The organism is Pseudomonas sp. GV047 (assembly GCF_003058245.1).
Lineage (GTDB): Bacteria > Pseudomonadota > Gammaproteobacteria > Pseudomonadales > Pseudomonadaceae > Aquipseudomonas > Aquipseudomonas marginalis.
On the sequence record NZ_QCWA01000001.1, the window covers coordinates 277,675 to 333,607 of the forward strand.

Consider the following 55,933-nt stretch of genomic DNA (forward strand, 5'->3'; position numbering starts at 1 on the left):
ATGCGCAGCTGTCGGACGATTATTTCGATGCGCGACCGGCCGCCAGCCAGTTGGGCGCCTGGGCGTCGCCGCAAAGCCAGCCCCTTGGCCATCGCAGCGAGTTGGAAAGTCGCCTGCGTGATGTCACCGAGCGTTTCGCCGGGCAGCAACCGCCACGGCCCGAGCATTGGGGCGGTTACCGCCTGCAGCCGCAGCGCATCGAGTTCTGGCAGGGCCGGCCCGACCGCCTGCATGACCGTCTCGACTACCGCCTGCACGGGGGCATTTGGCAGCGCACGCGCCTGGCCCCCTGAACGAGATACCTCCTTGGAGGAATAGGCCCTGCGCCCGTTGCGGCGCAGGCTGACGGCAACTTTCTTGACGCCTGGAGCCTTGATCATGGCCCATTTGAAACAACGCAATTTCGTGTCCCTGAACATCGCCGTGCTGACCATCAGCGACACCCGTACCCTCGACACCGACACCTCCGGCCAGACCCTGGTGGACCGCCTCGAAAGTGCCGGGCATGTGCTTATCGACCGTGGCCTGGTGATCGACGACATCTACCAGATTCGTGCGCAGGTGTCCCTGTGGATCGCCGACCCCGAGGTGCAAGTGGTGCTGATGACTGGCGGTACCGGTTTCACCGCCCGCGACAACACGCCCCAGGCGGTGCTGCCGTTGCTGGACAAACATGTCGAAGGCTTCGGTGAGCTGTTCCGCCAGGTGTCCTTGGCCGAAATCGGCACTTCCACCTTGCAGTCCCGCGCCCTGGCCGGCATCAGCAACGGCGTGCTGGTGTGCTGCATGCCGGGCTCGCCGGGCGCATGCCGCACCGGCTGGGACAGGATCCTGGCGGAACAGTTGGACAGCCGCACCGGCCCGTGCAACTTCGTGCCGCACCTCAAGCCTCAGCCTGAGCAAATCCTGCAAGCCTGCGAGTCGCGTTCATGAGTGTCTCGGTGTGTGACAGCGGCCACCTGATGCCGGTGGACGAGGCCATCGCCGCGCTGCTGGCTCAGGCGCCGCCGCCGCCGAGCACCCAGGTGATTGGCCTGGAGCAGGCGCTGGGGCGGGTGGTCGCCGAAGAGCTGTTCTCGCCCCTGGATTTGCCCTGTTTCGACAACAGCGCCATGGACGGCTACGCCCTGCGCGCCGAGGACGTGCCGGCCGAAGGCGGCTACCTGATGCTCGCCGGGCGCATTGCGGCGGGGCAGCACAGCAAGGTGAGGGTGCAGGCCGGGCAGGCCGTGCGCATCTTTACCGGTGCGCCGCTACCGCCCGGCGCCGACACGGTGGTGCCCCAGGAGCGTTGTCGCCTGTACGGCCAGCGCATCTGGTGCCCGCCGGTACGTCTCGGCGAGCATGTGCGCAAGCAGGGTGAAGAGTTGCAGCGTGGGCAGACCCTGATCGCCGTCGGCAAGCGCCTGCGCGCCCAGGACATCGGTTTGCTGGCCTCGGCCGGCATCCCTCGGTTGAAAGTCTATCGCCCGTTGCGGGTGTGCCTGCTCAGCAGCGGCAACGAGCTGCGTGACCCGGGCGAGGCGCTGGTGCCGGGGCAGATCTACAACAGCAACCGCTATGCCCTGGCTGCCTTGTTGCGTGGCTGGGGCGTGGACGTGCACGACTACGGCGTGATGGCCGACGAGTTGGCCGCCAGCCGTGATGCGCTGGCCCTGGCCTCGTCCGAGTGCGACCTGTTGCTGACCTCGGCGGGGGTGTCGGTGGGTGAGGAGGACCATCTCAAGCAGGCCATCGAGGCGCTCGGCCGCGTGGACTTCTGGCGCCTGGCGATCCAGCCCGGCAAACCCCTGGCATTTGGCGACGTGGCGGGCAAGCCGTGGCTGGGCCTGCCCGGTAACCCGTCGGCGGCGTTGATCACCGCGCTGGTGGTGGTGCGTCCGTTCCTGCTGCGCGCCCAAGGAGTGGAGCGGGTGCTGCCGGTGCCGATCCAGGTGCCGGCCGCATTCGAATGGCTCACGCCCAACAAGCGCCGCCAGTACCTGCGTGCACGCCTGAGCCCTGGCGAGGACGGGCAATTGCGCGCCGTGCTGCACCCCCAGCAAAGCTCGGCGATGCTCACCGCCGCCTGTTGGGCCGATGGCCTGGTGATCGTCGAGCGTGAGCACCAGGTGCTCAAGGATGAACCGGTGCCGTTTGTGTCTTTCGCTGAATTTCTCTGAGGAGCCCCCATGCAACTGGTCTGCCCGGCAGGCAACCTGCCTGCGCTTAAAGCCGCGGTGCGCCAAGGCGCCGATGCGGTGTATGTCGGTTTTCGCGATGACACCAATGCCCGGCACTTTGCCGGGTTGAACATGGACGACAAACAGTTCGACGGTGCCGTCGCCTTTATTCGCCAGCACCAGCGCAAGCTGTACGTGGCGGTCAACACCTACCCGCAACCGAAGATCTGGGCACGCTGGCAACGCGCCGTCGACCGCGCGGCGGACCACGGCGTGGACGCCCTGATCGCCGCCGACCCCGGTGTGCTCGACTACGCCAGCCGCCAGCATCCGCACATGGCCTTGCACCTGTCGGTACAGGGCTCGGCCACCCACGCGGCGGCGCTGAAGTTCTATGCCGAACGCTATGGCATTCGCCGCGCGGTATTGCCCCGTGTGTTGTCCCTGGCCCAGGTCAAGCAGGTGGCTGCGAGCAGCCCGGTGCCCATCGAAGTGTTCGGTTTCGGCAGCCTGTGCATCATGGCCGAGGGGCGTTGCCACCTGTCTTCCTATATCACCGGCGAGTCGCCGAACCTGTGCGGCGTGTGCTCGCCGGCCAAGGCGGTGCGCTGGAGCGAAGATGCCGAGGGCTTGAGTGCGCGCCTGAGCGAAGTACTGATCGACCGCTATACCGCCGACGAACCCGCCGGTTACCCGACCCTTTGCAAGGGCCGCTTCCTGGTCGGCGGCAAACGCTTCCATGCCCTCGAAGAACCCACCAGCCTCGACACCCTCGACCTGCTGCCGGAGCTCAGCGCCATCGGCGTCGAAGCGGTCAAGATCGAAGGCCGCCAACGCAGCCCGGCGTATGTGGAACAAGTCACCCGGGTCTGGCGCGCCGCGCTCGACGCCCACCGCAGCGCACCGGCCAGCTTTGTGGTCAAGGACCAATGGCGCCAGGTGCTGGCCGGGTTATCCGAAGGCAGCCAGACCACACTCGGCGCCTACCATCGTGCATGGCAGTGAGGAGACACAGATGAAACTCAGCCTGGGACCGGTGCTGTTTTATTGGGATAAGGAACACCTGGGGCGCTTCTACTCGGACATGGCCGGCTTGCCCCTGGACGTGATTTACCTGGGCGAAACCGTGTGCGCCAAGCGCCGCGCGTTTTCCCTGGACCGTTGGTTGGGGCTGGGCCGGGAGCTGCAAACCTGCAGCTCGGCGCAGATCGTGTTGTCGAGCTTGACCTTGATCGAAGCCGCCTCCGAACTGTCGAGCCTGCGCCGCCTGTGCGACAACGGCGAGTGGCTGGTGGAGGCCAACGACATGGGCGCGGTGCAGATGCTGATCGAGCGAAAATTGCCCTTTGTCGGCGGCCCGGCGCTCAACCTCTACAACGGTCACGCCCTGGTGCAACTGCTTGACGCCGGCATGCAGCGCTGGGTGCCGCCGGTGGAATGCTCCCAGGGCCTGATCGCCGACGTGCTGGAACAGGTGCGCGAATTGGGCCGGCCGTTGCCCGAAGTGGAGATCTTCGCCTACGGCCATTTGCCCCTGGCGTACTCGGCGCGTTGCTTCACCGCCCGCGCGGAAAACCGCCCCAAGGACGATTGCCAGTTCTGCTGCATCAACTACCCCGACGGCATGCCCCTGACCAGCCAGGAAGGGCAGGCGCTGTTCACCTTGAACGGCATCCAGACCATGTCCGCCGACGTTACCAACCTGCTGGCCGATTACCCCGGCCTGGTGTCCAGCGGCGCCGACCTGTTGCGCCTGAGCCCACGGGCCGAGGGCATGGTCGAGGTGGTACGTGCCTACGACCAGGTACGCCAGGGCGCTACGCCGCCGCTGTATGTCGAAGGCTGCAACGGCTACTGGCACGGCCAGGCGGGCATGTTGCGGGTTGAGGAGGTGGGCCTGTGCTGAGTCGTAAACCATGGCTGCTCAAGGGGGCCGACCGGTTGTTGCCATTGATCCGCCGCGTGCCATTTGGCGTACAGCGCCTGGTCTTGCAGCAAGCCCTCAACCGCTGCCTGGCCGAACCCCTGCGCGACGGCGGGTTTGACCTGCTGCGCGGGCGTTGGCTGTGTTTGCGTATTCCTGACCTGGGGTTGTGCTGGTACCTGACCCTGGGGCGGGATGGGTTGCGGATTGCGCAAAAGGCTGAGGCGCAGGTCAGCATCAGTGGTAATTGGCGGGAGTTTCTGTTGCTGGCCAGCCGCCAGGAAGATCCGGATACGCTGTTCTTTCGCCGCCGGTTGGTGATCGAGGGGGATACGGAATTGGGGCTGGGGTTGAAGAATCTGATCGACAGTTTGGACCCGGATGTGTTGCCGCCCTGGTTGTGGCGGAATCTGGAGCGGGCGGGGCGGGCGTCAGCGGTCCACAGCGGGCACTGATCAGCCGGCCTGATAGCCCATCAACTGTTCTTCGCAGAGGATTCGAATGGTGCGCCGCTGCACCTCGATCAACCCGCCTTCCACCAGCCGGTGCAGGATCCTTGAAAAGGTCTCCGGCTGGATCCCCAGCTTCGACGCCACCAGGCGCTTGGGCACTTGCAGCACCACCTCGCCACTCAGTGCATCGCGCTCCTGGAACAGGAAGTTGATCACCCGACGGCTGGCGCTGGCCAGGGTCAGGGTGTCGATGTCCTTGAGGCGCTGATGCAGGTGGATGCTCATGCTGGCCAGGATCGCCAGGCAGATTTTCGGCTGGTCTTCCAGGGCCCGGCGGTAGTGCTGGCCTTCGATGCTGACCAGCACGCTGTCCTTGAGCGCGGTGGCGCTCACCGGATAGGCCTTGGCCTGGGTAAACAGCAGCGCTTCGGCAAAGGTCTGGCCGGGCTGGATGATTTCCACCAGGTGTTCCTGGCCTTCGCCCGTGACCCGGTGCAGCTTGATCTGGCCGCTGACCAGCAGGAAAAAACGCTCGGCCGCGTCGCCCTGGTGCATCAACGGCGCATGGCCGGGCAGGCGCTTGAGATTGGCCAGGGTGCAGACGTCCTGGAAGGTTTTTTCCGGGAGCTGGCTGAACAGGTGATGGCGACGCAGGGTCAGGACGATGTGGGGATGGGTGAGCATGGTTGGGCCTCCGCAATGGGCTAGCGTAGAAGGCTTGGGGCGGGGTTGATATGCCTCTGTGGGGGTACCTCTTGCGGGGTTTGTGTAAACAATGTGGGAGGGGGCTTGCCCCCGATGAGCATGAGTATCTACACAACTTTTCAGCCCCTGACAAATCTCCCTGTGGTGAGCGGGCTTTTTGTGGTGAGCGGGCTTGTCCCGCGCTGGGCTGCGTAGCAGCCCCAAAACCAGTGTCTACAGAGTGTCTGATACACCGCATTCTTCTGGACTGGGGCTGCTGCGCAGCCCAGCGCGGGACAAGCCCGCTCACCACAACAGCCCTATCTGCCGCGCGTTCAGCATCAAACAGCCTCACCCCGCCTGCCGCAAATGCTCCATCGCCCAGACCGCCGCCTCGACCCGCGACCGCAATCCCAGCTTGTGCAGCAGATTCTTCACATGCACCTTCACCGTGCCCTCGGTAATCCCCAATTTGTGCCCGATTACCTTGTTGCTGTGCCCACTGGCAATCGTCCTCAGCACCTGGCGCTCGCGCTCGGTCAATTCCACTGCCGCATGGGGCTGTGGCGAGCGCAGGGCCTGGGCCAGGACGCGGGTCAGGCCGGGGCTGATGACCAGCGCGCCATGCAACGCATCGCGGATGTACTGGATCAACAACTCCGGCTCCATGTCCTTGAGCAGATAGCCATTGGCATCCAGGCGCAGCGCATCGCGGATGTCGTCCTCGGCGTCGGACACGGTAAACAGCAGCACCTTGCCGGCATAGTTCATGGCCCGCAGGCGGCGCAGGGTTTCCAGGCCGTTCATGTGCGGCATGTTGTTGTCCAGCAGGACCAGGTCCGGTTGCAGCCCGTCGATCTGGTCCAGGGCTTCCTGGCCGTTACCGGCTTCGCCGACCACTTGCAGGTCGTCTTCCAGTTCAAGCATCTGGCGCATGCCGTGGCGCATCATCGGGTGATCGTCGACCAGCAGGATACGGTGGCGGGTGAGGGTGTTCATGAGGCGGTGCCTTGTAGGGAGTGGCCGAGAAATTCCGGTTGGAAACGCAATTGCACGCGGGTGCCTTGGGGCTCGCGGGGGCTGATGTCGAGGTGGCCATGCAGGCTGCGGGCGCGCTCGTCCATGATGGTCAGGCCGTGGTGTTCGCGGGTGTCGACCTCACCGCAGAAGCCCCGGCCGTCGTCCTCGATGCTCAGGCTCACGGTCTCGCCTTCCTGGCGCAGTTGCAGCCAGGCGTTTTGCGCATGGGCATGGCGCAGGCAATTGGACAGGGCCTCGCGGGTGACCTGCAACAAGTGGATCTGTTCGCTGGCCGACAGTTGGAAGGCCAGGGCGTCCACATGCAGGTGCACCTGGAACTCGCCACGCCGCGAGAACTCCTCGGCGGTGTCCTGCAGCTCCTGCACCAGCCCGGCATCGTGGATTTGCAGGCGGAAGGTGGTGAGCAATTCGCGCAGTTGGCGGTAGGCGTTGTTCAGGCCGTCGCGCAGTTCGGCGGTGACGGTGGCCAGGGTTTCCACCGGTTCGCCACGGCGGATCAGGGTTTGCATGCGGCTGACCTGCAGCTTCATGTAGGACAGCGCCTGGGCCAGGGAATCGTGCAGTTCCCGGGCGATGATGGTGCGTTCGTCGAGCAGCAGCAGGCGGTGGTCCTGTTCGCGCTGGCGCTTGAGCGACAGCGAGGTGCCGATCAGGTTGGCCAGGGCCTGGATCAACTGTTTCTCCCAGTCCTGGGGCGCATGGCCGTCGAGGAAGTGCGCCTTGAGTTCGCCCAGTTCCGAGCCCTGGTTGCTGATGCTGAATACCTGGGGGAGCGCCACTTTCTGTTTTTGGCACGTTGCGCAATCACCGATGGCGCAGACGTTGCGGCTATCCCCTCCATTCAGGGAGAGCATCTGCTGGGCCGGCGCCAGGAAGTGCCCTTGCAGGCACAGCGACAGGCGCAGCCCCGGCAGGCGTTTCTGGAAGCGCCGGATCAGTTCATCCAGGCCCTCGGCGTTCGCCAGGCGCGTGGCCAGGCTGCGGCTGCTCTGGTAAAGCAGCTCCAGGGCAGCGTTGGCTTGTTGCAGGTTGAGGGTTTTCTGCCGCACCTGGCTCTCGAGGGTGCGGTGGGAGTGTTCAATGGTTTCGGCCATGGTGTTGAAGCTCAGGGCGAGTTGCCCCAACTCGTCTTCGGAGCGGTGATTGACCCGGGTCTTGAAGTCGCCATCACGAAAGCGCCGGGTCGCGTGCACCAGCTCTTCCAGGGGGTTGACCACGCCGTACTGCAATTCATACAGGCCGATCAGCAGGATGATCAGCGTACTGAACAGAGCCAGGCCCTGGATGCTTTGCTGCCAGCCCTGTTTCTGTTCGCTGTGTTGTTGCAGGAGGCTGACGAATTGGTTCAATTGCTCGACGAACCCCGGTGCGCTGGCCTGGAACAGCATCGCGTCGCCACGGGCCAGCGCCGGGCGCAGATCGGTGTCCCAGCGCTGCTGGATCTGTTGGTAGCTCTGCAGCAGGGCACTGCGCGGGCCGTCTTCAAGCACCGCCTTGAGCGATTGGCTGTCGAGGCGCCCTTGCAGGCTGTGGGTGATGGCGTCGATCTCGTCGGCAGGCGCGCCGGCCGCCAGTTTCCAGCTCAGGTGGTAGGTCTCCATACGCACCGAACCGGCGGTGTTGATGGCGGCCGCGTCGCCCTGGCTGAACCAGGCGATCAGGCCGGCGCTCAAGGAACTGGCGAGGGCGAGGATGGCGATCAGGATCACCGCCAGCCCGGCGCGAGCGGGCAGGGAGCTGCGCAGCCAGTTAAACATGGCGGCGTAAGCGAAGGGGGTTGGAAGCCTGCATGGCGGCACCTGCAAAGGGAAAAGGGCTGAAAAACCGCAATCCCTGGCGCACTACCTCTAAAGAGTTGCCGGCAAACCCTCCCACGGGAAAACGCCGGCACAAGAGACCAATCCATTGATAAATAAAGACTTTCTCTTGTTGTTAAGACTACCTCCTTAGAGGTATGTGGGGCCAGCATAGCCCCATACCCCCCAGGCGGACGTTGACCTGGGTCAAGTTCCACGGGGGTGTCGCCCCTAACCTGCGCCCATGGAATCACTTTCTGGAGCGCATACCGTGACTCAACCCCGTATAAGACAAGGCCTGGTGCTGGGCATGAGCACACTCGCCTTCACCGTCTGCTTTATGGTGTGGATGATGTTCGCCGTGCTGGGCGTACCCATCAAAGAGCTGTTGCAACTCAACGAAACCCAGTTCGGCCTGCTGGCCGCTACCCCGGTATTGACCGGCTCCCTGGTACGCCTGCCCCTGGGCCTGCTGACTGACCGCTTCGGCGGGCGCATCGTGTTCTTCCTGTTGATGCTCGCCTGTGTGCTGCCGCTGTACCTGATCACCTACGCCACCGCCTATTGGCAGTTCCTGGTGCTGGGCCTGTTCGTCGGCCTGGCCGGCGGTTCGTTTTCGGTGGGCATCGCCTACGTGGCCAAGTGGTTCGACAAAGACAACCAGGGCTTTGCCATGGGCGTGTTCGGCGCCGGCAACGCGGGCGCCGCCGTCACCAAGTTCCTGGCCCCGGCGCTGATCGCCCTCGGCACCTGGCACCTGGTGCCCAAGGTGTTCGGCGCGATCCTGTTTATCACCGCGCTACTGTTCTGGTTCCTCACCAGCGAGAACAAGGCCCACCGCAGTGCCGGCGGCGCCACCCTGCGCCAGCAGCTGCTGTGCCTGAAAGACCCGGCCGTGTGGCGCTACTGCCAGTACTACTCGATTGTGTTCGGCGGCTATGTGGCCCTGGCGCTGTGGATGACCAAGTACTACGTGCAGGAATACGGCTTCAGCCTGCAAAGCGCCGCGTTGCTGGCCGCGTGTTTCTCCCTGCCCGGCGGCGTGCTGCGTGCGGTAGGCGGCTGGATGTCCGACCGCTGGGGCGCCCAGAGCGTGACCTGGTGGGTGCTGTGGGTGAGCTGGATCTGCCTGTTCCTGCTCAGCTACCCGCAGACCCAATTGCAGGTGCAGACCGTCAACGGTCCCCTGGATTTCCATATCGGCCTCAACGCCACCCTGTTCACCGTGCTGCTGTTCGTGATGGGCATCGCCTTCGCGTTCGGCAAGGCCTCGGTGTTCAAGTACATCGCCAATGACTACCCACAGAACATGGGCGCGGTGTCCGGCATCGTCGGCCTGGCCGGTGGCCTGGGCGGCTTTGTGCTGCCGATCCTGTTTGGCGCCCTGGTGGACCTCACCGGCGTGCGCTCGTCCTGCTTCATGTTGATGTACGGCGTGGTCTGGGTGTCCCTGACCTGGATGTACTTCAGCGAAATGCGCAAGCAACCGCTGTTGGGCAAAACCGCCCAACCTCTCCAAGGAGAATGAACATGTCCATCGCGCAAAAGCCCGGCTCGGGGCCGGTGATCCACGACTGGCGCCCTGAAGACCCGGCGTTCTGGGGCGCCAGCGGCAAGAAGACCGCGACCCGCAACCTGTGGATCTCGATCCCTGCGCTGTTGCTGGCCTTCGCCGTGTGGATGGTGTGGAGCACGGTGATCGTGCGCCTGAACGCCATCGGCTTTACCTTCAGCACCGACCAGTTGTTCTGGCTGGCGGCGTTGCCGGGCCTGTCCGGTGCCACCTTGCGGGTGTTCTACTCGTTCATGGTGCCGATCTTCGGCGGCCGCCGCTGGACCGCCCTGAGCACCGCGTCGCTGCTGCTGCCGTCGCTGTGGATGGGCTTTGCGGTGCAAGACCCCAACACCCCCTACAGCGTGTTTGTACTGATCGCGCTGCTGTGCGGTTTCGGCGGCGGCAACTTTGCCTCGAGCATGTCCAACATCAGCTTCTTCTACCCCAAGTCGCAGCAAGGCACGGCCCTGGGCCTGAACGCCGGCCTCGGCAACCTGGGGGTATCGGTGATGCAGTTCTGCGTGCCGCTGGTGATCACGTTCGGCGTGTTCGGCCTGGTGGGCGGCCAACCGCAGACCTTGGCGGATGGCAGTCAACTCTGGCTGCAGAACGCCGGTTTCATCTGGGTGCCGTTTATCCTCACCGTCACCGTGGCGGCCTGGTTCGGCATGAATGACCTGTCCAGCGCCCGCGCTTCGTTCAGCGAGCAGGCGGTGATCTTCAAGCGCAAGCACAACTGGCTGATGTGCTGGTTGTACCTGGCGACTTTCGGCTCATTCATCGGTTTTTCGGCGGCGTTCCCGCTGCTGATCAAGACCTCGTTCCCCGACGTGGTGGCGCTGAAATTCGCCTTCCTCGGCCCGCTGGTCGGCGCCCTGGTACGCCCACTCGGCGGCTGGCTGGCGGACAAGCTGGGCGGCGCACGGGTGACCTTGTGGAACTTCGTGCTGATGATCGTGATGGTGTTCGGCGTGCTGCACTTTTTGCCGCAGAACGGGCAGGGCGGCAGCTTCTACGGCTTCCTCGGTATGTTCATGCTGCTGTTCATCACCACCGGCGTCGGCAACGGCTCCACCTTCCGCATGATCCCGGTGATCTTCCGCACCCAGCACGAGAAGGCCAGTGCCGGTAAGTCCGCCGCCGAGCGCGAGCAGGCGATCAAGGATGCCGGTAAGGAATCCGCCGCGGTGCTGGGCTTCAGTTCGGCCATGGGCGCCTTCGGTGCGTTCTTCATTCCCAAGTCCTTCGGCACGTCCATGGCCGCCACTGGCAGCCCGGCGATGGCCTTCTACATGTTTGTCGGTTTCTACCTGAGCTGCATCGTCGTGACCTGGTGGTGGTACGCCCGCAAAGGCTGCGCCACACCCTGCTGATCGACCACGAATTCGCGGGGCAACGCACCCCACGGCACGCCTGATGAGGAAAGCATCATGAGTCACTTACTGGATCAACTGCGGTTCTTCAACCGCAAGCAAAACGAATTCTCCGACGGTCACGGCGAGACCCGCAAGGAGTCCCGCGACTGGGAAAACGTCTACCGTTCGCGCTGGCAGTACGACAAGATCGTGCGCTCCACCCACGGCGTGAACTGCACCGGCTCGTGCTCGTGGAAGATCTACGTGAAGAACGGCCTGATCACCTGGGAAACCCAGCAGACCGACTACCCGCGCACCCGCAACGACCTGCCCAACCATGAGCCGCGCGGCTGCCCACGGGGTGCCAGCTACAGCTGGTACATCTACAGCGCCAACCGCCTCAAGTACCCGAAGATCCGCAAGCCGCTGCTCAAGCTGTGGCGTGAGGCGCGCCAGACCCTGTCGCCGGTGGAGGCGTGGGCGAGCATCGTCGAGGACAAGGTCAAGGCCGACTCGTACAAGAGCAAGCGCGGCATGGGCGGTTTCATTCGCTCGAACTGGGAGGAGGTCAACGAGATCATCGCCGCCTCCAACGTCTACACCATCAAGCAATACGGCCCGGACCGCATCGTCGGCTTCTCGCCGATCCCGGCCATGTCGATGGTCAGCTACGCGGCGGGTTCGCGTTACCTGTCGCTGCTCGGCGGCGTGTGCCTGAGCTTCTACGACTGGTACTGCGACCTGCCTCCGGCCTCGCCGATGGTGTGGGGCGAGCAGACCGACGTGCCCGAATCGGCCGACTGGTACAACTCCAACTACATCATCGCCTGGGGTTCCAACGTCCCGCAGACCCGTACCCCGGACGCGCACTTCTTCACCGAGGTGCGCTACAAGGGCACCAAGACCGTGGCCATCACCCCGGACTATTCGGAAGTGGCCAAGCTCACCGATCTGTGGCTCAACCCCAAGCAGGGCACCGACGCCGCGTTGGCCCAGGCCTTCAACCATGTGATCTTCAAGGAATTTCACCTGGATAAACCGAGCGCCTACTTCACCGACTACGCCAAGCGCTTTACCGACTTGCCGGTGCTGGTGATGCTCAAGCCGATGACCGGGTTCGCGCCCGGCGCCGGCTTCCAGCCCGACCGCTTCCTGCGTGCCTCGGACCTCACCGGCAACCTCGGCCAGGACAACAACCCGGAATGGAAAACCATCGCCCTCGACGAAAGCGGTGAACTGGTGTCGCCACAAGGCTCCATCGGCTACCGCTGGGGCGAGAAGGGCAAGTGGAACATCCTCGCCAAGGAGGGCGGTGAAGGCCGTGCCATCGACCTGAAACTCAGCTTGATCGGCGACGACATCGCCGAAGTGGCCTTCCCGTATTTTGCCGGCGAAGCCCACGAGCACTTCCAGCACGTGGCCGGCGATGCCGTGCAGTTCCGCCGCGTGCCGGTGCACAGCGTGACCCTGGCTGACGGCAGCGTGGCCAAAGTGGCGACTGTGTTCGACCTGTCCGCCGCCAACCTGGCCATCGACCGTGGCCTGGGCGGCCAGAACGTGGCCAGGGACTACGACGACGCCAGCGTGCCGGGCACCCCGGCGTGGCAGGAAGCGATCACCGGTGTCAGCCGCGAGAAAGCCATCCAGATCGCCCGTGAGTTCGCCGACAACGCCGACAAGACCAAGGGCCGTTCGATGATCATCGTCGGCGCGGCGATGAACCACTGGTACCACATGGACATGAACTACCGCGGGCTGATCAATATGCTCATGCTCTGCGGTTGCGTCGGCCAGACCGGCGGCGGCTGGGCCCACTACGTCGGCCAGGAAAAACTGCGCCCGCAATGCGGCTGGCTGCCCCTGGCCTTCGGCCTCGACTGGAACCGCCCGCCACGCCAGATGAACGGCACCAGCTTCTTCTACGGCCACAGCTCGCAATGGCGCCACGAGAAAATGAGCATGCACGACGTGCTCTCGCCCCTGGCCGACAAGTCGCAATTCCCGGAACACGCCCTGGACTACAACATCCGCGCCGAACGCGCCGGCTGGTTGCCGAGTGCGCCACAGCTCAACACCAACCCGCTGCACATTTGCCGTGATGCGGCTGCAGCCGGCATGACGCCGAAGGACTACGTGGTCAAATCCTGGCAGGACGGCAGCCTGCGCTTCGCCTGCGAACAGCCGGACAGCCCGGTGAACTTCCCGCGCAACATGTTTATCTGGCGCTCCAACCTGCTCGGTTCCTCGGGCAAGGGCCATGAGTACATGCTCAAGTACCTGTTGGGCACCAAGAACGGCGTGATGAACGAAGACATCGGCCACAGCACCGAATGCAAGCCCACTGAGGCCGAATGGGTCGAAGACGGCGCCATCGGCAAGCTCGACCTGGTGACCACCCTCGACTTCCGCATGTCCTCCACCTGCGTGTATTCCGACATCGTCTTGCCGACTGCCACCTGGTACGAAAAAGACGACATGAACACCTCGGACATGCACCCGTTCATTCACCCGTTGTCGGCGGCCATCGACCCGGCGTGGGAGTCGCGTTCCGACTGGGAAATCTACAAGGGCATCGCCAAGGCGTTCTCGGCCATGTCGGTCGGCCACCTGGGCGTGGAGCAAGACCTGGTCACCGTCCCGTTGATGCACGACAGCGTCGGCGAACTGGCCCAGCCGTTTGGCGGCACCGACTGGAAAAGCGCCGGTGTGGCGCCGGTGCCGGGCAAGAACGCGCCGAACATGGCGGTGGTGGAGCGCGACTACCCGAACATCTACAAGCAGTTCTCGTCCCTGGGCCCCATGCTGGAAAAACTCGGCAACGGCGGCAAGGGCATCAACTGGAACACCGACGAAGAAGTCGAGTTCCTCGGCGAGCTGAACCATCACGAAAGCGCTGCGGGCATCAGCCACGGCCGGCCGAAAATCGACACGGCCATCGACGCCGCCGAAGTGATCCTGTCCCTGGCCCCGGAAACCAACGGCAAGGTCGCCTTGAAAGCCTGGGCCGCGCTGTCGGAATTCACCGGCATCGACCATAGCCACCTGGCGATCTCCAAGGCCCACGAAGCGATTCGCTTCCGCGACATCCAGGCGCAGCCGCGCAAGATCATCTCCAGCCCGACCTGGTCAGGCCTGGAAGACGAGCATGTGAGCTACAACGCCGGCTACACCAACGTCCATGAAAACATCCCATGGCGCACCATCACCGGCCGCCAGCAGTTCTACCAGGATCACCCGTGGATGCAGGCGTTCGGCGAGCAGCTGATGAGCTACCGGCCACCGGTCAACACCCGCACCATCGAAGGCGTGAAGGGCAAGCGCAGCAATGGCGAGACCGAGATCGTGCTGAACTGGATCACCCCACACCAGAAGTGGGGCATCCACAGCACCTACAGCGACAACCTGCTGATGCTCACCCTGAGCCGTGGCGGACCGATCGTGTGGCTCTCGGAAATCGACGCCAAGCGCGCGGGCATCGAAGACAACGACTGGATCGAATGCTTCAACGTCAACGGCGCATTGACCGCCCGTGCGGTGGTCAGCCAGCGCGTCAAGGAAGGCATGGTGATGATGTACCACGCCCAGGAACGCATCGTGAACGTGCCGGGTTCGGAAACCACCAAGACCCGGGGCGGCCACCACAACTCGGTGACCCGCGTGGTGCTCAAGCCGACCCACATGATCGGCGGCTATGCCCAGCAGGCCTACGGTTTCAACTACTACGGCACGGTCGGTTGCAACCGCGATGAGTTTGTCGTGGTGCGCAAGATGGCCAAGGTCGACTGGCTCGATGGCTCCAGCGGTGATGATTTGCCGCGCCCATTGCCGACTGACATCGAGGAGAACTGAGATGAAAATTCGCTCACAGATCGGCATGGTCCTCAACCTGGACAAATGCATCGGCTGCCACACCTGTTCCATCACCTGCAAAAACGTGTGGACCAGCCGTGAAGGCATGGAATACGCCTGGTTCAACAACGTCGAGTCCAAGCCCGGCATCGGCTACCCCAAAGAGTGGGAGAACCAGGACAAGTGGAAGGGCGGCTGGGTACGCAACGCCAACGGCTCGATCAACCCCCGCATCGGCGGCAAGTTCCGCGTGTTGGCGAACATCTTCGCCAACCCCGACCTGCCAAGCCTGGACGACTACTACGAGCCGTTCGACTTCGACTATCAGCACTTGCACACCGCGCCATTGGGCGAGCACCAGCCGACCGCGCGCCCGCGTTCGCTGGTGTCCGGCAAGCGCATGGAAAAGATCGAGTGGGGCCCGAACTGGGAGGAAATCCTCGGTACCGAATTCGCCAAGCGTCGCAAGGACAAGAACTTCGACCAGATCCAGGCCGACATTTATGGCGAGTACGAAAACACCTTCATGATGTACCTGCCGCGCCTGTGCGAGCACTGCCTCAACCCGGCGTGTGCGGCATCCTGCCCGAGCGGTGCGATCTACAAGCGTGAAGAAGACGGCATCGTGCTGATCGACCAGGAGAAGTGCCGGGGCTGGCGCATGTGCATCAGCGGTTGCCCGTACAAGAAAATCTACTTCAACTGGAAGAGCGGCAAATCCGAGAAGTGCATCTTCTGCTACCCGCGTATCGAAGCCGGTATGCCGACCGTGTGCGCCGAAACCTGCGTGGGTCGGATTCGCTACCTCGGTGTGTTGCTGTACGACGCCGACCGTATCAGCGAAGTGGCCAGCACCGCCAACGAGCAGGACCTGTACGAGAAGCAACTGGAGATCTTCCTCGACCCGAATGACCCGGCGGTGATTCGCCAGGCCCTGGCCGATGGCGTGCCGCAGTCGGTGATCGACTCGGCCCAGCGTTCGCCGGTGTACAAAATGGCCGTCGACTGGAAGCTGGCGCTGCCGCTGCACCCGGAATACCGCACCTTGCCGATGGTCTGGTACGTGCCGCCGCTGTCACCGATCCAGAACGCCGCCGCGGCCGGCACCGTGGGCATGAACGGGGTGATCCCGGATGTGGACAGCCTGCGTATTCCGCTGCGTTACCTGGCGAACATGCTCACCGCCGGCGATGAAAAACCGGTCAAGCGTGCACTCAAGCGCTTGTTGGCGATGCGCGCCTACAAACGCTCCCAGCAAGTCGATGGCGTACAGGACCTGCAAGTGCTCGAAGACGTCGGCCTGAGCGTTGAACAGGTGGAAGAGATGTACCGCTACCTGGCCATCGCCAACTACGAAGACCGCTTCGTGGTACCGAGCGCCCACCGTGAAGACGCCATGAGCGACGCGTTCGCCGAACGCTCCGGCTGTGGTTTCAGCTTCGGCAGCGGTTGCAGCGGCAGCTCCGACACCAACATGTTCGGCGCCAAGAAAGCCAACCGCCGTGACGTGCTGAAAACCGTCCAGATCTGGGAGGACTGAGCCATGCGCATTCTTAAAGTGATTTCGTTGCTGCTGGACTACCCCACTGAAACCTTGGTGAACGGCCGCGACGAACTGGAACAGGCGATTCTCGAATCCCGGGAAATCAGCCCCAAGCAGCGCGGTGCGTTGTTCGAGCTGCTGGAACTGATCTGCGCCAATGACCTGATGGACGGCCAGGAACACTACGGCGCGCTGTTTGGCCGGGGCCGTTCGCTGTCGCTGTTGTTGTTCGAACACGTGCACGGCGAGTCCCGCGACCGTGGCCAGGCCATGGTCGACATGATGGCCCAGTACGAAGAAGCCGGCTTTGCCATCGGCGTCAAGGAGCTGCCGGACTACATCCCGTTGTACCTGGAGTTCCTGTCCACCCGCGAAGACATCGAGGCCCGCGAGGGCCTGGCGGACGTGGCGCACCTGCTGGCCTTACTCGCTGCGCGTCTCGACGAGCGTGAGAGCGGCTATGCCAGTTGCTTCCGTGCGCTGTTGCAGATTGCCGGCGCCGAGCCGCACCAGGCCGTGGCCGAACTGCGTGCCCAGGTCGCCGCCGAACCGCGCGACGACTCCCTCGAAGCCCTGGACAAAATCTGGGAAGAGGAAGCGGTGGACTTTATGCAGGCTGAGCAACAGGACCGCTGCAGCTCGATGCCGAGCAGTCCGGGCAAGGCCCGCGAAGAAAGCGCGGTGCCGTTGCACTGGGTGGATTTTCAGCAAGAAGGCCGGGCCGCAGCGCCCGCCGGGGAGGTGGGTAATGTCTAAGTGGAATTTGCTGGTATTCGGGGTGTACCCCTATGTGGCCCTGGCGATCTGCCTGTTGGGCAGTTGGGCACGGTTCGACCTGTCGCAGTACACCTGGAAGGCCGGTTCCAGCCAGATGCTCAACAACCGGGGCATGCGCGTGGCGAGCAATTTTTTCCACATCGGCGTGCTGTTCGTGCTGGCCGGGCATTTTGTCGGCCTGCTGACCCCGGCGTCGGTTTACCACCATGTGATCAGCACTGAGCACAAGCAGTTGCTGGCGATGGTCTCGGGTGGCTTCTTCGGCCTGCTGTGCCTGGTGGGCCTGCTGATGCTGGTCAAGCGTCGCCTGGGGGACCCGCGCGTGCGGGCGACCTCGAGCCCGTCGGACATCTTGATCCTGCTGGTGTTGCTGGCGCAGTTGCTGCTGGGCCTGCTGACCATCGTCGCCTCCACCGGGCATATGGACGGCTCGGTGATGGTGATGCTCGCCGACTGGGCGCAGAACGTGGTGCTGTTGCGGCCGGTGGAAGCGGCCGAGTCGATTGCGCCGGTGTCGCTGATCTACAAGGCCCACGTGGCGCTGGGCTTGACCCTGTTTGTGCTGTTCCCGTTTACCCGCCTGGTGCACATGGTCAGCGCGCCGATCTGGTACCTGGGGCGTCGTTATCAAATCGTGCGGCAGAAGTATTGAGGAGAACGTCATGACTACAGGATGCGGATGTGGTGGCGGTAACGGCGGCAGCGGTGGTTGCGGCTCGTCGGCCAAGGAACCGGTGATGGCCGAGGCTGTGGCCCAGGCCTCTTTCGAGGAGATCAAGGCGCCGGAATTGATCGCCAGCAGTGAACAGGAATGGCCGATCATCAGCGTCAACGGCGTGGCGGTCACGCCCGAGGCCATGGCCCTGGAGTTGCAATACCACCCGGCCGCCAGCCGCGAGGAAGCGGTGTACCTGGCCGCCCGCGCGCTGGTGATCCGCGAGCTGTTGCAACAGCGGATCGCCGAGCTGGGCCTGGCGGTGGAAATCGCCGCCGGCGAGAACGAAGAAGAAGCCGCCACGCGCCTGCTGCTGGAGCGTGAGGTGACGGTGCCCGACTGCGACGAAGCCACCTGCGTGCGCTACTTCGAGAACAACCGTGGGCGCTTTCACAGCGCGCCGTTGCTGGCGGTGCGGCATATCCTGCTCGAGTGCGCGCCGGACGACGCCGAGGCGCGCCACCTGGCGCACACCCAGGCCGAAGTCCTGCTGCTGACGCTGGAAGAACATCCGGGCCAGTTTGCCGAACTGGCGCTCAAGTACTCGGCCTGCCCGTCCAAGGCACAGGGTGGTTCGCTGGGCCAGGTGAGCAAAGGCCAGACCGTGCCGGAGTTGGAGCGCCAGTTGTTCACCCTGGCCCCAGGTTTGGCCGCCAAACCGCTGGAGAGCCGCTACGGCTGGCATGTGATCAGTGTCGACCAGCGTATCGAAGGCCAGCCGTTGCCGTATGAAGCGGTAGCCGTCGCGATTCGCACCCAGTTGCAGCAAGGGGTGTGGCAGAAGGCATTGGTGCAGTACCTGCAAACCCTGATCGGCGCGGCGGACATCCGCGGCATCGCGCTGCAGGGCGCCGACTCACCGTTGGTGCAGTGACATGAGCCTGGTGGATGGGGTGGGCCGTTCGATCGATTACCTGCGTTTGTCGGTGACCGACCGTTGCGATTTTCGTTGTGTGTACTGCATGGCGAAAAACATGACATTCCTGCCGCGCCAGCAGGTGTTGACCCTGGAAGAACTGCAACGCCTGGCCGCGCTGTTCGTGGGGCAGGGCGTGCGCAAGATCCGCCTCACCGGGGGCGAACCGCTGATTCGCCCGGGCATTGTCGGGCTGTGCCGCAACATCGCGGCACTGCCGGGCTTGCGTGAACTGGTGATGACCAGCAATGGCTCGCAGTTGGCGCGACTGGCGCGGCCATTGGTGGAGGCGGGGGTCAAGCGCATGAACATCAGCCTCGACAGCCTGGATGCGCAACGCTTTCGCGGGATTACCCGTAACGGAGACCTGCGCCAGGTGCTGGACGGTATCGAGGCCGCGCGGGATGCGGGGTTCGAGCGGGTCAAGCTCAACTGCGTGGTGATGAAAGGGCGCAACTTCGACGAGGTGCCGGCGTTGGTGCGGTACGCCATCGACCAGGGTGTCGACATCAGTTTTATCGAGGAAATGCCCCTGGGGGACGTGGGGCGATCGCGGGGCGAGACGTTCTGCTCCAGCGATGAAGTACGCGCGGTGATTGCCCGTGAGCATGGGCTGATCGATAGCACCGAGAACAGCGGCGGGCCGGCGCGGTATGTGCGGTTGGCCGGGCATCCTGGGACGCGGGTGGGGTTTATTTCGCCAAATTCCCATAATTTCTGTGGCGGTTGTAATCGGGTACGGATGACGGTGGAAGGGCAGTTGCTGTTGTGCCTGGGGCAGGAGGATGCGCTGGATTTTCGCGCGTTGTTACGGCGCTATCCGCTGGAGGATGGGCCGTTGGTCGAGGCGTTGCACAGGGGGTTGAAGGGCAAGCCGTTGCGGCATGATTTCAGTGGGGAGGGGGAGGTGCAGGTGGTGCGGTTTATGAATATGAGTGGGGGGTGAGGGGGGTGAGGGGTGTGTGGGGTGTGTGGGGTGGTGTGGTATTGAGTACATATCCGTTTCTTCGGTAACGGCGGCTTAGGGTTCCGCTCTTACAGCGGCTCACTTTTGGAGGGACCCAAAAGTAACCAAAAGGTCCTCGCCCCAACACTCGGCACCTCGCCTAGGCTCGGTGTGCCCGAACGAAGGCTTTGGAGCGTGGGCCGCCGCGATGGGCCATCCATGGCCCAGCGCGGCTAACCCGGCGTCCTGCCGGGTTACCCACGCTCCAAAGCCTGCGTTCGGCCAGCGTGTTTGACGGGGCGATTTTAGATCAAGAGCCAAAGCGCGGCGGCCTTAGAGCCGACCGGAGTTGGGTCTGGTGTACTCGGTAAATGTGGGAGGGGGCTTGCCCCCGATTGCAGTGGGTCAGTACCAAATCCATCAACTGACACTCCCTCATCGGGGGCTAGCCCCCTCCCACATTTGGATCTCCACATATCAGCTAGAACTCGGTCTGCTTTTGCTCTGCTTTTGCTCTGGCTTTTGATCTTGATCCTAGGCGCCCCGTCAAACACGCTGGCCGAACGCAGGCTTGAATCCGTGGGTAACCCGGCAGGACGCCGGGTTAGCCGTCCTGGGCCAGGGATGGCCCATGACGGCGGCCCACGGATTCAAGCCTTCGTTCGGGCACACCGAGCCTAGGCGAGGTGCCGAGTGTTGGGGCAAGAGCCCTTTTGGTTACTTTTGGGGCTCTTTTCCAAAAGTGACCCGCCGTAAGGGCGGAACCCTAAGCCGCCGTTACCTAAATAACGGATATGTACCCAATCAAAAAACCTTGACCCCGATCAAGGGACCCCCACCCCATTCTCCGTAACCTCACTGCATATTGTGTCTGTAAACCTAAAAATATCTACATGTAGTGCCTGGAGCCCGGAAAATGCAAAACACGCTCACCCCGCTGGTCAGCACCCGCCTACACAAACGCGACGGCAGCCTGGTCCCCTTCAACGCCGAAAAAATCCACCACGCCCTGACCGCCGCCGGTACCGCCACCGGCGAGTACCAGGAGGCCGACGTCGACCTGTTACTGGGCGCTGTCCTGGCTCGCCTGAGGGGCATCGAACACCTGGACGTCGAACAAATCCAGGACAGCGTCGAACGCGTATTGATGGACGCCGGCTACTTCCTTTCCATGCGCGCCTATATCGTCTACCGCGAACAACACGGCCGCCTGCGTCGCGACCGCAAGACCCTGGTGGAAGTCGCCACCTCGATGAACGAATACCTCGACCGCGAAGACTGGCGTGTGCAAGCCAATGCCAACCAGGGCTATTCCCTGGGCGGGCTGGTGTTGAACGTGTCGGGCAAGGTCACCGCCAACTATTGGCTCGACGAGGTCTACAGCCAGCAGATCGGCCGTGCGCACCGCGAGGCGGATCTGCATATCCATGACCTGGACATGCTCGCCGGGTATTGCGCCGGCTGGTCGCTGCGGTCGCTGTTGCACGAAGGCCTCAATGGCGTGCCGGGCCGTGTCGAAGCCGGGCCGCCCAAGCACTTGAGCAGCGCCCTGGGGCAGATGGTCAATTTCCTCGGCACCCTGCAAAACGAATGGGCCGGCGCCCAGGCGTTCAGCTCGTTCGATACCTACCTGGCGCCCTATGTGCGCAAGGATCAACTGAGTTACGCCGAGGTGCGCCAGGCGGTGCAGGAGTTCATCTACAACCTCAACGTGCCGTCGCGCTGGGGCACCCAGACGCCGTTTACCAACCTGACCTTCGACTGGGTGTGCCCGGAAGATCTGCGCGAGCAGGTACCGGTGATCGGCGGTGAGGAAATGCCGTTTGCCTATGGCGACCTGCAAGCGGAAATGGAGCTGATCAACCGCGCCTATATCGAAGTGATGCAGGCCGGCGATGCCAAGGGCCGGGTCTTCACCTTCCCGATTCCCACCTACAACATCACCCACGATTTCCCCTGGGACAGCGAGAACGCCGACCGTCTGTTCGAGATGACCGCGCGCTACGGCCTGCCGTATTTCCAGAACTTCCTCAATTCCGATATGCAACCCAACCAGGTGCGCTCGATGTGCTGCCGCCTGCAACTGGACGTGCGCGAGCTGCTCAAGCGCGGCGGTGGGTTGTTCGGTTCGGCGGAGCAGACCGGCAGCCTCGGCGTGGTGACGATCAACTGCGCACGCCTCGGCTACCTGTTCAAGGGCGACACCTCGGGCCTGTTGCAACGCCTGGACAGCCTGATGGACATGGCCATGGAAAGCCTGGAGGTCAAGCGCAAGGTGATCCAGCACCATATGGACGCCGGCTTGTACCCCTACACCAAGCGTTACCTCGGCACCTTGCGCAATCACTTCTCCACCATCGGCCTCAACGGCATGCACGAGATGCTGCGCAATTTCACCGGCGACGAGCAGGGCATGCACACCGAGGAAGGCCGCGCATTTGCCCTCAAGTTGCTCGACCATGTGCGTGCCACTTTGCTGCGCTTCCAGGAAGACACCGGCCACCTCTACAACCTCGAAGCCACCCCGGCGGAAGGCACCACCTACCGCTTCGCCAAGGAAGACCGCAAGCGCTACCCGGACATCCTGCAGGCCGGCAGCGACGTCGCGCCGTACTACACCAACTCCTCGCAACTGCCGGTGGGCTTTACCCAGGACCCCTTCGAAGCCCTGGAGCTGCAAGACGAACTGCAATGCAAATACACAGGCGGCACCGTGTTGCACCTGTACATGGCCGAGCAGATTTCCTCGGCCCAGGCCTGCAAGCAGCTGGTGCGCAAGGCGTTGGGACGTTTCCGCCTGCCGTACCTGACGATCACCCCGACGTTCTCGATCTGCCCGGTGCACGGTTACCTCGCCGGTGAGCACGAGTTCTGTCCCAAGTGCGATGAAGTGCTGGCACTGGCCGCTGCGCACTGAACCGATCTTCCAACCCGCAAGGAGATTCACCATGCAAACATCCCAGCCACAACGTCAGCGCTGCGAAGTCTGGACCCGGGTGATGGGCTATCACCGGCCCGTGTCGGCGTTCAATCCCGGTAAACAATCCGAGCACAAGGAACGCGTGCATTTCACTGAAACGGCCGCCGTGGCCGGGCGCCAATGAGTCGAGCGCTACGGGTCGGGGGCCTGGTGCCCCTGACCACCCTCGACTACCCCGGCATGCTCGCCTGTGTGCTGTTTTGCCAGGGCTGTGCCTGGCGCTGTCGTTACTGCCACAACCCGGACCTGATCCCGCCGCGCGGTAGCACGGAGGTGGATTGGCGCCGGGTGTTGCTGTTCTTGCAGCGGCGCAAGGACTTGCTCGACGCCGTGGTGTTCAGCGGCGGCGAGCCGACCTTGCAGGAAGGCTTGCCGGCGGCCATGGATGAAGTGCGGGCGATGGGCTTTCGTGTCGGCCTGCACAGCGCCGGGATCAAGCCGGCAGGGTTTGCCAATGCGTTGCGGCATGCCGATTGGGTCGGCTTTGACGTCAAGGCGCTGGCCGAGGATTGCCAGTCGATTACCCAGGTCAGGAACAGCGGTGCCGCCAACTGGCGCAGCCTCGACACCCTGTTGGCCAGCGGCGTCGAGTACGAGTGCCGCACCACGGTGCATTGGCATTTGATCGACCCGCCTCGGTTGCTGTTGCTGGCCCAGCGTTTGCAAGCGAATGGCGTGCAACGCTTTGCGGTGCAAATGGTGCGCACGGCCAGCATGCTCGATGCGCAATTGTCGAGTTCTCCGCCACAGGCTGCCTTGCCGGAGTTATGGAGCCGATTGCGCGAGTTGTTTCCTGCCTTTGTATTGCGAGGGTGATCGGCGCCCTCAAGCGGATTTTTATAGATGCTGCCCATGACGGGCAGGTGTTCATCAGGGACTATCACAATGAAGCAATTAACCACGGCACAACGCATTGTCATCGGCTTCGCGATTGCGCCGCTGGCGCTGGTCGGCTTGGTGTTTTACGCCCTTCACGACCTGGCGACCCTCAAGCAGCAGTCCGAGCAGATCGTGCAGCAGGACTGGCCCAGAATTGCGCCGATCATGGTGATCGCCACCGGGGTGCGCGATAACGGGCGCAACACCCGCGACCTGCTGATCGACCAGGACAACCAACAGGCCCAGGCCTCCATCGGCACCACGCGCGAGCGCATCACCCAGGCGTTCGCCACCCTCGAACCGCTGCTCGACACCGCCGAAGGCAAGGCCGCCTATGCCACCTTGAAAACCCACCGCGAAGCCTACGTGGCGGCCTTCACCCAGGTGCAGGCGCTGATCCGGCAAGGCGCGCGCGAGCAGGGCCTGGCCCAGCTCAAACAGCAGGTGATCCCGGCCGAGCTTGAGGTGTTCAAGAGCCTGGATGCGCTGATGGCCATGCAGGGGCGGTTGTTCGCCGAGCGTCAGCAGGCGGCGCAAACCCTGTATGACGAGGCACGACGCACCATGCTCGGGTTGTTCCTGCTGTGCCTGGCCCTGGTGGTGGTGGCGGCGGTGATCGTCACGCGCAGCGTTACCCGCCCGCTGGGCGGCGAGCCGGATGAAGTGGCGCGGGTGTTGAGTCATATCGCCGAGGGTGACCTGACCCTCGAGGTGCCGTTGGGCAACAGTATCGACGGCAGTGTGATGCGCAATCTGCACCAGATGCAGCAGAGCCTCAACCAGATGGTCCGCCATATCGCCGCGTCGGTGGACGGCGTTGCCAGCTCGTCGGAAGAGTTGAGCGCGGTCAGCGGCCAGACCAGCAGCAGCCTGCAGTTGCAGGGCCAGGAAATCGAACAGGCCGCCACGGCGGTGAATGAAATGACCGCCGCCGTCGACGAGGTGGCACGCAATGCCGTGAGCACCAGCGAAGCCTCGCGCCTGTCGGAGCAGACCGCCCAGCGTGGACAGGCGCAGGTGCAGGAAACCGTGGCGTCGATCAATACCTTGGCCACCGGTGTGGTGGAAACCTCGGAGCGTATCCAGCAGTTGGCCGGCCGTGTGCAAGACATCAGCAGCGTGCTCGAAGTGATCCGCAGCATTGCCGACCAGACCAACCTGCTGGCGTTGAACGCGGCCATCGAAGCGGCCCGCGCCGGGGAAGCCGGACGCGGGTTTGCGGTGGTCGCCGATGAAGTGCGCGCGTTGGCCCATCGCACCCAGGTCTCGACCCAGGAGATCGAGCAGATGATCGGCAATATCCGCCAGGACACCGAACACGCCGTGGCCGCCATGCACAGCAGCAGCGAGCGGGTACAGGCGACCTTGAGCGTGGCGCAACGTTCGGGAGAAGCGCTGGACGAGATCACCCGGTCGATCTCGCAGATCAACGAACGCAATATGATGATTGCCAGCGCCACCGAAGAGCAGGCGCTGGTGGCGCGGGAAGTGGATCGCAACCTGGTGGGCATTCGCAACTTGTCCCAGCAGGTGTTACAGGGCGCGATACACACCGAGACGGCCGGGCACGACCTGGCCGGGATGGCGGGGACGCTGCATCAGACGGTGGCGCGGTTCAAGGTGTAACTTCGGCTGGTGCGGTCAGGGGGCTTGTTTCCGTGGCGGCCTTCGGGCCGACCATGTCGTTGGATTTGATTGAGTACATATCCGTTGCTGCGGTCACGGCCACTTAGGGTTCCGCTCTTACAGCGGGTCACTTTTGGAAGAGCGCCAAAAGTAACCAAAAAACGCTTCGCCCCAACACTCGGCACCTCGCCTAGGCTCGGTGTGCCCTCACTCCGGCTTTGGCCAGCGTGTTTGACGGGGCGATTTGAGATCAAAAGCCAAAGCGCGGCGGCCTTAGAGCCGACCGGAGTTGTGTCTGGTGTACTGGGTTAAAAATGTGGGAGGGGGCTTGCCCCCGATAGCGGTGAGTCAGTCAACCCAAGTATCACTGACCCACCCTCATCGGGGGCAAGCCCCCTCCCACATTTGGATCGGTGTGCATCAGCCAGCCCATCCCCAGAACTGCAACCACCAGCCATAGCCCACCAGGCCGTTGCTCAGCAGTACGCACAACCACCCGAGGCAACGGCGCCGGATTCCAAGCCCCTGGAGCTGTCGCCACCCCAACCACAAGCACCAGCCAATCGCCGCGCTCAACACCAGTGCACGAGCCGGTTGCACCCACGCCAATGCCAACCCTTCATAGCGCAACAACTTCACCGTCGTCGCCGACAGCCCCAGGAACAGCCCTGCACCACCCAGGGGCGTGAGTGTCAGCGCCAGGGGCCGAAACAGTGCGCGATCGCCGGCCACAGACGCGGCCAGGCGCAGCAGCAGCCAGCAGCCACCGCCGAGCAGCAGTGCGCTGCCAGCCAGGTACAGCAGGATGCACAGGCCATCGAGCCAGCTGAAGCTGTCGTTGAGTGGCGGGTAGTGGGTGAGCAGCCACCACGGCGCGTTGTCTTGCAACGGCCACAGCCAGTCGCGGCTCACCAGCCATTCGGCGAGTGTCTGTTTCAGCGCGATAAACCACGGGCTCAAGGTCCATTGGAACGCGCCCATGGCCAGGCCGATCACGCCAAACAGCAGCAGGCGCGCATCCCACGGCGAGCCGGGTTGACGCGGCGCCTGGAGAATCTCCTGGTTGCAGGAGCGGGCGATCAGTTGCACCGCGCCGCGTTGCCCGCTGCAACGGCCACAGGCGTGGCAGTCGCTGGCGCCCTGCAGGCGGCGGATGTCCAGGAGTGGCGCGCAGTTGGGCAGCGGCAGGCGCGGGGCGTGGTTGGCTTTCCAGCGTTGTTCATCCACGGCGAAATGCACCGGCGCCAGGCGGGCGAGCAGGGCGAACACGCCGCTGACCGGACACAGGTAGCGGCACCACACGCGCTTGCCGCGCACGAACAACAGGCCGACCGCCACCGCCGCCAACGTCGAGCCGCCGAGGATCAGCAATGCTGCCTGGGCGTAGTCGTACACGCTGATCAATTGGCCGTAGAGCGTGGTGAGGCAAAAGCCCAGGGTCGGCCAGCCGCCCCAACGCAGCCAGCGCGGTATGCCCAGGCCACGCCCGTGCTGGCTGGCCCACTCGCTCAGCGAACCCTCCGGGCACAGCACGCCACACCACAGGCGCCCGAACAGCACCATCGACAGCAACACGAACGGCCACCAGATCCCCCAGAAGATAAATTGCGCCAGCAGCGTCAGGTTGTTCACCATGCGCGCCTGGCTATCCGGCAACGGCAGCGCGGCGGGCAGTACCAGCAGCACGGCATACGCCAGCACCACCGCCCATTGCATGGCACGGATCAGCCGGGCATGGCGGCGCATGCCATCGCCCAGTTGCTGCAGCCAGCTCATGCCGCGTGCCGGGCGCGACGCAAGCCGTTGCCCACCCACAGCCAGTAGCCGAGCAGTACCAACACGGTGATAAGGCTGGGGGCCGCGCGGTAGCCGGTAAAGTCGGCCAGCAGTGCGCCGAGGCCATGGCTGTCACTGAGCAGTGCGCTGCTGTCCCAGCGGCTTTCACCGAAGGCGGCGTAGACCCACTCGGGCATGTCCATGTCCAGCAGTTGCCCGCTGATGCGGTCCACTGCCGCGATCAGCAAGGCCCCGCCAAGCAGCAACAGCAGCGCCTCGCTGAGGGCGAAAAACAGTGACCAGGAGATAAAGCGCCGACTGCCGCGCAACACCAGGACCGTGAGCCCCGCCAGTGCCAGGCCGAGCAGGCCGCCGACGGCGAACAGGCCTTGCGCCTCATCGTGCAGGCGCGCCCCGGCGCCATACAAAAACACCACGGTTTCACTGCCTTCGCGGCTCACCGCCAGCAGCGCCAGTAACAACACGCCCCAGCCGCCCTGGCGCGCCAGGCGCTCGTCGGCCTCGCGTACCAGGCTGTGTTTGAGCGTGGCCGCGTTGCGGTGCATCCAGAACACCATCTGCACCATCAAGCCGCTGGCCAACAGGGTCAGCGCCGCTTGCAGCCACTCGCCCTGTGGGCCGGTCATGGCGTCGCCGGCCCAGAGCATCAAACCGGCCAGCCCGGCCGAACACAGCAACCCCAGCAACACCCCGGCCCAGAGGAAGCGGGCCAGTTGCGCATGGCCGGCCTGGCGGCTGATCCAGGCCTGCAGGATACCGATCACCAGCAGGGCCTCGACGCTTTCACGCCAGACAATAAACATCGATTGATTCATCAACGGCTCCTATTGGGCGAGGATGCTGCCTTCGGGCAATTGCGGGTTGAACTCGTCGAAGAACGGGTACAACCCCGGCTTGAGCGGGTGGATCACTACAAAGGTGGTCACCCCCGCAGACAACACCTTCTCGACCCGCAACGGCGTGCTTTCGAATTCGGCCGGGACTTGGCCGATGTTCTTGAGCACGATCTTGAAACGCTCATCGGCCTTGACCACCAGTTGTGGCGGGTCGAAGTGACCGTCCTGCAGGCTCAACTCATAGGTGGGCAACGGCGCCGCCACTGCCGCGCCGCTTAGCAGCAGGCCGCCCAGCAAGAGGGCGCGGCGCATCAATAGCCGCCTTTTTTGCCGATGCCGGCGTAGACGAATTCATAGTGCACTTCGCAGCGTTCGAACCACGGGGCGACCCCGGTTTCCTTGTCGGTATGACGGCCCAGGGAGTGGTGGCCGGCAGGCGGCAATACGTTGAAGGTGAGGGTGTATTTGCCCGGGCCTTGCAGCTTGACGTTATCGCCGTAGTGCGGCCCGTCGTTGGCGACCATGGCGTGGAAGTCGCCGCTGATGGGGGTGTCGCTGCCTGTTTTCTTCAGGGTGAAAGACAGATTGAGGTAGGGCACGAAACTGCCTTCCTGAAACCCTTGGACGTTGTCCGCCGTGGCGCGTACGTCGGCTTCCAGGTGCACATCGGAATCGGCCGTGGCGCGCATCATGCCGGCGGGTGCCATCTCGATCGGTTGCAGGTACACCGCGCCGATTTCCAGGCCGGGACAGTGTTGCGGTTCGCCGATGGGGTACTCCTTGGCAGCTGCCACGGAGGTGCTCAGCAGCAGGGTAAGGCACAGCAAAGAACGGGTACGCATGGAGGCTTCCTGATGGGTGTAGAGAGAACCCGAGTCTAGGAAGGACAGCAGTAAATAATAATGATTCTTGTCAAGTTCCGAGGATATTTCATCTTGGCCAGGCTTGATGCCGGTCAAGGTTGTACAGGCTGTATGGGGGTAGGTTGCAGGGAGTGTTCGTCGCCAGGGAGTCGACTCATGGCCAAGCCTTTCCCGCTGCACCCCAAGCATCCCGAACGTATCTGTTGGGGCTGTGACCGCTACTGCGCGGCCGCCGACCTGGCGTGCGGCAATGGCGCCGACCGCACCATGCACCCGGCCGAGATGCTCGGGGATGACTGGTACGAGCATGGCGACTGGGGGCTGGCGCCCGAGCCGCCGGTGGCGGATGAACCCTCAGCTGCCTGAGCGGGGTTTTTCCTTGCCGTCTTTAGGGGGGGCAGCCGGCCTGGCGGGTTTGCTCGGCGGTTTGGCGGTGTCCTTGGTTTTTTTGTCGCTGTCCGAGGGGCTGCTGGGGTAAGTCCCCGGTGGCAGGGCGGAGCCGGCGGCGCTGTCGCCACTCAAGGCGTTGGCGGCAGGTTCCGGGTTATCGCCAAAGGCGGCGAGGGCGGGGCCGGCGAGCAGGGCCGACAGGCCGACGATAAGCACAATCCGTTGGGACGATCTGGTCTTCATGACGCTATCCCCTATCGTGTGGATGTATCAGGAGCCTGGATGAATTCCAGGCTCCGGTCCTGCCTCGATCAAGCCGCCATCGGCTTGCTCGATTGCGACTTTTTATGCGCCGCTTTCATGGCTTCCATTTCGGCGCCCAACTCTTCAAGCAATGCCTTGCCCAGCAGCTTTTTGGCCTGGGGGAACATCTCGGTTTCCTCTTCTTCGATATGGTGCTCGAGCAGTTCCTTGACCACTTTGACGCGGCCGGAAAACTCGGTGGTCGAAGGTTCGGTCTGCTTCAGGTCGGGCAGCACCAGGGCGTCAACGGTGCGGTGCTCTTCCTTGGCCTCGTGGTACATGATGTCCTGTTCCTTGCCGCCGGCCTTTCTGAACGCCGGGTAGAGGATTTCTTCTTCCAGCCTGGTGTGCAGGCTGATTTCCGCTTCCAGCTTGGCCAGCAGCTCGGTGCGCTTTTTCACCCCGCGTTCGGTGGACTCACTCAATTGAGTCAACAGGGCCTTTACGCGTTCGTGGTCGGCTTTGAGCAGGTCAATGGCATTCATCGGTGACACCTCACGGGAAACTCAGGGCGCGTCGATATGCACGCCTCGTCCCGTGCAGTGGTGCATCAGGCGTACCAACTTGAGTGTTTTTAAATTGGCCTTTCAATTCAATTGGTTGAAGAGGATTGCAGAGAGCGCCTGTCGTGCAGGTTGCATGGTCGGCCTGGGACCACGTTGCATTCCACCACCCAGGAAAATTTAAATGAACCCTCGCGGCCGATGCTTGAACTAACGCATACGACCTAGGAGGTGAAGCATGGAAATTCAATATATCTGGATTGCGTTGGCGGTGATTCTGCTGCTGTTGGAATTGTGGGCGATCAATATCGTATTGCGCAGCACCAGTGGCTGGGAGACCAAGGGCTTATGGCTGGTGATCCTGATCTTCGTACCGCTGGTGGGCTTGATTGCATGGGCCATGTTCGGACCCAAGCGGGAGATGCCGGAACAGCGTAAAAGCTGAGTGGCAGGGGTAACGCAAAACAGGCGCCGAAAGGCGCCTGTTTTGCGTTCAACGTTGGCGGTTCAACCAGCGACAGCCTGGGCAATCGCCTCGTTGAAAGCAGGCAGATCGTCCGGTGTACGCGAGGTGATCAAGGTCCAGCCATTGGCCTGGCATTGCTTGACTGCGGTATCGACCCACCCGGCCGCGCCAGCGTTTTCCAGGTCGATGCGCACGCTTTTGTAAGAGGTCAGGGTCTTGCCCTTGATTACGCCGGCGTCGATCAGCGTCCATGGGCCGTGACAGATCGCCGCGATGGTTTTACCGGCTTGGGCAAAGTCCTTGATCAGGCGCAGCGCCGCCGCGTCCTGGCGCAGGGTATCGGCATTGACGGTACCGCCAGGGATTACAAGGGCGTCAAAGTCGCTGCTGGCCACGTCCGACAGCTGCACGTCGGATTCCACGGTTTTGTCCTTCTCGGTGTCGCCGACAAAGGTCTGGGTGGAGCCGCCTTTGCTGGACGCGTGGGTCACCGTGGCGCCATGGCCGCGCAGTGCTTCCAGGGGCTTGAGCAGTTCGTCGCGCTCGATGCCGGTGTTGGAGGTGATGACCAGAATCTTCTTGCCGTTAAGGTGTGAGCTCATGATCGAGTGTCTCCTGAGGGGGGATGATTGAAGCGGCGATATGGGAGAGTGGATCGAGTCCGGGCGGCAAAGGTTTAAATTAATTTGCGCTTTTTTCGTGGGCGGTTGGTGCGGGCAATTTCCTTGAACTATCGAAACTCACCGGCCTCTGCTGCATAAGTGCCCGGCGCTTTCGCGGGCCTTCAACTGCCAGGAGATTTCACTGTGACCGCCACCTCGATCAAGGACACCGAACGCCAGGCCGACGCCATCAACGAACGGGCGGATGATGCCGAGCGCAAGCTGGGGCACTGAGCATGGCCAAGGCTATTTCAGCGGCTGAACTGGGCATCGATCTCAAGCCTGGGGATGACGCCAGCCTGTTCAAGTGGCTTGTCGCCAGCTTCCTGATGGGCAAGCGCATCCAGGCACCGATTGCCGCCCAGGCCTACAAGGTGATCGTTGAAGAAGAGGGGCGCGATACGGCGCGCAAGCTGCAACATTGCACCTCCAAGGAATTGGTGGCGATGTTGGGGCGTGCCCACTACGTGCGGTACGACGAAAGCACCGCACAGCGCCTGCTGGACCTGAGTGCCAAGCTGAACGCCGAATACGCCGGCAAGATCAGCCATATCCGCAGTGCCAGCGAAAACCGCCAGGCGTTCGAACAGCGCCTGGGTGAATTTGACGGCGTGGGGCCCAAGACCATCGAGATTTTCATGCGCGATGCGGCCAAGGTGCTGTCGTGGTGAGCGGGCTTGTTGTGGCTAGTGAGCTTGTTGTGGTGAGCAAGCTTTTTTTGTAGTGAGCAGGCTTTTTGTGGTGAGCGGGCTTGCCCCGCGCTGGGCTGCGAAGCGGCCCTAAAACCAGTCATCGCGTTCAGGCAGGCAGGATAATGGCGGTGGCCTTATGAGGGGCCGCTACGCGCCCCAGCGCGGGGCAAGCCCGCTCACCACAGCAAGCCCGCTCACCACAAAAAGCCTGCTCACCACAGCAAGCCCGCTCACCATAAAAAAGCTTGCCCACCACAATAAGCCTGCTGGCCACAACAGAGCCTGCCAGCCACGCCGCCATTTGATGCCCTGTACCTACTCGACCTCGACCCGCAACACCTCCAACCCTAACTGCTCATACGCCTCCACACTCGGCACATGCCACTCGGTGATCAACGTGTGGATACGGTTGCACGGCGCCACCACAAACGGTTCCACCGCACCCAGTTTGTCGGCCGTGGTCACCGCCACCACATGGGAGGCGCTGTCGAGCAGGGCCTGTTTGACCGCGACTTCATCAAAATGCAGCGAGCTGATGCCCACTTGCGGATGCAGTGCGCACACCCCGGTAAACAGCAGGTCGGCCTTGATGCCCTGGATCAGGCGCACCGCCTCGTGACCGCTGGTGGACAAGGTGGCCGGGTTGAGTTGGCCGCCGGCAAGTATCACTTTTACATCGCGGTGGTCGGCCAGGGCGATGGCGATCATCGGTGATGGCGTGACCACCGTGAGGCGGATCGAGTGCGGTAACGACTGGGCGATCTGCAAGGTGGTGGAGCCGGAATCGAACAGCACGATCTGGCCGTCTTGCACCTGGTCGGCGGCGAGTTGCGCGAGTTGACGCTTGGCTTCATTGGTCTCACCGACGCGGGTGAAGAAGTCCTTGCCGGTGTCCTTGGGCCGGGGCAGGGCGCCACCGTGCACGCGCTGCAACAGGCCGGCGGCGGCGAGTTCGCCGAGGTCGCGGCGGATGGTGTCCTGGGACACGGCGAAGTGCTCCACCAACTCCGAGGCAGTGACTTTGCCGTCGCGTTCCAGCAGTAACAGGATCTTTTGTTTGCGCAGGGAAGGCAGGTCGATGGCGTGATGGGTGTTGTGCATGTTTGTGCGCTTTTTTGCGGGTTTGTGCGAGATTAATCTGCAGTCGATATAAACGCAATGGCTGGTTGCCCACCCGTGGGGCGGTTACTCTCTGCGCTCAGTTCAGGGAGAGGTGACCTAGATGTCGTTGATTACAACCATCGAAGATTTACGCAAGCTGGCGCAAAAGCGGGTGCCACGGATGTTCTACGATTACGCCGATTCCGGGTCCTGGACTGAAAGCACCTACCGCGCCAATGAAAGCGATTTTGCCCGGATCAAATTCCGCCAGCGCGTGGCGCGCAATATCGATGAACGTTCGATCCGCGCCACCATGCTCGGCCAGGACATGGCCATGCCCGTTGCCTTGGCCCCCACCGGTCTGGCGGGCATGCAGCATGCCGATGGCGAGATTCTTACCGCCCGGGCCGCCGCCGCGTTTGGCCTGCGCTATACCTTGTCGACCATGAGTATCTGCTCGTTGGAGGACATCGCCGAACAGGTCGGCAAGCCGTTCTGGTTCCAGCTGTATGTGATGCGCGACCGTGGCTTTGTCGAGCAATTGATCGAACGTGCCAAGGCGGCCGGCGTGGACGCACTGGTGCTGACCCTGGACCTGCAGATCCTCGGGCAGCGTCACAAGGATTTGATCAACGGCTTGTCGGCACCGCCCAGGTTGACCTTGCCGAACCTCCTCAACATGGCCACCAGGCCGCGCTGGGTGATGGGCATGCTCGGTACCCGGCGGCGTGGCTTCGGCAATATCGTCGGGCATGTGAAGGGCGTCGCGGACATGCGGTCGCTGTCGTCGTGGACCGCCCAGCAATTCGACCCGCGCCTGAGCTGGGACGATGTGGAATGGATCAAGCAGTGCTGGGGCGGCAAGCTGATCATCAAGGGCATCCTCGATGTGGAAGACGCGCGCCTGGCCGCCAATTCCGGTGCCGATGCACTGGTGGTGAGCAACCATGGTGGCCGCCAGTTGGATGGTGCGCCGTCGAGCATCAGCCAGTTGCCGGCGATTGTCGACGCGGTGGGCGAACGCATTGAGGTGTGGCTCGATGGCGGCATTCGCTCCGGCCAGGACGTGCTCAAGGCGATGGCACTCGGCGCCAAGGGCACCATGATCGGTCGCCCGCATTTGTATGGTCTGGGCGCGATGGGCGAAGCAGGGGTGACCAAGGCACTCGAGATCATCGCCCGTGAATTGGACGTGTCGATGGCGCTGTGTGGCTATAACGATATACGCGATGTGAATCGCAAGATTCTGCTGCCGGGTACATTTCCAGAAACCGTTTAATCAGCAAAAAAATCGTAAAAAAATAAAAAGAGTTGTCCACGAAAACCGTGGGTATCTCTGTGGATAACTTTGCGAACGCCCGGCAGGGTTGGCGATTTAACCAAAGGTTAATATTTGATCAACTGCCGGCGAGGGCCAGTATGGGCAGGGTTTGCGCTTGACAGCCCAGCGCGAACCCAGTGCCGAAAAACGGATTTATGACTCGTTGTCACGGCCGGTTGTGTGGGTGACAACCTGGGCGGGCATCTTCGCTTGCATCAGGTTGTCGAGTGCCTGGCGATAGCTGCGACCGGCCAGGCTCATGCTGTTGTTGTGGCTGGCACCCGGCACCAACAAGAGGCGCTTGGGTTGCCGGGCCGCTTCAAATAGTTGCTCGCTGAAACGGGGCGGCACATAGCGATCATCCAGGCCATGCACCACCAGCAATGGCATATGGATATCGGCGATCTTGTCGATGGAGTCGAACTTCTGCGACAGCAACCAACGCACCGGCAGCGAGGTGTTGGCCACCGCCGTGGCCACATCGGCCAGGGAGGTGAAGGTGGACTCGATCACCAGCCCACGTACCGGCAGTGGCGTTTGCTTGCCCAGTTCGGCGGCCAGGTCGATGGCTACCGCGCCGCCGAGGGAGTGCCCGTAGATCAGGCGCTTGCCGGGGTCCGGCTGCAGCACCTGGAAGCGTTCCCAGGCGATGCGCGCGTCTTCGTAGACCGTGGTTTCCGAGGGCAGCTCGCCGTGGCTCTGGCCAAAACCGCGATAGTCGATGGCCAGCACCGAGTAACCCAGGGCGTGCAACTGCTCGATGCGAAACAGCTGCCCGGTGAGGTTCCAGCGTACGCCATGCAGGTAGAGGATCGCCGGTGCGTCCTTGTTGGCTGCCGGGTACCACCAGCCATGAATGTTCTGCCCCGATTTGAAACTGGCGGGCTTGAGCTCGAATTCCTGCACCGCCTTGGGCAAGCCGCTGTACCAACTGGCGGTGCCGGGTTCGATGCGAAACACCAGCTCGCGCTCCTTGTGTTGCAGCACCGCGCAGCCCACGGGCAGGCCGACGATCAACAGTGCCATGCACAGCAGGGGAAACCAGCGCAGGCTCAGGCGCGATAGAAAACGAGAGGGCATGGAGATTCCTGGGCAAAGGTGAAGCTGGGGTTTTACCAGATGGCCTGCACAGGCAGGTATAAATTCGACGGCCGCGCAGGGGGATTGCTTGCAAAGTGTTACAGCATTTGACGCCATTGATGTCGGCGCGACATGCTCGTGCTCTTTTGAGCAAAGGCCTGACCATGGACAACAGCCCCGTTCGCATCACCGCCGAAGAGACCCTCTCGGACAACTGGTACCTGCTGAAAAAATACAGCTTCGACCTGCGTCGCCGCGACGGCAGTTGGCAAGCCCAGACCCGCGAGGTGTATGACCGCGGCAATGGCGCGACCATCCTGCTGTACAACCGCGAGCAACGCACGGTGTTGCTGATTCGCCAGTTCCGCATGCCCACCTTCGTCAATGACTACCACGGCTATCTGATTGAAGCGGCGGCGGGGCTGCTGGACAACGCCAGCCCCGAAGAGCGCATTCGCCTGGAGGCCGAGGAAGAGACCGGCTACCGCGTCGGCCATGTAGAGAAGATCTATGCGGCGTTCATGAGCCCGGGGTCGGTCACTGAGCGGATTCACTTTTTTCTCGGCGAGTACCAGCCGGGGGACCGGGTCGGCCATGGCGGCGGCCTGGAAGAGGAGGGCGAGGACATCGAGGTGCTGGAGCTGGGTTTCGAGCAGGCACTGGCCATGGTGCAGAGCGGCGAGATCGCCGACGGCAAGACCATCATGCTGTTGCAGCACCTGGAGTTGCGCATGTTGAAAGAAGGCTGGTGAGCCCTTTCCAGCGCTCCCCCTTAAACAGCACGTACATGCAATTTTCCTGACGCTGTCCTCGGCAAACTCCCCTCATCGCTGATATTTCAAGGCAGAGGGGCATCCCATGGACCCAGCACCACAGACAGGGCCCGACGAAGTCGTCACCCTGGTCGTCAAACACCTGATCAAGGCCGGCCGCGAAGCCGACTACGAAGCCTGGCTCCGCCGCACCGTGCGCATCGCCGGCGAGCGTCCCGGCCACCTCGGTGTGGATGTGGTGCGCAGCAAACAGAACGGCCTGACGCTGTTCACCTGCGTATTGCGCTACCGCTCCACCGACGACCTGGAAACCTGGCTCAATTCCCCCGAGCGCAACACCCTGATCGCCGAAGCCACGCCGATGCTGGCCGACGGCGACAAGACCGAAATCGGTGCGCTCAACGAGTTCTGGTTCACGCCCCTGGCCGACAGCGCCGCCAAGCCGCCGCGCTGGAAGCAGGCGGTGGTGACCCTGTGCGTGATCCTGCCGCTGACCCTGCTGGTGCCGATCGTGTGGGCCCCGATCCTCGGCCTGCACCCGTTCCTCTCCAACTACGTGGTCGCGACCTTCCTGGTCACCGTGACCATCGTCCTGCTGGTGGTCTACCTGCTGATGCCGGCCGCCACCCGCCTGTTCGCTCCCTGGCTTGAAGCCTCTGTAAAGGAAACCCTATGAACGCCGATCTGATTCTGTTCAATGGCCAGTTCCACACCGTGGACCGGGAAAACCCGCGGGCAACCGCCGTTGCCATCCGCGAGGGGCGCTTCGTTGCCGTCGGCACCGATGGCGAGGCCATGGCCCTGCGTGGCAGCGGCACCCAGGTCATCGACCTCAAGGGCCGCACCGTGATCCCCGGTCTCAATGACTCGCACCTGCACCTGATCCGTGGCGGGCTGAACTACAACCTCGAGCTGCGCTGGGAAGGCGTGCCGTCCCTGGCCGATGCCCTGCGCATGCTCAAGGAGCAGGCCGACCGTACCCCGACGCCGCAATGGGTGCGGGTGGTCGGTGGCTGGAACGAATTCCAGTTCGCCGAAAAACGCATGCCGACCCTGGAAGAACTCAACCAGGCCGCACCGGACACCCCGGTGTTCGTGCTGCACCTGTATGACCGTGCCTTGCTCAACCGCGCCGCCTTGCGCGTGGCCGGCTACACCAAGGACACGCCGAACCCGCCGGGCGGCGAGATCGTGCGCGACAGCCACGGCAACCCCACCGGCATGCTGGTGGCGCGACCCAACGCGATGATCCTCTACTCGACCCTGGCCAAAGGCCCGAAACTGCCGCTGGAATACCAGGTCAACTCCACCCGCCAGTTCATGCGTGAACTCAATCGTCTCGGCCTGACCAGCGCCATCGATGCCGGCGGTGGTTTCCAGAACTACCCCGATGACTACGCGGTGATCGAGCAACTGGCCAAGGATGAGCAACTGACGGTACGCATCGCCTACAACCTGTTCACCCAGAAGCCCAAGGAAGAACTCAGCGACTTCAAGAACTGGACCGGCAGCGTCACCCTGCACCAGGGCGATGACTACCTGCGCCACAACGGCGCCGGTGAAATGCTGGTGTTCTCGGCGGCGGACTTCGAAGACTTCCTCGAACCCCGTCCCGACCTGCCGCTGACCATGGAGCAGGAGCTGGAACCGGTGGTGCGTCACCTGGTGGAGCAGCGCTGGCCGTTCCGCCTGCATGCCACCTATGACGAGTCCATCTCGCGCATGCTTGACGTGTTCGAGAAGGTCAACCGCGACATCCCGTTCAATGGCTTGCCGTGGTTCTTCGACCATGCCGAAACCATCACGCCGAAGAATATCGAGCGGGTCCGCGCCCTCGGTGGCGGTATCGCGATCCAGGACCGCATGGCGTTCCAGGGCGAATACTTTGTCGAGCGCTACGGTGCTAAGGCCGCCGAAGCCACGCCACCGATCAAGCGCATGCTGGCCGAAGGCGTGCCGGTGGGGGCGGGCACCGATGCCACGCGAGTCTCGAGCTACAACCCGTGGACTTCGCTGTACTGGATGGTCAGCGGCCGCACCGTCGGTGGCCTGGAGCTGCACGCCGAAGGCCTGCCGCGCCTGACCGCGCTGGAGCTGTTCACCCATGGCAGCGCCTGGTTCTCGTCCGAGCAGGGCAAGAAAGGCCAGATCAAGGTCGGCCAACTGGCGGACGTGGCGGCGCTGTCGGCGGACTTTTTCAGCGTCGATGAAGAAGCCATCAAGTGGATCGAATCGGTGCTCACCGTGGTTGGCGGCAAGGTGGTCTACGGCGCCGGCGACTTCGAAGACTTTGCACCGCCACGCGTACCGGTGCTGCCGGACTGGTCGCCGGTGGTCAAGGTGCCGGGGCACTGGCGCCCGAGTTCGCCTGTGCAGGCTCAAGTACACCAATGCAGCGGCCCGTGCGGCGTGCATTCCCACAGCCACGAAAAGGCGCGCCTTTCCAGCGTGCCGGTCAGCGACTTCCAGGGTTTCTGGGGGGCGTTTGGCTGCTCGTGCTTTGCGTTCTGATACCTAAACCCACAAAGGAGTTAACCCATGACTTACAAGCGCTTGAACAAAGATGACGCCGTGGTGCTGTTGGTGGATCACCAGACCGGCCTGATCTCCCTGGTGCAGGATTTCTCCCCCAACGAATTCAAGAACAACGTACTGGCCCTGGCCGATGTGGCGAAGTTCTTCAACCTGCCGACCATCCTGACCACCAGTTTTGAAGGCGGTCCCAACGGCCCACTGGTGCCGGAACTCAAGGCACTGTTCCCGGACGCGCCGTACATCGCCCGTCCTGGCCAGATCAACGCCTGGGACAACGAAGATTTCGTCAAGGCGGTCAAGGCCACCGGCCGCAAGCAGATCATCATTGCCGGTGTGGTGACGGACGTGTGCGTAGCGTTCCCGACCCTGTGCGCCCTCGACGAAGGCTTCGAGGTGTTCGTGGTCACCGACGCCTCCGGCACCTTCAACGAAACTGTGCAACAAGCCGCCTGGGCCCGTATGACCGCCGCCGGTGCGCAACTGGTGAACTGGTTCGCCGTGGCCTGCGAGCTGCAAGTGGACTGGCGCAACGACATGGAAGGCCTGGCCAACCTGCTGTCGCCGCGCATCCCCAACTACCGCAACCTGATGAACAGCTACTCGGCGTTTACGGCCAAGTAACCGGTTTTCAAGCCTGTCGGTAATCCCCTGTGGGAGGGGGCTTGCTGTGGTGAGGGGGCTTGTCCCCCGATGGGTTCACTGAGGAATCCGGTGGGGCTGCTTCGCAGACCAGCGCGGGACAAGCCCGCTCACCACAGCAAGCCCCCTCCCACATTTGATTTGTGGTGTGGCGACCATCCAGTTATAAAACAGCCCATCGTCTACCGAGAAGCGACAATGAACCCCTTCGAAGACATGCGCCTGTTCTGCCAGGTCATGGAATCCGGCAGCTTCACCGCCGCCGCCGAACAATTGGGCCTGTCCAAGCAATTCGTCAGCCGCCGCCTGATCCAGCTGGAAGATCGCCTTGGCGTGCGCCTGCTCAACCGCTCCACGCGCCGCCTGGATGTCACGCCCCTGGGCCAGAGTTACTACGAGTCCGCCTTGCGCCTGCTCGGTGAGGTCGAGCAAGTGGAGCAGGGCATCGCCGGCCAGAACAGTGAACCGCGCGGCACCATTCGCCTGAGTGCGCCGTTGTCGTTCGCCATGGCGCACCTGGGTTGCCTGTTGCCGTTGTTCCTGCAGCGCCATCCCCAGGTGTCGGTGGAAGTTGACCTCAGCGACCGCCCGGTGGACCTCATCGGTGAGGGCTACGACCTGGTGCTGCGCATCGGCACCCTGGAAGATTCCACCCTCATCGCTCGGCGTATCGCCAGCATCGAGCGCGTGTATTGCGCCAGCCCCGAGTACCTGGCACTGCGCGGTACGCCGCTTAAACCCGAAGACCTCGCCGAACACGACTGCCTGCCCTACGGCCATGGCCGCCAGGTGCAATGGCGCTTCAAAGGCAAGCTGCAAGCACTGAATGTCACCGGCCGTATGCGCGTGAATAACGGCGAGTTGCTGCGCGATACCGCCGTCGCCGGCCTGGGCGTCACCTACCTGCCGACCTTCATCGTCGGCGACGCGTTGAAGGACGGCCGGCTGGTCACGCTCCTCGATGATTTTGCCCCCGAAGCCCTGACCCTGTCGGCGGTGTACCCCCAGCACCGGCAAAGCTCACGGCCGGTGCAGGCGCTGGTGGCGTTTCTGCGCGAACGCCTGGCTAGCGGCTGTTGAACAGCTGGCGGATCAGGTTCGGCGTGCTGCCGGTCCAGCGCTTGAATGAGCGCCGGAAGTTCGCCGCATCGTTGAAATTCAGGTACGCCGCCACCTCATCATTGCTGTAGCCCTTGACCTGGTAAAGGTGCAACGCCACCTGCTTGCGCACCCGGTCCACCTGCTGTTGAAAACCGGTGTCGTGCTTGTGCAGCTTGCGCTTGAGGGTCGCCGGGCTCATGGCGAAGGCCTGGGCCGCCTGTTCCAGGCTGGGCGGCTGGCGCACCTGGTCGCGCAGGTACTCGTAGAGGCAGTCGAGAAAGCTGCCGGCAAAGCCCAGCTGCTCGATCTGCTCGCGGGCTTGGCGGCGCGCCACCTGGCCGGCCGTGGCCGAGGCGCCCGGCCAGGTGCGGGTGAGGTATTCGCGCGGGATCGTCATCATGTCCAGCGGGCGCTCGAAGCGCGTGTCTTCGCCCAGGTGCACCCAGTACTGCTCGATATAACGCGGTTCGGCATGGCTGAAACTGCACGCCCACGGCAGGCGCTCGCCGCTGAGCCATTGGCTCATGGCAACCAGCGAGGTCATGCTGGCTTCCAGCAGGAAACGCCAGTGCTCGCCGGCGCCGCAACTGTCCAGCCAGTACAGGTAGGCGTGGTGCTCATCCAGCTCCAGTTGCAGGCTGGCCAACGGGCTGAGCAGCACCTGTTGCTGGATCAGGATCTCCAGGGCCTGGTGCAGGTTCTGCGCATGGCCAAGGGCGTGGCTGGCGGCACCGTAATAGCCCGGTAGCAGGCGCTGGCCAAACAGGAAACTGCTGTCGTCGGCGTCCAGTAACTTGCGGCTGTTGCCGATCAAGCCGAAAAACTGCTGCGGGCTCAAGTGCGCGGTGCCGGCCAGGATGTCCTCGTGAAACAGCCCGGTGCCGCGCAGCAGGCGATGGCTGTCGATGTCCCGGGACAAGGCCAGGTCGATCAGCGTGGCGGGTTGGTAATGCCCTGGAATGAAGCGGCTGTCGGCTTCATACCAGCTGGTTTTGACGGCCATCTCAGGCACTTTTCGCAAGGGGTTGCTTGGCCCTGGCCAAGGCCAGGTTCAGGCGCTTGAGCAAATCCTGGGGCGGTTCTTCAAGGGCCATGACCACGGCGGTGGTCGCCGCCAGTTGCAGGCGTTCGCCCTGTTGCCGGGTCTTGTGGGCCAGGCCGCGCACCGCTTGCTGCAACTCCAGCGCCAGCTCCTTGGCCTGGCGTTCGCCGGTGTTGGGCAGCAGCACCACAAAACGGTCGCCGGCCAGGCGGCACACCAGGTCCTGGCGGCGCAGGTTGAGCAGCAGCAAATGGCTGAGGGCCTGCAACACCGCGTCGCCTTCGGCATGCCCGTAGGCCTGGTTGATGGCGGCGAAGTTGTCCAGGTCCAGGGCCAGCAGCGACAGCGGTTGTTGCTGCTCGCGGCTGTCCTGCAGGCTGTCGGCCAGCTGGCGCTTGAGGTAGTCGGCGCCGGCCAGCGGCGTGAGTTTGTCGAACAGTCGATGTTCACGGAACAAGCGCTCGCGCTTTTCCATCTGTGCGCTGATCGCCAGTTGTTCGCGGTGCCAGTGGTAGATGCCGATGGTCAGCAGGATCATGCCCACCGGCATCGGCCCGGACTCGAGCCAATGGTCCCAGGTGATGCTGTCGGGCAGGCGGATAAATTCGTCGAGGCTGTCGATCCACCAGGAGAAAAAGATGCACGACAGGCCCAGCGCCAGGTAATTGGTGACGCGCCCGGCGGGGCGGCTCTTGAGCACCAGGCCCAGCCATACCAGGGCGAGCAGGGCGGAACCGCCTTCGCCGAAGATATCCAGCCACACCCATTCGCTGACGCTTTTCAACTCGCCGCAGGCCAGGTGCAGGATCAGCCCGAGGTTGGCCGCGATCAGCAGCAACGAGAGTTTCCAGCGGTGGGGCTTGAGCACGGAAAACATGGCCGCAGGTCCTTGGGCAAATGAGTGGTGGGCGCCAGCACAGCAGATGGATGTGACCGTTGGATGACGGTGGAGGAGGGTCGAATCAGCTCAGCTCAAACACACTGGCGATCAAAAAATGTGGGAGGAGCTTGCTGTGGTGAGCAGGCTTGATGTGGTGAGCAGGCTAGCTGTGGTGAGCGGGCTTGCCCCGCGCTGGTCTGCGAAGCAGGCCCCCCGTATCCTCAGTGAACCCGTCGGGGGACAAGCCCCTCACCACAGCAAGCCCCCTCCCACATTCGATCTACTGAGGTCATTTCAGCTCATTTCAAACCGGAAATCGGCTAAACCCCCCGGTTTATGGGCCTGCCACAGACCTACTGTCACAGAACCGTCATCCCCCACCCCTAGCGTGCCCTCCCAGTTGCCGGGCCCCTTGCCTGGCGCCAACGGATTCTTGGGGAGGATTGCATGTACAAGCGCACCGGGCTCGTCAGCTTTACGCTTACCGCCTTGGCCCTGGCGATGGCCAGTGAACGGTTGAGCGCCGCCGAAGCGAGCGCCACCGAGCACGTCGAGGTGGTCGGCCAGGCGGCCGCCATCGACCAGGCGCTCAAGGAGCAACGCAGCGCCGACAGCATCAAGAGCGTGGTGCATGCCGACGGCGTGGCCCAGTTGCCGGATCAGAACGTCGCCGAAGCGGCGCAGCGCCTGCCGGGCATCAGTGTGGAGCGCGACCAGGGCGAAGGGCGTTTTGTCAGCGTGCGCGGCCTGGGCCCGGACCTCAACAGCGTGACCATCAACGGCACCCTGGTGCCCGCCCCGGAAAGCGCGCGCCGCGCCGTGGCCCTCGATGTGCTGCCCTCGGAACTGGTGCAGTCGCTGTCGGTGATCAAGACCCTCACCCCGGACATGGACGCCAATTCCCTCGGCGGCACCGTCGATGTGCAAAGCCTCTCGGCCTTCGACCATAAAGGTTTGTTCTACACCGGCAGCAGCGAAGCCAGCTACGACAAGAACACCCGCCAGACCAGCCCGAAATTCTCCGGCGCCGCCAGTAACCGTTTCAGCCTCGGCGACGGCATTGACAACTTCGGCGTCGCCGCAGCGCTGAGTTGGCAGAAACGCGACTTCGGTTCGGACAACGTCGAAACCGGCGGTGCCTGGGACTTCACCGACGGCGCCCGGCTCAACGAGTTCGAACAGCGCGACTACGACATCAGCCGCGAGCGTGCCGGCGGTGGCCTGAACTTCGACTACAAGCCCGACGACCTCAGCAGCTACTACCTGCGCACCCTCTACAGCCGCTACACCGACACCGAAACCCGCAACTCCACCAGCATCGAGTTTGCCGACCCCCAGGCCCCGGGCCAACTGGGGGATGCCGAGGGCAAGCGCAAGCTGAAAAACCGTGAGGAAACCCAGGAAATCCAATCCTATGTATTCGGCGGCGAACGCATGCTCGGCCTGTGGACCTTAAGCGGCCAGGCCGGCTACAGCCAATCCAGCGAAGACAGCCCGGCGCATATCGCCGGCGCCACCTTCGACGGCGGCGACTTTGCCAACAGCGGTTTCTACGACAAGGACAAACCCCGCCCGATCATCGGCAGCGGCTTCTACGACGCCAGCAACTTCAGCCTCGACAAGGTCGACTGGGAAAAACAGAACACCCAGGACACCGAGAAAAACCTGCGCCTGGACCTGGCCCGCGACTATGACCTGAGCGGCTATGCGTCCCAGGTCAAGTTCGGTGGCAAGGTCAGCCGCCGCAACAAGGACAACGACCTGGAAGCCTGGGTCTACGAAGACTTCGACACCCTCGGTTTCAGCGCCGACCAACTCAACCTCAGCCGGTTCCAGAAGGGCAGCGTCGACTATCGCCTGGGCAACTACGGCCCCGGCATCAGCCCCGGTGCGATCAAGCAGCTGATCGGCAGCCTCAACCCGGCGGATTTCTATGACGAGACCGAGTCGCGGGTCAACGACTTCACCATCCGCGAGGACATCAACGCCGGCTACCTGATGAACACCCTCGACATCGATGACTGGCGCTTTATCGCCGGCCTGCGCTACGAGGGCACCGAGTTCGAAGCCAAGGGCACCGGCGCCACCGATGGCGTGTTCACCCCCACCGAGACCAAGCGCCGCTATCACCATTGGTTGCCGGGCCTGCATGCGCGCTACAAGATCGACAAGAACACCCAGGTGCGCGCAGCCTGGACCAAGTCGGTGGTGCGCCCGACGTTCGGCCAGCTGGCGCCGGGTTTTGTGATCGACGATGACGAAGCCACCTTCGGCAACCCGGACCTCAAGCCCCTGGAATCGAGCAACCTTGACCTGGGTATCGAGCACTTCATGGGCCGCGCCGGGACCGTATCGGCATTCGTGTTCTACAAGGACATCAAGAACTTCGTCTACAACACCGACCTCGCCGGCACCGGCGCCTGGACCAATTTCTCCGAGGCCCACACCTACGCCAACGGCGACAGCGCCAAGCTCTACGGCCTGGAACTGGCCTACTCACAGAAGTTCGACTGGCTGCCCGCACCGTGGAACGGTTTGCTGATCGGCGCCAACAGCACCTTCAGCCGCTCCAGCGCCGATATCGAAGGCTTCGACGCCGCCAGCGGCACGAATCGCAAGCGCAACATCAGCCTGCCCAACCAGTCGGACACCGTCGGCAACCTGATGCTCGGCTGGGAGGACGACAAGCTCAGCCTGCGCCTGTCGGCCAACTACAAGTCGGCCTACCTGTATGAACTGGCCTCGATCAACGACAAGGCCCACGACCTGCACGTCGACGCGCAGACCTTCGTCGACTTCAGCGCACGCTACTCGCTGACCAAGAACCTGCAAGTCAGCTTCGAAGCCCAGAACCTCACCGATGAGTCGTACTTCGTCTACACCGGCCACCGCAGCTACAACGGCCAATACGAAGAGTACGGCCCCACCTACAAAGTGGGCCTGACCTTCACCCATTTTTGAATTCAACACATTTGATCTCCATTGTTTTTGAAGGATTTGCTTGTCCATGAGAATTTCCAAGCTGTACCTGCTGATTGCCCTGGTCACCAGCGGCCATGCGTTCGCCGCCGACCTGGCGCTGACCCCGTGGGCACCCAGCCTGAAGGCCGAAGCCGTGGGCTTCCTGCCCAACACCACCGAGCGCCTGGCCGCCAGCACCCGCGACGGCCTGCAACTGCTCGACAGCCAGGGCGCCGAGCTGGCGCGTTTCAAGGGTAACTTCAGCAGCCTCGACACCCGCGCCGCAGGGGCCCAGGTGCTGGTCGCCAGCCTCGACAACGAGCGCCAGCAGGCGTTGCTGATCAGCCTGGACAGCGCCGGCAAAAGCTGGGGCAAACCGCTGTACCTGCCGACCCGCGACTACCCGGTAAATGGCCTGTGCCTGTACCGCGATGCAGCGGCCAACCTGTTTGTGTTCCTGGTGGGCGAAGAGGGCAAGGGCGAGCAATGGCTGGTGGGCAACGGCTCGACGCTGCTCACCGACCCGCAGCGTGTACGGGGTCTGCCGCTGCCGCCGTCGGCGCAGTTCTGCCAGGTGGACGATGCCACCCAGCAGTTGCTGGTGAATGAAGAGAATGTCGGCTGGTGGGCCTACCCGGCGCACCCGGAAGCCGAGGTGAAACGCACGCCGGTGGCGCTGTTCGACACTCCCAGGCGCGAAGCCGGGGCCATGGCGCTGGTACCCGGTGGCCTGGTTGCGCTGGACCCGAAGACCGCCCGGTTACACCTGTTCCAGCACACCGGCGAGCGCTGGGTGGAGCAATCGAGCCTGGGCCTGCCGGGTCTGAAAGAGCCGGAGCAATTGGCGCTCAATGGCCGCCAGTTGCTGGTGCGCGATGATGACAGCGGCACGCTCTACCAGGCCAGGCTCGACTGGCAGGCCACGCCCGTCGCGGCGGTGCCGGTGTTGCCGGAAGTCGCGGCCTTGCGCCAGAGCGACCCGGTCGGCCGCCAGGGCGACGCGGCGGATGACCCGGCGATCTGGATTCACCCGCAAACCCCGGCCAACAGCCGTGTGCTTGGCACCAACAAGAAACAGGGCCTGCTCGCCTACGACCTCGACGGCAAGCTGTTGCAGGAACTGGCGGTGGGCCGCCTGAATAACGTCGATGTACGCCCCAACTTCAAGCTTGGCGCGCAAACGGTGGACCTGGCGGTGGCGAGCAATCGTGATCACAACAGCCTGAGCCTGTTCAGCATCGACCGCCAGAGCGGCGAGCTGCGTGAGGCCGGTGAAGTGCCCACGCCGCTCAAGGAAATCTATGGCATCTGCCTGTTCCAGCCCGCCAGCGGCGAGATCTACGCGATTGCCAACGGCAAGGACGGCACCTTCCTGCAATACCGCCTCAGTGCGCCGGACGGCCGTGTACACGGCGAGCTGGTGCGCCAGTTCAAGGTCGACAGCCAACCCGAAGGCTGTGTGGCCGACGACCAGCGCCAGCGCCTGTTTATCGGTGAGGAAGACGTCGGCGTGTGGGCGGTGGATGCGCGCGCCGATCAACCGGCGACGTTGACCAGCGTGATCAAGGTCGGCGCGCAATTGCATGCGGATGTCGAGGGCCTGGCGCTGTACCAAAGCGATAAACATGACTACCTGGTGATCTCCAGCCAAGGTAATGACAGCTACCTGGTGGTGGATGCCGAACCGCCGTTTGCCGTGCACGGCGGCTTCCGCGTCGGCTTGAACGCCGCCGCCGGTATCGACGGTGCGTCGGAAACCGATGGCCTGGAAGTCACCGCCATCAACCTCGGCGGGCCATGGAGCCAAGGCATGCTGGTGGTGCAGGACGGGCGCAAGCGCATGCCTGAGCAGACCCAGAACTTCAAGTTCGTGCCCTGGGCCGAGGTCACCCGCGCATTGAAATTGCCGTGAACCGTCATCAACCGGTCATCACTTTTTAATCGAATGGGAGATTCACTATGCACGCGACGATGGAACATATGACGATCTGGGGTTTGATCAGCGACGCCAGCCTGTTGGTCAAGGCTGTCATGCTCACCTTGCTGTTGGCGTCCTTGCTCAGCTGGTACCTGATTATCCAGCGCGGCAGTGTGCTGCGCCGCCTGGAGCGGCAGTTGAATACGTTTGTGCAGCGCTTTCGCGCCGCGCCGGATCTGCAGGCACTGTCCCGTGAGGTCCAGCAGGCGGGCGAGGGCGGCATTGCGCCGATCTTTATCGCCGGGGTCCAGGAATACCAGCACCTGCACAGCCATGACCCGGCGGTGCTCGAAGGCGTGGAGCGGGCCTTGCAGGTGGCGATCACCGAGCAGGAAATCGAACTGGAAAAGGGCCTGCAATTTCTCGCGACCGTGGGTTCGGTCAGCCCGTACATCGGCCTGTTCGGCACGGTGTGGGGCATCATGAATTCCTTTATCGGCTTGTCCCAGGTGCAACAGGCGACGTTGTCCACCGTAGCGCCGGGCATCGCCGAAGCCTTGATCGCCACGGCCATTGGCCTGTTTGCGGCGATCCCGGCGGTGATCGCCTATAACCGCTTCGCGGCGCGCGGCCAGACCCTGCTCACCCGTTACTACGCGTTTGGCAACGAGCTGCAGGTACGCCTGCACCGCACCCTGCGCGGTACGTCGATCAACCTGGCCGTCGCCGCCTGAAAGGAGCAACTCCCATGTTAGTCAGGCCGCAACGCAAGCACGGGCCCAAGGCCGAGATGAACGTGGTGCCGTATATCGACGTGATGCTGGTGCTGCTGGTGATCTTCATGGTCACCGCGCCGATGCTGACCCAGGGCGTGAAGATCGACCTGCCCAAAGTCGCCGCCGAGGCGTTGGCCACCGACACCCGCCAGCAGATCCTCACGCTGTCGGTAAAGGCCGACGGCGGCTACTACTGGAACCTCGGCGGCGAACTCGATACCCAGCACCAGACCGACAGCGCCGTGAGCCTGGATGAAATGGGCGCCAAGGTCATGCAGGTGGTGGCGGCGCGCAGCGACACCCAGGTCTATATCCGCGCCGACGACAACGCCGGTTACGGCCGTGTGGTCGCGGCCATGGCGGTGTTGCAGAAGGGTGGAGTCAGTAACCTGGGGCTGGTGACCGAGGCCCCGCAATGACGGCGATGATCATGCACAGTCCCACCCTGACGATGGCGCCCCGGGAGGCTTCCGGGTTTTGGAGAAACAGCCTCGCCGCCAGCCTGGCGGTGGCCCTGCACGTCGGCGTGCTGGCCGCGTTGATGCTGGGCTGGTCGACGGAGAAGCCCGTGGTGGATGCCCCTCGGGTGATGCACACGCAGTTGGTCATGCTGCCACCGGCGCCAGCGCCCGAGCCTGAACCGGTGGTGGCTGCCCCCGCACCGCCGGAACCGGTGGTGATACCAGTGCCGGTGCCGGCAAAGCCCACGGTCGACCCGCAGGTCCAGGCGCAAAAACTCGAGAAAGCCGCCTTGGCGCGTAAACGCGTCGAAGACAAGAAGATCGAGCAGCAGCAGGAACGCCTGGCCAGCGAACAACGCCACCGCGAGCTGGAACAACAACGCCTCGATCAGCAACGCCTGGCCGCTGAAAAAGCCCGGGCAGCCACCCCCGCGCCAGCCCCGGCGCCGGCCTTCGACAGCCGCCAATACCAACCCCTGAGCAAGGAGGCACCGGACTATCCCGAGCGCGCCCTGGACAAGAACATCGAGGGCGACTGCACCTTGGAGTACAGCGTCAACACGCAAGGCCGCGTGGAAAATCCCAAGGTGCTGGACGGCTGCCACCCGTTGTTTATCCGGCCTTCACTGGCGGCGGCGAACACCTTTCGCTACCAGCCGAGGATCGTTGACGGCAAGGCCGTGGCCGTACCGGCGGTGCGCAATACCTTCCACTACCGCATCAAGTAACGCACTCAGAGGTCATAGCGCACCGACAGCAACAGCGTGCGCGGATCGTTGACCGAGTAATAACGGGCGCCGCTGGACGGCACATAGCCCACCGATTGCGGGTAAGCGCGGTCCAGCAGGTTTTTCACCGCCAGGGTGGTGGTCCAGTGGCCGTCGCCGCTGATGTAGCGAGTGTTGGCGTTCCAGAAGGTTTGCTGCGGCACTTCCTGGATGTCGTCGTTCAGCGCGTTGGCGTAGGACTTGGTCTGGAACTGCGCATCCGTGCCCGCCAGCCAGGTGCCCGGCAGGCCTGCGGGAATGGTGTAGTTCAGGCCGACACTGGCGTTCCAGCGCGGCGAGAACACCAGTTGCTTGCCATTGGCATCGACCCCGGCACCGCTGGCGTTCTGGAAGTCGTCGTACTGGCTCTCCAGGTAGCCGAGGTTGGCGCTCAGTTGCAGGTCGCGGCTCAGGGCGGTGAGGGTTTCCAACTCGACACCGTAGGTGTGGGCCTGGCCGACGTTGGTGCGCAGGCTCACCCCCAGCGCCGGGTCGTAGGCGTTGGTCTGCAGGTCTTTGTAGTCGTTGTAGAACAGCGCGACGTTGGCCCGCAGGCGCTGGTCGAAGAAGTCGCCCTTGAAGCCGGTTTCCCAGGTGGTCACGTCTTCCGGCGAAAACGCCTGCTCGGCGGCGGCGCGGGTCGGCGCACGGTTGTCGTATCCGCCGGCCTTGAAGCCCTTGGCGACGTAGGCGTACTGGTTGAGGTGCGGCGTCCAGGCATATTCGAAGCCGATTTTCGGGCTGGTGGACTGCCAGGATTTGCTCGACTCGGCCGCGAAGTTGGTGCCGGTAATCTGCCGGTCGGTATTGATCGCGTAATTGGTGAACTCGAAATTCTTGTGTTCGCGGGTAAAGCGCAGGCCGGCGATCAGCGATAGCTGCGGGGTGATCTTGTAGGTGCCCTGGCCATACAGCGCGTAGCTTTCGGTGTTGGTGGTGCTGTACTGGCCCTGGCCGATCACCTGGTTGCGTGCGATGGAGTAGGTGAGGTTGTCGCGGTCGGCATCGAAGCGTTCGCGGTACAGGTACAGGCCGGTGCTGAAGCTGAAGTCGTCATAGTCACCGTTGAGCTGGAATTCCTGGGTGGCGTAGTTTTGCTTGTAGAGGATCAGGTTGTTCTGGATCAGCGCGGCCTGCCCCGAGTTGTCGTAGTCCACCGGCTGGTTGAAGGACGACCAGGCAGTGACCGATTTGACATTCAAGTGATCGTTGATCGCATAGATCGCGCGCAACACCGAGCTGCCCTGGTCAAGGCGGTTTTTCGGGTCGAGGCTGCTGTAGCTCTTGAACTTGTCGAAACGGCCGTTGGCGTCGAACGGCGAGTAGCTGGTGGTGTCGCCACGGTCAAAGGTGCCGGCCAGGGTCAACTGCACATCCCAAGGTGAATCCTCCGGCTTGTAGCGCAGCTTGCCGCGATAGGACTGGATATCGACGTTGTTCACATCCTTGCCCCGGGTCGGGTTGGACACCGTGCCGTCGCGGCTCAGGCGGATCGCCGAAAAGCTGCCGAACAACGCGTTGTCCACCAGCGGGCCGCTGATCAGGAAACGGCCGTTCTGCGCATTGTAGTTGCCGGCACCGAGCTCGACGAAACCACGGGTTTCCTGGTTGGGGTCGCGGGTGATCACGCGGATCGCCCCGGCGCTGCTGTTGCGCCCGTACAGGGTGCCCTGGGGGCCGCGCAGCACTTCGACGCGCTCGACGTCATTGAAGTCGAGCATCGAGGAAATCGCCCGTGGGATGTACAAGTCGTCGGCGTACACCGCCACGGCGGCTTCCTGGATCGGGTCGGTTTCACCGATGCCGCGAATGCCATAGGTCTGGGCGCTGTAGGAGATCGACTGGCGGCTGAGGGTCAGGTTCGGCACCTGGCCCGACAGATCGCGCACGCTGCGGATCTGCTTGTCGTCGAGGCTCTTCTCGTCGAAGGCGGAAATCGCCAGCGGGGTTTTCTGCAAGTCTTCACTGCGGTGCTCGGCCGTGACATTGACCACCGGCAGCGCGGCGTCATCGGCGTGGGCGTACGCGCCGAACAGGGCGAGGGAGACAGCAAGGGTGAGGCGATTGGGCGCGGCGATGTGGCTCATGGTAGGTCCCTGAGAAAGTGGTGGTTCAGGCAAGGCCTCCACCTGGTCAGGGGTCGGTGCTGGACATAACAATATGGATAGGAAAGACGTTCGTAAAAGTCTGTTTTGTTATATGCTCATTATTAAAGATATGCAGTTAATTTTTATTTATGATGCGTATATCTGATGATATTCTCGCCTGGCCGCATAACCAGATGTGGGGCTTGCCCCCGTGGCGGCCTTCGGGCCGACCATGTCGTTGGCTTTGACCGAGTACATATCCGTTGCTGCGGTAACGGCGGCTTAGGGTTCCGCCCTTACGGCGGGTCACTTTGGAAAAGCCCCAAAGTAACCAAAGGGCTCTTGCCCCAACACTCGGCACCTCGCCTAGGCTCGGTGTGCCCGAACGAAGGCTTTGGAGCGTGGGCCGCCGCGATGGGCCATCCTTGGCCCAGCGCGGCTAACCCGGCGTCCTGCCGGGTTACCCACGCTCCAAAGCCTGCGTTCGGCCAGCGTGTTTGACGGGGCGATTTGAGATCAAAAGCCGAAGCGCGGCGGCCTTAGAGCCGACCGGAGTTGGGTCTGGTGTACTCGGTAAATGTGGGAGGGGGCTTGCCCCCGATAGCGGTGAGTCAGTCAACCCAAGTATCACTGACCCACCCTCATCGGGGGCAAGCCCCCTCCCACATTTGGATCTCCATCCAGCAGGCAGACCTCAGCCTGCTTTTGCTCTGCTTTTGCTCTGCTTTTGATCCTAGGCGCCCCGTCAAACACGCTGGCCGAACGCAGGCTTGAATCCGTGGGTAACCCGGCAGGACGCCGGGTTAGCCGTCCTGGGCCAAGGATGGCCCATGACGGCGGCCCACGGATTCAAGCCTTCGTTCGGGCACACCGAGCCTAGGCGAGGTGCCGAGTGTTGGGGCAAGAGCCCTTTGGTTACTTTGGGGCTTTTCCAAAGTGACCCGCCGTAAGGGCGGAACCCTAAGCCGCCGTTACCGCAGCAACGGATATGTACTCGCTCAACTCCAACGACATGGTCGGCCCGAAGGCCGCCACGGGAGCAAGTCGAATCGTCGCACCGCCCCTCCGACATTTTTGAACAGCGTCAGGCGTTAGCCAGATTCGCCAGTTCAACCCCTGAAACGTAGCGCTCCAGATTCGCCAAGAACGTATCGGCAATCTCGTTGCGGCTATTGGTCGAAATCGCTGACGTGTGCGGCGACAACCGTACCCGTGGGTGGCTGTACAGCGGGTGCCCGTCCGGCAAGGGCTCCGGCTCGGTCACGTCGAGCGATGCCAGGCCGATCTGGCCGTTATCCAGGGCCTCCAGCAACGCCTCCTGATCGAGCAGGCCCCCACGGGCGATGTTGATCAGGTGCAGGCCCGGCCTGGCGCTGCCCAGCACATCGCGGTTGATGATATGCCGCGTGGCGTCGGTCAGTGGCGCTGCCACCACCAGGTGGTCGGCGCGGGCGAACAGGTCGTGGATGTCCTGGGCGGCGTCCACGCCGGCGCCGAGCGGTGCCTGGCTCTGACGCAGCGCGACCACCTTGATGCCCAGGCCCAGGGCTTTTTGTGCCAGGCTTTCACCAATCGCGCCAAAGCCAAGGATACCCAGGGTGGTGCCCTTGAGGGGGCGCAGGGCGGTGAAGTTCCATTGCGAGTCCTTCACCCAGATGTCCGGCAAATGCTTGGAGGCGGCAAAGATCGCTGCCAGGGCGAACTCGGCCAGGTTGTCGGCGGCGCTGCCTCGGGAGGTGGTCACCGGCGGGCCGTTGAACAGCCATTGCGGGTAGAAGTCGATGCCGGACGATACCAAATGCACCCATTGCGCGCCGTAGGGCCAGCCCGGTGGCGGGGTGTCCGGTGCGGTGTAGCCGCGCACGTTGATCGGGCGCAGCAGCAGGATATTCGCCTGGGGCGGCAGGTCGCTTGGCACGCCTGCCGGCACGCCGATCACCTGGGCTCCGGGGTGGATCGCAGTGAGGCGCGCGCGGATCACGTCGTTGTAGTCTTCGTCCAACTGGCTGGCGATAATCACCTGGGTCATGTGCGTTCCTTCTGGCGTTGGGCGAACACGGCTTTACCCACGCCCTGCAGCACCGCATCGTTCTGCGGGGTATGCACACGACTGCACAGCACATCGCGGTAGTGGCGTTGCAGCGGGCTATGACGTGACAGACCGGGGTTGCCGGAGGCCTCGATGGCCAGCTCCACCGCGCGAATAGCGTTGTGGGTGACCAGGTACTTCAACTGCGCGGCGTTGGCGGCCGGGGTGTGGCCGTCGGCGGCGGCGTCGAGCAGGCTGCGGTTGGCGAACAGCAGGGTGTCGATATGGCCGACGGTTTCCTGGAAACGCGGCAGTGTCGACAGCGCCGCGCCGAGATTGGATGGCTGGCGCTCTTCCAGCCAGTTCACCAGCCAGTCCCGCGCGGCCTGGGCCACGGCGTCATACACCGAGGACAGCAGCACCGACATCCACAGGAAACCCTCGGCATCCAGTTCCGGTTGCGGCGCGCTCCAGGGGCTGACGCTGACGGCGTGGTCCAGTGGCACCAGCACATTGTCGAGCACCACTTCATGGCTGCAGGTGGCGCGCATGCCGAGGTGGTCCCAGGTGTCGATGATGCTTACGCCGGGGCTGTCCTTGGGCACCAGCCAGGCGCCCACCAGCGGGTCGGCGTCATCGCTGCGCGCCCATACGCTGAACCAGCTCAGGCCATGGCTGCCGGTGGAGTAGATCTTGCGCCCGCTGATGCGCCAGCCCTCGGCAGTGCGCACGGCAGTCGTCGCCGGCAGCCCGCCACGGGCCGGGGTGCCGAGGTCGGGTTCGACGCGCAGGGCATTGATCAATGCACCGTCGCGCACCGCGTCCTCGGCCACTCGGGTACGCAGGTGGGGCGGCCAGGTCTTGCTGTCTTGCAGGCGCGTGTGTTGCAGGTATTGCATCACCAGGATCAGTGCGGTGGACGGTTCGCCCTTGGCAATCGCACTGATCGCCTTGCGCGCCTGGGGCAGGCTGGCACCACCGCCGCCGAGGGCCTTGGGCACGGTGAGGGCGACCAGGCCATGGTCGTGCAGCCGCTGGAAGTTGGCATGGGGGAAGGCGCCGCTCTCGTCATACAGGTGCGCGGTGCCGGCCAGCTCGGTGCTGAGGCGTTCGAGCAGGGCCTCGAAGTTGGCGACCTCCACGGAGCGTAGAGACGGTTGGGTCATGAGAATGTACTCGGTCAAAATGTGGGAGGGGCGCTGGGCCTAGATGGCGATGCGTACAGGCTGTTGGCCCAGCAAGCGCTCCACCACCTGCACCACCGGCTCGGCTTCGGTACGCACCAGCCAGTCCGGGCTGACGTCCACGAACGCCACCGTGCCGTCCTGGGCAATCACCACCACGGTCGGTTGCGGCAACTCCCAGGTTCCCGTACCGGTGGTTTCACCGATGTGATTGCCCTTGGCCAGGGCTGCATTGCGAGAGGCTTCGTCGAAGCTGTAGAGGATGCCCAGGCGGCGACCGAGTTGGTTGTCCGGGTCGCTGGCCACCCGCAATTGCAGGGCGTGGCGGCTCTTGATCTCAACCAGGCGTTCAGGCACTTGCGGGCTCACCGCGACCAGGGGCACGCCCAGTTCTCGCAGGCGTGGGTAGAGTTGGCGTTCGTAATAGGGCAGGGCGATATTGCACGCCGGGCAGCCGGCAAACCGGAAGAAGATCAGCACCGCCGGGCCGTCGGCCAGCAGCCGTTCGCGGGTCAGTTCGCCGCCTTCCACAGTGAGCAGGGTGAAGGGGGCCAGTTCATCGCCGAGCTGCACATAGTCGTCTACCCGTGCTTCATTCACCAGGCGCTGGCGCTGGTCGATATTGACCTGCAACGCCGCCGGCGCCCAGGTGGCTACACGCTCGGCGTGCAGCGCCGCCAACTGACGGTTGAGGGATTCGCTCATGCCAGCGCCTCCTGTTGCGTTTCGACCTCGGCAGTGACGCTGTAACGGTTGGCCGGCACGTCCAGGCCAAGGTTGTCGCGCAGGGTGTGCCCCGTGTATTCGCTACGGAACAGGCCACGCTGTTGCAGCACCGGCACCACCAGTTCGGTGAAGTACTGCAAGCCGTCCGGCAGCACCGAGTTGATGATGAAACCATCGCTGGCACCGCGTTCGAACCAGGTCTGGATCGCGTCGGCGACTTGCTCCGGGGTGCCGACAAAATCACGCTTGGGCCGCGAGAAGCGCAGCGCCACTTCGCGCAGGGTCAGGCCTTCGTCCCTGGCCAGTTGCTTGATGCGGTCGGAGCCGCCTTTCTGGCTGTTGGCGCCCAGGTCGCCGAGCTCCGGGAAGGGCGCGTCCAGCGGGTACTGGCTGAAGTCATGGTCGTTGAACGGGCGACCGAGGGCGACGATGGCATCTTCCACGGTGACCAGCTCCACGGCCTGCTGGTAGCGACTTTCCACTTCGGCCTCGTTGCGGCCGACAATCGGGCGGATGCCCGGCAGGATCGACAGGCTGTCGGCGTCGCGGCCAAAGCCTTTGGCGCGGCGTTTGAGGTCCTGGGTATAAGCCAGGCCTTCTTCGATGCTTTCCACATGCACGAAGATGGCTTCAGCGTTCTGCGCCGCAAAGTTACGCCCGTCTTCGGAGGTGCCCGCCTGGAAAATCACCGGCTGGCCCTGGCGCGAGCGCGCAATGTTCAGCGGGCCTTTGACCGAGAAAAACTCGCCTTTGTGGTTCAGCGCATGCAGCTTGCCCGGGGTAAAGAATTCACCGCTTTGCTTGTTGTAGGCAAAGGCGTCGTCTTCCCAGGAGTCCCAC

51 protein-coding genes (2 of these 51 running past the window's edge) are annotated in these 55,933 nt (G+C 63.4%); 32 read left to right on the forward strand and 19 right to left on the reverse strand.

The features are described from left to right. The 6 genes from pdxH to C8K58_RS01440 form a co-directional block, all read left to right on the forward strand. Positions 1-293: the end of a pyridoxamine 5'-phosphate oxidase gene (pdxH, locus tag C8K58_RS01415; RefSeq protein ID WP_092357320.1), read on the forward strand. Its footprint begins 355 nt before the window's first position; the window shows 293 of its 648 coding nt (coding positions 356-648); the start codon falls outside the window, past its left edge; its stop codon occupies positions 291-293. A gap of 85 nt (positions 294-378) precedes the next feature. Next, complete coding sequence (moaB, locus tag C8K58_RS01420) at positions 379-933, forward strand: molybdenum cofactor biosynthesis protein B (protein WP_108572787.1); 555 nt, start codon at positions 379-381, stop codon at positions 931-933. Beyond that, the gene (glp, locus tag C8K58_RS01425; RefSeq protein WP_108572789.1) at positions 930-2,162 is read left to right on the forward strand and encodes a gephyrin-like molybdotransferase Glp; all 1,233 of its coding nucleotides are present in this window, start codon (positions 930-932) and stop codon (positions 2,160-2,162) included. Before moaB ends, glp begins: the two co-directional genes overlap by 4 nt. 9 nt (positions 2,163-2,171) lie before the next feature. Beyond that, on the forward strand, positions 2,172-3,167 hold the full coding sequence (locus C8K58_RS01430; protein ID WP_065948136.1) for a peptidase U32 family protein: 996 nt from the start codon (positions 2,172-2,174) through the stop codon (positions 3,165-3,167). 10 nt (positions 3,168-3,177) lie between these two features. After that, positions 3,178-4,068 carry a U32 family peptidase gene (locus tag C8K58_RS01435; protein WP_092357316.1) on the forward strand — a complete coding sequence of 297 codons (891 nt, stop codon included), beginning with the start codon at positions 3,178-3,180 and terminating at the stop codon, positions 4,066-4,068. Next, on the forward strand, positions 4,062-4,541 hold the full coding sequence (locus tag C8K58_RS01440) for an SCP2 domain-containing protein (RefSeq protein WP_027607181.1): 480 nt from the start codon (positions 4,062-4,064) through the stop codon (positions 4,539-4,541). The genes C8K58_RS01435 and C8K58_RS01440 overlap by 7 nt, the downstream gene beginning before the upstream one ends. On the opposite strand, the gene C8K58_RS01445 is transcribed toward C8K58_RS01440, so the two are convergent. The 3 genes from C8K58_RS01445 to C8K58_RS01455 form a co-directional block, all read right to left on the reverse strand. Further along, positions 4,542-5,222 (reverse strand): Crp/Fnr family transcriptional regulator, encoded by a 681-nt coding sequence (locus tag C8K58_RS01445; RefSeq protein ID WP_098479240.1) that lies wholly within the window; start codon positions 5,220-5,222, stop codon positions 4,542-4,544. Positions 5,223-5,573: 351 nt separating this feature from the next. Next, the gene (narL, locus tag C8K58_RS01450; RefSeq protein ID WP_027607179.1) at positions 5,574-6,221 is read right to left on the reverse strand and encodes a two-component system response regulator NarL; all 648 of its coding nucleotides are present in this window, start codon (positions 6,219-6,221) and stop codon (positions 5,574-5,576) included. Then, positions 6,218-8,020, reverse strand: coding sequence for a HAMP domain-containing protein (locus C8K58_RS01455; protein ID WP_092357310.1), 1,803 nt, complete (start codon positions 8,018-8,020; stop codon positions 6,218-6,220). The genes narL and C8K58_RS01455 overlap by 4 nt, the downstream gene beginning before the upstream one ends. Before the next feature lie 310 nt (positions 8,021-8,330). On the opposite strand from C8K58_RS01455, the gene C8K58_RS01460 reads away from it, so the two are divergent. The 12 genes from C8K58_RS01460 to C8K58_RS01525 all read left to right on the forward strand — a co-directional run bounded on the left by C8K58_RS01460 (position 8,331) and on the right by C8K58_RS01525 (position 25,200). After that, a complete protein-coding gene (locus C8K58_RS01460; protein WP_092357308.1) occupies positions 8,331-9,587 on the forward strand; it encodes a nitrate/nitrite transporter in 1,257 nt (418 codons plus the stop codon). 2 nt (positions 9,588-9,589) lie between these two features. Further along, positions 9,590-10,987, forward strand: a complete 1,398-nt coding sequence (locus C8K58_RS01465; protein ID WP_092357306.1) for a NarK family nitrate/nitrite MFS transporter — start codon at positions 9,590-9,592, stop codon at positions 10,985-10,987. Between the two features lie 57 nt (positions 10,988-11,044). Then, positions 11,045-14,818 carry a nitrate reductase subunit alpha gene (locus tag C8K58_RS01470; RefSeq protein WP_092357304.1) on the forward strand — a complete coding sequence of 1,258 codons (3,774 nt, stop codon included), beginning with the start codon at positions 11,045-11,047 and terminating at the stop codon, positions 14,816-14,818. 1 nt (position 14,819) lies between these two features. After that, the gene (narH, locus tag C8K58_RS01475) at positions 14,820-16,358 is read left to right on the forward strand and encodes a nitrate reductase subunit beta (protein ID WP_027607174.1); all 1,539 of its coding nucleotides are present in this window, start codon (positions 14,820-14,822) and stop codon (positions 16,356-16,358) included. A gap of 3 nt (positions 16,359-16,361) precedes the next feature. Further along, positions 16,362-17,117 (forward strand): nitrate reductase molybdenum cofactor assembly chaperone, encoded by a 756-nt coding sequence (gene narJ, locus C8K58_RS01480; RefSeq protein ID WP_027607173.1) that lies wholly within the window; start codon positions 16,362-16,364, stop codon positions 17,115-17,117. Continuing rightward, positions 17,110-17,790 carry a respiratory nitrate reductase subunit gamma gene (gene narI / locus C8K58_RS01485; protein ID WP_027607172.1) on the forward strand — a complete coding sequence of 227 codons (681 nt, stop codon included), beginning with the start codon at positions 17,110-17,112 and terminating at the stop codon, positions 17,788-17,790. Before narJ ends, narI begins: the two co-directional genes overlap by 8 nt. A 10-nt stretch (positions 17,791-17,800) precedes the next feature. Further along, positions 17,801-18,727, forward strand: a complete 927-nt coding sequence (locus C8K58_RS01490) for a peptidylprolyl isomerase (RefSeq protein ID WP_027607171.1) — start codon at positions 17,801-17,803, stop codon at positions 18,725-18,727. 1 nt (position 18,728) lies between these two features. After that, positions 18,729-19,715: a GTP 3',8-cyclase MoaA gene (gene moaA / locus C8K58_RS01495; protein WP_092357302.1), complete on the forward strand. Its 987-nt coding sequence runs from the start codon at positions 18,729-18,731 to the stop codon at positions 19,713-19,715. A 916-nt stretch (positions 19,716-20,631) separates the two neighbouring features. Beyond that, positions 20,632-22,632 (forward strand): ribonucleoside triphosphate reductase, encoded by a 2,001-nt coding sequence (locus tag C8K58_RS01510; RefSeq protein ID WP_027607169.1) that lies wholly within the window; start codon positions 20,632-20,634, stop codon positions 22,630-22,632. Between the two features lie 31 nt (positions 22,633-22,663). Next, positions 22,664-22,819: an anaerobic ribonucleoside-triphosphate reductase gene (gene nrdD / locus C8K58_RS01515; RefSeq protein WP_027607168.1), complete on the forward strand. Its 156-nt coding sequence runs from the start codon at positions 22,664-22,666 to the stop codon at positions 22,817-22,819. After that, complete coding sequence (locus C8K58_RS01520; protein ID WP_043293716.1) at positions 22,816-23,511, forward strand: anaerobic ribonucleoside-triphosphate reductase activating protein; 696 nt, start codon at positions 22,816-22,818, stop codon at positions 23,509-23,511. The genes nrdD and C8K58_RS01520 overlap by 4 nt, the downstream gene beginning before the upstream one ends. A 69-nt stretch (positions 23,512-23,580) precedes the next feature. Continuing rightward, a complete protein-coding gene (locus C8K58_RS01525) occupies positions 23,581-25,200 on the forward strand; it encodes a methyl-accepting chemotaxis protein (RefSeq protein WP_027607166.1) in 1,620 nt (539 codons plus the stop codon). A gap of 420 nt (positions 25,201-25,620) precedes the next feature. Here the strand turns inward: C8K58_RS01525 and C8K58_RS01530 are convergent, their stop codons facing one another. The 4 genes from C8K58_RS01530 to C8K58_RS01545 are packed head-to-tail and all read right to left on the reverse strand — an operon-like array spanning position 25,621 to position 28,675. Next, positions 25,621-26,976, reverse strand: coding sequence for a 4Fe-4S binding protein (locus C8K58_RS01530; RefSeq protein ID WP_027607165.1), 1,356 nt, complete (start codon positions 26,974-26,976; stop codon positions 25,621-25,623). After that, entirely contained in the window at positions 26,973-27,812 is an 840-nt protein-coding gene (locus C8K58_RS01535; protein ID WP_027607164.1) for an FTR1 family protein, read from the reverse strand. The genes C8K58_RS01530 and C8K58_RS01535 overlap by 4 nt, the downstream gene beginning before the upstream one ends. 9 nt (positions 27,813-27,821) lie before the next feature. After that, positions 27,822-28,145: a cupredoxin domain-containing protein gene (locus C8K58_RS01540; protein ID WP_108572791.1), complete on the reverse strand. Its 324-nt coding sequence runs from the start codon at positions 28,143-28,145 to the stop codon at positions 27,822-27,824. Then, complete coding sequence (locus tag C8K58_RS01545; protein ID WP_027607162.1) at positions 28,145-28,675, reverse strand: iron transporter; 531 nt, start codon at positions 28,673-28,675, stop codon at positions 28,145-28,147. Before C8K58_RS01545 ends, C8K58_RS01540 begins: the two co-directional genes overlap by 1 nt. 177 nt (positions 28,676-28,852) lie before the next feature. On the opposite strand from C8K58_RS01545, the gene C8K58_RS01550 reads away from it, so the two are divergent. After that, on the forward strand, positions 28,853-29,062 hold the full coding sequence (locus C8K58_RS01550) for a DUF3079 domain-containing protein (protein WP_027607161.1): 210 nt from the start codon (positions 28,853-28,855) through the stop codon (positions 29,060-29,062). Here C8K58_RS01550 and C8K58_RS01555 read toward each other — a convergent pair. Together C8K58_RS01555 and C8K58_RS01560 are read right to left on the reverse strand one after the other, a co-directional pair. Then, complete coding sequence (locus C8K58_RS01555) at positions 29,051-29,329, reverse strand: hypothetical protein (protein WP_027607160.1); 279 nt, start codon at positions 29,327-29,329, stop codon at positions 29,051-29,053. The genes C8K58_RS01550 and C8K58_RS01555 overlap by 12 nt on opposite strands. Positions 29,330-29,397: 68 nt before the next feature. Next, the gene (locus C8K58_RS01560) at positions 29,398-29,874 is read right to left on the reverse strand and encodes a hemerythrin domain-containing protein (RefSeq protein ID WP_027607159.1); all 477 of its coding nucleotides are present in this window, start codon (positions 29,872-29,874) and stop codon (positions 29,398-29,400) included. A 256-nt stretch (positions 29,875-30,130) separates the two neighbouring features. On the opposite strand from C8K58_RS01560, the gene C8K58_RS01565 reads away from it, so the two are divergent. Next, a complete protein-coding gene (locus tag C8K58_RS01565) occupies positions 30,131-30,337 on the forward strand; it encodes a PLD nuclease N-terminal domain-containing protein (protein WP_027607158.1) in 207 nt (68 codons plus the stop codon). A 62-nt stretch (positions 30,338-30,399) separates the two neighbouring features. Here the strand turns inward: C8K58_RS01565 and C8K58_RS01570 are convergent, their stop codons facing one another. After that, positions 30,400-30,960, reverse strand: a complete 561-nt coding sequence (locus C8K58_RS01570; protein ID WP_027607157.1) for a type 1 glutamine amidotransferase domain-containing protein — start codon at positions 30,958-30,960, stop codon at positions 30,400-30,402. 296 nt (positions 30,961-31,256) lie between these two features. Here C8K58_RS01570 and C8K58_RS01575 point away from each other — a divergent pair, with 296 nt between their 5' ends. Continuing rightward, positions 31,257-31,691, forward strand: a complete 435-nt coding sequence (locus C8K58_RS01575; protein WP_027607156.1) for a hypothetical protein — start codon at positions 31,257-31,259, stop codon at positions 31,689-31,691. A gap of 336 nt (positions 31,692-32,027) precedes the next feature. Here C8K58_RS01575 and C8K58_RS01580 read toward each other — a convergent pair whose 3' ends face one another. Continuing rightward, positions 32,028-32,813, reverse strand: coding sequence for a DeoR/GlpR family DNA-binding transcription regulator (locus C8K58_RS01580; protein WP_027607155.1), 786 nt, complete (start codon positions 32,811-32,813; stop codon positions 32,028-32,030). A gap of 121 nt (positions 32,814-32,934) precedes the next feature. Between C8K58_RS01580 and C8K58_RS01585 the strand changes: the two genes are divergently transcribed. Further along, complete coding sequence (locus C8K58_RS01585; protein ID WP_027607154.1) at positions 32,935-34,092, forward strand: alpha-hydroxy acid oxidase; 1,158 nt, start codon at positions 32,935-32,937, stop codon at positions 34,090-34,092. A gap of 195 nt (positions 34,093-34,287) precedes the next feature. Here C8K58_RS01585 and C8K58_RS01590 read toward each other — a convergent pair whose 3' ends face one another. Then, positions 34,288-35,214 (reverse strand): alpha/beta hydrolase, encoded by a 927-nt coding sequence (locus C8K58_RS01590; protein WP_027607153.1) that lies wholly within the window; start codon positions 35,212-35,214, stop codon positions 34,288-34,290. A 164-nt stretch (positions 35,215-35,378) separates the two neighbouring features. Here C8K58_RS01590 and C8K58_RS01595 point away from each other — a divergent pair, with 164 nt between their 5' ends. From C8K58_RS01595 to C8K58_RS01615, 5 genes are all read left to right on the forward strand, one after another. Next, positions 35,379-35,966 carry an NUDIX domain-containing protein gene (locus C8K58_RS01595; RefSeq protein ID WP_027607152.1) on the forward strand — a complete coding sequence of 196 codons (588 nt, stop codon included), beginning with the start codon at positions 35,379-35,381 and terminating at the stop codon, positions 35,964-35,966. Positions 35,967-36,072: 106 nt separating this feature from the next. Further along, positions 36,073-36,663, forward strand: a complete 591-nt coding sequence (locus C8K58_RS01600) for an antibiotic biosynthesis monooxygenase (protein ID WP_027607151.1) — start codon at positions 36,073-36,075, stop codon at positions 36,661-36,663. Next, positions 36,660-38,498, forward strand: coding sequence for an amidohydrolase (locus C8K58_RS01605; RefSeq protein ID WP_027607150.1), 1,839 nt, complete (start codon positions 36,660-36,662; stop codon positions 38,496-38,498). The genes C8K58_RS01600 and C8K58_RS01605 overlap by 4 nt, the downstream gene beginning before the upstream one ends. A gap of 27 nt (positions 38,499-38,525) precedes the next feature. After that, positions 38,526-39,143: an isochorismate family cysteine hydrolase YcaC gene (gene ycaC / locus C8K58_RS01610; RefSeq protein WP_027607149.1), complete on the forward strand. Its 618-nt coding sequence runs from the start codon at positions 38,526-38,528 to the stop codon at positions 39,141-39,143. A 216-nt stretch (positions 39,144-39,359) separates the two neighbouring features. Then, the gene (locus C8K58_RS01615) at positions 39,360-40,241 is read left to right on the forward strand and encodes a LysR family transcriptional regulator (protein ID WP_092357279.1); all 882 of its coding nucleotides are present in this window, start codon (positions 39,360-39,362) and stop codon (positions 40,239-40,241) included. Here the strand turns inward: C8K58_RS01615 and C8K58_RS01620 are convergent. Together C8K58_RS01620 and C8K58_RS01625 are read right to left on the reverse strand one after the other, a co-directional pair. Next, on the reverse strand, positions 40,228-41,265 hold the full coding sequence (locus C8K58_RS01620) for an AraC family transcriptional regulator (protein WP_027607147.1): 1,038 nt from the start codon (positions 41,263-41,265) through the stop codon (positions 40,228-40,230). The two genes, C8K58_RS01615 and C8K58_RS01620, sit on opposite strands and share 14 nt — an antisense overlap. A gap of 1 nt (position 41,266) precedes the next feature. Continuing rightward, positions 41,267-42,181 (reverse strand): GGDEF domain-containing protein, encoded by a 915-nt coding sequence (locus tag C8K58_RS01625; protein WP_065941920.1) that lies wholly within the window; start codon positions 42,179-42,181, stop codon positions 41,267-41,269. 450 nt (positions 42,182-42,631) lie between these two features. Here C8K58_RS01625 and C8K58_RS01630 point away from each other — a divergent pair, with 450 nt between their 5' ends. From C8K58_RS01630 to C8K58_RS01650, 5 genes are read left to right on the forward strand one after another with little or no spacing between them, the layout of a single operon-like run. Beyond that, positions 42,632-45,145, forward strand: a complete 2,514-nt coding sequence (locus C8K58_RS01630; protein ID WP_092357277.1) for a TonB-dependent receptor — start codon at positions 42,632-42,634, stop codon at positions 45,143-45,145. Between the two features lie 46 nt (positions 45,146-45,191). Beyond that, on the forward strand, positions 45,192-47,057 hold the full coding sequence (locus C8K58_RS01635; RefSeq protein WP_092357275.1) for a phytase: 1,866 nt from the start codon (positions 45,192-45,194) through the stop codon (positions 47,055-47,057). 47 nt (positions 47,058-47,104) lie between these two features. Continuing rightward, a complete protein-coding gene (gene tolQ / locus C8K58_RS01640) occupies positions 47,105-47,797 on the forward strand; it encodes a protein TolQ (RefSeq protein WP_092357273.1) in 693 nt (230 codons plus the stop codon). Between the two features lie 14 nt (positions 47,798-47,811). Continuing rightward, positions 47,812-48,258 (forward strand): protein TolR, encoded by a 447-nt coding sequence (gene tolR, locus C8K58_RS01645; protein ID WP_027607142.1) that lies wholly within the window; start codon positions 47,812-47,814, stop codon positions 48,256-48,258. Then, positions 48,255-49,028, forward strand: a complete 774-nt coding sequence (locus C8K58_RS01650; protein ID WP_108572793.1) for an energy transducer TonB — start codon at positions 48,255-48,257, stop codon at positions 49,026-49,028. The genes tolR and C8K58_RS01650 overlap by 4 nt, the downstream gene beginning before the upstream one ends. Before the next feature lie 5 nt (positions 49,029-49,033). On the opposite strand, the gene C8K58_RS01655 is transcribed toward C8K58_RS01650, so the two are convergent. The 5 genes from C8K58_RS01655 to C8K58_RS01680 form a co-directional block, all read right to left on the reverse strand. Further along, on the reverse strand, positions 49,034-51,154 hold the full coding sequence (locus C8K58_RS01655) for a TonB-dependent receptor (RefSeq protein ID WP_092357270.1): 2,121 nt from the start codon (positions 51,152-51,154) through the stop codon (positions 49,034-49,036). Positions 51,155-52,238: 1,084 nt separating this feature from the next. Further along, positions 52,239-53,183 (reverse strand): D-isomer specific 2-hydroxyacid dehydrogenase family protein, encoded by a 945-nt coding sequence (locus C8K58_RS01665; protein WP_027608701.1) that lies wholly within the window; start codon positions 53,181-53,183, stop codon positions 52,239-52,241. Continuing rightward, positions 53,180-54,349, reverse strand: coding sequence for an acyl-CoA dehydrogenase family protein (locus C8K58_RS01670; RefSeq protein WP_092356668.1), 1,170 nt, complete (start codon positions 54,347-54,349; stop codon positions 53,180-53,182). The genes C8K58_RS01665 and C8K58_RS01670 overlap by 4 nt, the downstream gene beginning before the upstream one ends. 39 nt (positions 54,350-54,388) lie before the next feature. Beyond that, complete coding sequence (locus C8K58_RS01675; protein ID WP_027608699.1) at positions 54,389-55,072, reverse strand: peroxiredoxin-like family protein; 684 nt, start codon at positions 55,070-55,072, stop codon at positions 54,389-54,391. Continuing rightward, positions 55,069-55,933: the 3' portion of an LLM class flavin-dependent oxidoreductase gene (locus tag C8K58_RS01680; protein ID WP_027608698.1), read on the reverse strand. Its footprint extends 500 nt past the window's final position; only the last 865 of its 1,365 coding nucleotides appear in the window; the start codon falls outside the window, past its right edge; the stop codon is at positions 55,069-55,071. The genes C8K58_RS01675 and C8K58_RS01680 overlap by 4 nt, the downstream gene beginning before the upstream one ends.

What these genes read in the sequence shown, in the direction of transcription:
- C8K58_RS01555 (WP_027607160.1), bottom strand. Translation starts at nt 29,329, where the DNA reads ATGAAGACCAGATCGTCCCAACGGATTGTGCTTATCGTCGGCCTGTCG.
- narJ (WP_027607173.1), top strand. Translation starts at nt 16,362, where the DNA reads ATGCGCATTCTTAAAGTGATTTCGTTGCTGCTGGACTACCCCACTGAA.
- C8K58_RS01615 (WP_092357279.1), top strand. Translation starts at nt 39,360, where the DNA reads ATGAACCCCTTCGAAGACATGCGCCTGTTCTGCCAGGTCATGGAATCC.
- C8K58_RS01675 (WP_027608699.1), bottom strand. Translation starts at nt 55,072, where the DNA reads ATGAGCGAATCCCTCAACCGTCAGTTGGCGGCGCTGCACGCCGAGCGT.
- C8K58_RS01490 (WP_027607171.1), top strand. Translation starts at nt 17,801, where the DNA reads ATGACTACAGGATGCGGATGTGGTGGCGGTAACGGCGGCAGCGGTGGT.
- C8K58_RS01595 (WP_027607152.1), top strand. Translation starts at nt 35,379, where the DNA reads ATGGACAACAGCCCCGTTCGCATCACCGCCGAAGAGACCCTCTCGGAC.
- C8K58_RS01600 (WP_027607151.1), top strand. Translation starts at nt 36,073, where the DNA reads ATGGACCCAGCACCACAGACAGGGCCCGACGAAGTCGTCACCCTGGTC.
- C8K58_RS01540 (WP_108572791.1), bottom strand. Translation starts at nt 28,145, where the DNA reads ATGCGCCGCGCCCTCTTGCTGGGCGGCCTGCTGCTAAGCGGCGCGGCA.
- narI (WP_027607172.1), top strand. Translation starts at nt 17,110, where the DNA reads ATGTCTAAGTGGAATTTGCTGGTATTCGGGGTGTACCCCTATGTGGCC.
- C8K58_RS01625 (WP_065941920.1), bottom strand. Translation starts at nt 42,181, where the DNA reads ATGTTTTCCGTGCTCAAGCCCCACCGCTGGAAACTCTCGTTGCTGCTG.
- C8K58_RS01655 (WP_092357270.1), bottom strand. Translation starts at nt 51,154, where the DNA reads ATGAGCCACATCGCCGCGCCCAATCGCCTCACCCTTGCTGTCTCCCTC.
- nrdD (WP_027607168.1), top strand. Translation starts at nt 22,664, where the DNA reads ATGCAAACATCCCAGCCACAACGTCAGCGCTGCGAAGTCTGGACCCGG.
- C8K58_RS01465 (WP_092357306.1), top strand. Translation starts at nt 9,590, where the DNA reads ATGTCCATCGCGCAAAAGCCCGGCTCGGGGCCGGTGATCCACGACTGG.
- C8K58_RS01520 (WP_043293716.1), top strand. Translation starts at nt 22,816, where the DNA reads ATGAGTCGAGCGCTACGGGTCGGGGGCCTGGTGCCCCTGACCACCCTC.
- C8K58_RS01510 (WP_027607169.1), top strand. Translation starts at nt 20,632, where the DNA reads ATGCAAAACACGCTCACCCCGCTGGTCAGCACCCGCCTACACAAACGC.
- C8K58_RS01585 (WP_027607154.1), top strand. Translation starts at nt 32,935, where the DNA reads ATGTCGTTGATTACAACCATCGAAGATTTACGCAAGCTGGCGCAAAAG.
- moaB (WP_108572787.1), top strand. Translation starts at nt 379, where the DNA reads ATGGCCCATTTGAAACAACGCAATTTCGTGTCCCTGAACATCGCCGTG.
- C8K58_RS01580 (WP_027607155.1), bottom strand. Translation starts at nt 32,813, where the DNA reads ATGCACAACACCCATCACGCCATCGACCTGCCTTCCCTGCGCAAACAA.
- tolQ (WP_092357273.1), top strand. Translation starts at nt 47,105, where the DNA reads ATGCACGCGACGATGGAACATATGACGATCTGGGGTTTGATCAGCGAC.
- C8K58_RS01525 (WP_027607166.1), top strand. Translation starts at nt 23,581, where the DNA reads ATGAAGCAATTAACCACGGCACAACGCATTGTCATCGGCTTCGCGATT.
- C8K58_RS01530 (WP_027607165.1), bottom strand. Translation starts at nt 26,976, where the DNA reads ATGAGCTGGCTGCAGCAACTGGGCGATGGCATGCGCCGCCATGCCCGG.
- C8K58_RS01650 (WP_108572793.1), top strand. Translation starts at nt 48,255, where the DNA reads ATGACGGCGATGATCATGCACAGTCCCACCCTGACGATGGCGCCCCGG.
- C8K58_RS01570 (WP_027607157.1), bottom strand. Translation starts at nt 30,960, where the DNA reads ATGAGCTCACACCTTAACGGCAAGAAGATTCTGGTCATCACCTCCAAC.
- C8K58_RS01665 (WP_027608701.1), bottom strand. Translation starts at nt 53,183, where the DNA reads ATGACCCAGGTGATTATCGCCAGCCAGTTGGACGAAGACTACAACGAC.
- moaA (WP_092357302.1), top strand. Translation starts at nt 18,729, where the DNA reads ATGAGCCTGGTGGATGGGGTGGGCCGTTCGATCGATTACCTGCGTTTG.
- C8K58_RS01630 (WP_092357277.1), top strand. Translation starts at nt 42,632, where the DNA reads ATGTACAAGCGCACCGGGCTCGTCAGCTTTACGCTTACCGCCTTGGCC.
- C8K58_RS01470 (WP_092357304.1), top strand. Translation starts at nt 11,045, where the DNA reads ATGAGTCACTTACTGGATCAACTGCGGTTCTTCAACCGCAAGCAAAAC.
- C8K58_RS01575 (WP_027607156.1), top strand. Translation starts at nt 31,257, where the DNA reads ATGGCCAAGGCTATTTCAGCGGCTGAACTGGGCATCGATCTCAAGCCT.
- C8K58_RS01550 (WP_027607161.1), top strand. Translation starts at nt 28,853, where the DNA reads ATGGCCAAGCCTTTCCCGCTGCACCCCAAGCATCCCGAACGTATCTGT.
- narH (WP_027607174.1), top strand. Translation starts at nt 14,820, where the DNA reads ATGAAAATTCGCTCACAGATCGGCATGGTCCTCAACCTGGACAAATGC.
- C8K58_RS01620 (WP_027607147.1), bottom strand. Translation starts at nt 41,265, where the DNA reads ATGGCCGTCAAAACCAGCTGGTATGAAGCCGACAGCCGCTTCATTCCA.
- C8K58_RS01590 (WP_027607153.1), bottom strand. Translation starts at nt 35,214, where the DNA reads ATGCCCTCTCGTTTTCTATCGCGCCTGAGCCTGCGCTGGTTTCCCCTG.
- C8K58_RS01455 (WP_092357310.1), bottom strand. Translation starts at nt 8,020, where the DNA reads ATGTTTAACTGGCTGCGCAGCTCCCTGCCCGCTCGCGCCGGGCTGGCG.
- C8K58_RS01445 (WP_098479240.1), bottom strand. Translation starts at nt 5,222, where the DNA reads ATGCTCACCCATCCCCACATCGTCCTGACCCTGCGTCGCCATCACCTG.
- C8K58_RS01545 (WP_027607162.1), bottom strand. Translation starts at nt 28,675, where the DNA reads ATGCGTACCCGTTCTTTGCTGTGCCTTACCCTGCTGCTGAGCACCTCC.
- C8K58_RS01535 (WP_027607164.1), bottom strand. Translation starts at nt 27,812, where the DNA reads ATGAATCAATCGATGTTTATTGTCTGGCGTGAAAGCGTCGAGGCCCTG.
- ycaC (WP_027607149.1), top strand. Translation starts at nt 38,526, where the DNA reads ATGACTTACAAGCGCTTGAACAAAGATGACGCCGTGGTGCTGTTGGTG.
- narL (WP_027607179.1), bottom strand. Translation starts at nt 6,221, where the DNA reads ATGAACACCCTCACCCGCCACCGTATCCTGCTGGTCGACGATCACCCG.
- C8K58_RS01560 (WP_027607159.1), bottom strand. Translation starts at nt 29,874, where the DNA reads ATGAATGCCATTGACCTGCTCAAAGCCGACCACGAACGCGTAAAGGCC.
- C8K58_RS01670 (WP_092356668.1), bottom strand. Translation starts at nt 54,349, where the DNA reads ATGACCCAACCGTCTCTACGCTCCGTGGAGGTCGCCAACTTCGAGGCC.
- C8K58_RS01565 (WP_027607158.1), top strand. Translation starts at nt 30,131, where the DNA reads ATGGAAATTCAATATATCTGGATTGCGTTGGCGGTGATTCTGCTGCTG.
- C8K58_RS01430 (WP_065948136.1), top strand. Translation starts at nt 2,172, where the DNA reads ATGCAACTGGTCTGCCCGGCAGGCAACCTGCCTGCGCTTAAAGCCGCG.
- C8K58_RS01435 (WP_092357316.1), top strand. Translation starts at nt 3,178, where the DNA reads ATGAAACTCAGCCTGGGACCGGTGCTGTTTTATTGGGATAAGGAACAC.
- glp (WP_108572789.1), top strand. Translation starts at nt 930, where the DNA reads ATGAGTGTCTCGGTGTGTGACAGCGGCCACCTGATGCCGGTGGACGAG.
- tolR (WP_027607142.1), top strand. Translation starts at nt 47,812, where the DNA reads ATGTTAGTCAGGCCGCAACGCAAGCACGGGCCCAAGGCCGAGATGAAC.
- C8K58_RS01635 (WP_092357275.1), top strand. Translation starts at nt 45,192, where the DNA reads ATGAGAATTTCCAAGCTGTACCTGCTGATTGCCCTGGTCACCAGCGGC.
- C8K58_RS01605 (WP_027607150.1), top strand. Translation starts at nt 36,660, where the DNA reads ATGAACGCCGATCTGATTCTGTTCAATGGCCAGTTCCACACCGTGGAC.